Source organism: Clostridium sp. AM49-4BH, from assembly GCF_003478335.1.
Taxonomy (GTDB): domain Bacteria; phylum Bacillota; class Clostridia; order Lachnospirales; family Lachnospiraceae; genus Butyribacter.
Genome location: NZ_QUFB01000014.1, coordinates 1 through 57,671, shown reverse-complemented (window position 1 = coordinate 57,671; position 57,671 = coordinate 1). Strand labels below are relative to the sequence as shown.

Below are 57,671 nucleotides of genomic sequence, written 5' to 3'. Positions count from 1 at the left end.
GCGAGCACCGACCCCATCGGCGGCCGCAGAATTAGCAGTGTATTCTTACCGGGATCTTACGATGGAACTTAGAGAATCTGCGAGACAATTACAGCAAAGTATCTATCATTGATCAAGTTGAAGAAAATCTTGCTGACCAGATATGAAATGGCATTATCTCATTCCAGTCCACAGGATCAGATCCGACAGCGCAGGTTATATTTGGCGGACAGTGAGGAACGCTTAAAGCGTTTGCTGGAACAAAAACTTACTTCAGCAAAGCATCAGGTGGCGTTGTATGCAGAAGAGTTAAAGGGGCTTTCACCGCTCTATAAATTGCAAGGTGGTTATGCTTATGTGGCAGATGACGCCGGCAATAATATTAAGTCGATCGATCAGTTGAAAAAGGGACAGCGATTGACCCTTACTTTGAAAGATGGACAAGCAGATGTTGTGGTGCAGGATGTAGCATCAAAGCGCTAGAAAGGCAGATAAATTATGGCAAAAAAATTGAGCATAGAGGAATCTTTCGAGCAGTTAGACACGATCATTGGCAGCTTGCAGCAGGGGGATCTGTCGTTGGAGGAGTCCTTTCAAAAATATGAAGAGGGAATGAAACTGATCAAACATTGTAGTGATACAATTGACAAAGTAGAAAAGAAACTGGAGATCATAGAGCAGGAGGAAACAGAGGGGTGACAAGTATGACACAAGAACAATTTCAGGATGCATTAAATGCGCGAGTATCCACAATAGAAAAGGTATTAGTGAGTGCATTGCCAAAGAATATTACGATGCAAAAGACGATTGCAGATGCGATGGAATATAGTCTGATGGCGGGTGGCAAGCGTCTCAGACCGATGCTCATGTTAGAAGCTTATCGGTTGTTTGGCGGCAGTGATGAAACTGAGATTGAACCGTTTATGGCAGCAATCGAGATGATCCATACGTATTCTCTCGTGCATGATGATCTGCCGGCGATGGATAATGATGAGTATCGTCGTGGCCGTAAAACCACACATATCGTCTATGGTGAAGATATGGGGATCCTTGCCGGGGATGCTTTGCTCAATTATGCATATGAAACAGCGGTGGAAGGTGCACTTAAGCTGAAGGATCCGGCAAATGGTTTGAAGGCACTGCAGATTTTAAGCCGCAAAGCCGGAGTATATGGAATGGTAGGAGGTCAGGTGGTCGATGTGGAATTGACCGGCAAGCCGATTTCGGAGGAGCAGCTCGATTTTATATATCGTTATAAGACGAGTGCACTGTTAGAGGCTTCTTTGATGGCAGGGGCCGCTTTAGCCGGCGCCGCTGAAGAAGAGATTGCACAGATAGAGTGTGTCGGCAGATTAGTCGGGTTAGCCTTTCAGATCCAAGATGATATTTTAGACTTGACAAGTACGGCGGAAGAGCTTGGTAAACCGATAGGCAGCGATCTGCGTAATGAAAAGACAACCTATGTATCTTTGCATGGGATGAGAGAAGCAGAGGAAGCAGTCGAGGAGTATTCCAAAGAAGCTGTGGAGATATTAGAAAATCTTTCAGAAGAAAATGAATTTTTAGATCAACTGATCGTGTCGTTGATCCACCGCAAGAAATAAATACTTTTGATGGATAATATTTGCAAAGAAAGAATTATGTCTGCGGATCAGAATCAGCGGATATAGAAAGGAATGACAGACTACTGTAATGTTAGAGCAGATAAAAGAAGCAAATGATATTAAATTGATAGATCCGTCCGAATACCGGGAGTTAGCGCGAGAGATCCGTAGATTTCTTGTGCGCAAGGTCAGCAGAACGGGAGGACATCTCGCCTCCAATCTGGGAGTGGTGGAGTTGACGATGGCAATGCATCTGTGCTGTGATCTGCCGGAGGATAAGATTGTATGGGATGTGGGACATCAGTGCTATACGCATAAGATATTGACCGGGCGACAGGATGCGTTTGACAGTCTTAGACAGTATGGCGGCATGAGTGGTTTTCCAAAACGTGGAGAGAGTGAATGTGATGCGATGGATACCGGGCACAGTTCAACATCGATCAGTGCTGCGCTGGGACTTGCCAAAGCGAGAGATCTACAGGGCAGACATAATAAGATATTTGCAGTGATCGGAGATGGTGCTCTGTCTGGAGGAATGGCGTATGAAGCGTTAAATAATGCAGCCAGACTCAGATCCAATATGATCATCGTATTAAATGATAACCAGATGTCAATTTCCAAAAATGTAGGTGGAATGTCGAACTATTTAGGTAAGATCCGTACCGATACTAATTATACGGAGTTAAAGCAGGATGTGGAGAATGCTTTGGAGAAATTGCCGCATTTTGGAAATCGTTTAACAGAGCGGATACGCGGTGTCAAAGATTTGATCAAACGTATCTTCATTCCGGGAATGTTGTTTGAGGATATGGGAATCACTTATATTGGTCCTATTGATGGCCATGATATAGGACAGATGGTAACGGCATTTAATAGTGCTTCTAAATTAAATGCAGCGGTAATCGTTCATGTGGTCACACAAAAAGGAAAGGGGTATCCGCCTGCACAGAAAGACCCTTCTTCGTTTCACGGTGTGGGACCGTTTCGGGTATCGGATGGTACATTACTTCATAGCAAAAAAGATGTACCGACCTATACCAAGGTGTTTCAAAATGTGATGCTAAAGACAATGGAAGATCGGGAAGATGTCGTGGCCATTTCGGCTGCAATGCCAACCGGTACCGGATTATCTGCTGTTGCTGAGCAATACCCGGATCGCTTTTTTGATGTTGGCATTGCCGAGGAACATGCAGTGACTTTTGCAGCGGGGCTTGCGTTAGGCGGCAGCAGACCGGTCGTGGCATTGTATTCTACTTTTTTGCAGCGTGCCTATGATCAAATACTGCATGACGTCTGCATTGGCAGCCTTCCGGTTGTCTTTGCGGTGGATCGCGCCGGATTGGTCGGAAGTGATGGTGAGACGCATCAGGGAATCTTTGATATTGCCTTTTTGTCACAGATGCCAAATCTGACAGTAATGGCCCCAAAAAATTCGCAGGATTAGAGGATATGTTCAGTTTTGCGTTTGCACAGGAAGGACCGGTTGCAATCCGGTATAGCAGAGGAGCGGCGTACGATGGGCTGTCGGATCATAGAGAAGCGATCCGAGTGGGAAGGTCTGAATGGATACACACCGGACGGGATATAGCTGTTATTGCTGTGGGAAGTATGGTTGAAGTCGCAGTTCATGTGGTGGAAATGCTTCAGCAAAAGGGATTAGATCCTACGTTGATCAATGCCAGATTTGTCAAGCCGATGGATGAGCAAATGTTAAAGCAGGTGGCAGCACAGCATTCCATTGTTGTGACGATGGAAGACGGTGTGATCACCGGAGGTTTTGGACAGGCAGTTGCAGCATGGTATGCAGCGACAGAGCGGGGTGAAAAGTGTCCGAAGATCGTTAATATCGCATTGCCGGATGCATTTATAGAACACGGAACGGTGCAACAGTTACGAAGTAAATACGGCCAGGATGCGGAGAGCGTGGCGGCTCGTATTGAACAGGTATGGAGGCAGCAGTGAAAGAGAAAAAAAAGAAAGAGCGGCTGGATGTTTTACTTGTAAAGCGTGGGTTAGCAGAATCCAGAGAAAAAGCGAAAGCCATTATTATGACAGGTAATGTTTTTGTTGAGGAACAACGCGAAGATAAAGCGGGAAGTACGTTTGCAGAAGATGCGCAGATCCGCATCAAGGGAACGCCGATGAAGTATGTCAGCCGAGGAGGATATAAACTGGAAAAGGCAATGGAACTTTGGCATGTGCCATTACAGGACAAGCTGTGTATGGACGTAGGATCTTCTACCGGTGGTTTTACCGACTGCATGCTGCAAAATGGTGCGGTTAAGGTGTATGCTATTGATGTAGGGACAAACCAACTGGCTTGGAAATTGCGTCAGGATGAGCGGGTAGTATCCATGGAAAAGACGAATATACGATATGTTACGCCGGAAGATATTGCCGACCCGATTGACTTTTCCTCCATAGATGTTGCTTTTATTTCTTTGACCAAGGTATTGATCCCGGTATGGAATCTGTTGAAAAACGGCGGCAGGGTTGTATGTCTTGTGAAACCACAATTTGAAGCAGGCAGAGAGAAGGTTGGCAAAAAAGGTGTGGTCCGGGATAAAAAGGTTCATGAAGAAGTGGTATGTCATATAATGACATATGCACTATCTATGGGATTTGAGATCTTAGGGTTAAGTTATTCACCGATCAAAGGACCGGAGGGTAATATAGAGTATCTGTTGTACATAGAGAAACCGCAAGATGCGCAGGCACTTACGGAAATTGCAGAAGAAGCAGATCAGAAGGCAGAAGAACAGTTCGAACAACAGTATTTGGCACTTGCCAAAGAGACAGTGGAGGCAGCGCATGAGGCATTTTTGTATCATCACGAATAGCGATAAAGGGGCTAATGCACAGATTGCACAGAGGGCAGTGCAATATTTGCGTGCGCACGATGCAGATTGCGTCATATTACCAAATTTTCTGGAAGAAACCGGAGGGATCAGGCATTTTACGGCGGTACAGGATATTCCCAAAGACGCTGAGTGTGCGATCGTGCTTGGTGGAGATGGCACGATGATACAGGCAGCGATCGACCTGGTTCATTGTGATGTGCCGATTTTGGGAGTAAATACGGGAACGCTCGGGTTTTTGACGGAAGTGGAATGCCAAAATCTGGAGGAGGCGCTGGAACGGCTGCTTAAGGATGATTATACGACAGAGAGTCGTATCATGTTAAAAGAAACTGCAAAATTTAAGGGGGAAGACAGCCGCACATCCTGTTATGCATTAAATGATATGGTGATCGCCAAACAGGGTGAATGCCGCTTGATCACGGTGAAAGTATTTCAGGGGGAGGAACTTGTAGATATTTATCGTGCAGACGGACTGATCGTGGCGACACCGACCGGGTCGACCGGATACAATCTGTCGGCAGGAGGACCGGTGTTGGTACCGGGACTGCATGCAACGGTGATCACACCGATATGTGCACACTCTCTTAACAAGCGGAGTCTTTTGCTAGATGCTAAAGAACGTATTGTCCTGGAAATCGGACAGACGAAAGAAGCCGGGGAGGATACGGCAGTGCTGCAGGCAGATGGGCGGACGGTTGGTATGTTGAAAACGGGTGACAGACTTGTACTTGAGGTACCGCATGCTACGACTGATTTCATCAAATTATCCGGATTGAATTTCTATGAGAAGATGCGGCAGAAATTAAACGGCAACTAATGCTAACGGCAGAAATCGGAGTGAGGTGCGGAATATATGAAACTGGAGCGAAGAGCGAAGATCATAGAGTTGATCGGAAGGTATGAGATCGAGACGCAGGAGGAGTTAGCGGAAAGATTGCAGCAGGCAGGGTATTCTGTGACGCAGGCAACGATATCGCGTGATATTCGTGAGCTAAAGCTGACAAAAGTGTCTGTGGGAGATGGCCCCAGACAAAAATACACGCTGCTTCAGGAAGAGGCTAATTTATATCAAAAGTATGTCCGTGTACTGCAGGATGGTTTGATTTCTTTGGAACAGGCAGAAAACCTGCTGGTGATCAAAACGATTTCCGGTATGGCGATGGCTGTTGCGGCGGCGATCGACAAATTGGAGATTTCCGGTGTGGTCGGGACGATCGCCGGGGATGATACGGTGATGTGCGCGATACGGTCTGTTGGGGAAGTGGCAGCAGTGCAGATGCGGATCGCGGAACTGGTTCATGAGGATAGACAGTAAACTTATTTCGTGATATACTGGAATTTGGCTGGGTGCGTACAAACAGCATTCGCAGGAACGACAGGGCTGAAAGACACAAGGCGGCTTTGTTCGTAGTGTGAAATAAGAGAAAGGAAGTAAAAAAAATGTCAGGACATTCAAAATTTTCAAACATTAAACATAAGAAAGAGAAGAATGATGCAGCAAAAGGTAAGATCTTTACTGTCATCGGAAGAGAGATTGCGGTAGCCGTCAAAGAGGGCGGTCCGGATCCGGACAACAACGGCAAACTTCGTGATGTTATTGCGAAAGCTAAAGCCAATAATATGCCAAATGATACGATCGAGCGTGGTATCAAAAAAGCAGCAGGTAATATTGACGCAGTTAATTACGAAGAGGTAACTTATGAGGGATATGGTCCGAATGGTACGGCGATCATTGTAAAAGCGTTGACAGACAATAAGAACCGTACGGCTAGTAATGTCCGAAACGCCTTCACAAAGGGTAGCGGAAGTGTTGGAACACAGGGCTGTGTATCCTATATGTTTGATGAAAAGGGACAGATCATTATCGACAAGGAAGAGTGCGATATGGAGGCAGATGATCTGATGATGATCGCATTGGATGCAGGAGCTGATGACTTTAATGAAGAGGATGATTCCTTTGAAATTACGACAGCACCGGAAGATTTTAGTGCAGTTAGAGAGGCGTTAGAGGCAGAGAATATTGCGATGGCAAGTGCAGAAGTCACAATGTTGCCACAAACGTATGTTACGTTGAATGATGAAAATGATATTAAACAGTTGCAGCGTACATTGGATCTGTTAGATGAAGATGATGATGTACAGTATGTATATCATAATTGGGATGAGTAGACGGTTAAGACGAGATATAGTTCTGCCGAAATAACTATTAGAACGTTGTAATTGTTGGAAATGAGGAGAATTATGAGCCGACAGAAGAAATGCCTTTATCAAAAAATCATAGCATTAGTTTGTTTATTTGCGGTATGCCTGACAGGGTTTGCCGCTTATTTTGCTATTAAGAATACGGGATCTGTACAGGCAGCAGAATATACATTTACGGATAGTTCCGGTAATCAGGTAGGAGATGGAGGGCGTATTGCAATGCGTCGTTCGAGGGATACTTTTGCTGTGCTTGGAATACAGTCCAATGATGTCTGTACATGGCAGAGTTTGAATCCCAGTCTTGTTGAGATTGAAAATGCAGATGCCGCAGGATTCAAAAAAGGTGGTACCGCCGTATTAGTTGTCAAACAGGTAGATGCGCAGATTCGTGATGTGACAGTTCGTGTTACGATCGATCATGCAGATGGTACTTCAGATATTATAACAATGACGTTGGAACTTGCGTTTTCTATCAACGAATATCTGACGGGAGTACAGGGTGTTAAGTTAGAAAAGTTGTATCCGGAAGATTCCAGAAAAGCATTGATCATGAATTACGGAAGCAGCGTAAATATAGGTTCTTCTACCGACGGCAATAATTTTCTGAAGTTAATTTTCGGAAATGGTAAAGAAGCGGATTGGGTATGCAGTAATACAGATGTTATTCGATATAATGCTGTGAACCATGTATTACAGGCTGTAGGAGCAGGCCCTGCAACACTTACGGTGACATGGACGGAAGGTACAGACAGTTACACGGATACGATCAATGTATTTGTCAGGCCGCAGATACTATCGCAAGATGGCAACACAATATTAGCCGGTGGTTCCAGTGATACCGGATCGGTTGTGGTAAGAGACGGTGATATGATCCAACTTACGGTTGAAAGTGATGCAAACCCGCAGATCGCAATCGGTGATAAGATCAGTTGGGTTATTTCCAAAGGAGAAGGAGAACATTCTGTGTTAGTACGCGATTCTCTTGGCAATCTGGGACAAGATTATCAGGATATTGACTTGTATTATTTCCGCAGCAATGGCAAGTCGTACTACCGTGTTGATGCTAAGTCCGGAGAATACAACATTCAGTTTTATGTCAAAGGAACCTACAAAAATTTTGAGGATAGTAAGTCAGGCAATTGTGCGTGCGGATCTGTAAACTTAAAGACAAGCGTATCGTGTGACTTCACCGATAAGGAAGTTACAGTAAGTCTCGGTGGTACCTATGATCTGTCGACGGCGTTTAACATTCCGAGAGATGTTCTGAAAAAGAAGTTTACGGCAACTGTTTTAGGAGCGACCGGTAATTCGATCATTTCTATTGATGAAGCGGAGATGTTAGTTCGAACAAAGGCACTCGGTAATGCAAAATTATCAGTGAAACTGAACGGATCGGTTTCGACCGATGAGATTCCGGGCTTTCCAACGGGAACAGATACGGTTACTGTGAGCGTGACCGTTGTAAATACATTTTCCTTAAATATATCTGAAACAAGTATGGCAGTCGGCAGTACATTAGATCTGCATGGTGTCATTGGTTCAGATGCCGTAGCAGAGGCATCGCAGTTTGAATGGACCGTAGATGGCGAAGAGTATGTTTCGCTCAGTGATACAAAGGGACAGTATATTACGGTGACTGCTAAGAAAGAAACGCCAGCTAACACACATGCTACGGTTACTTTGAAATGGACAGACAGTGATGGTGTTACTTGGGTCGCTTCTTGTGTGATCACGGTTAATGTAGCCGCGACAGATTTTATGATCACACCGGATCATGCAACGATCGAAGTAGGAGGCAGCGTTACATTACATACCAATATTGATGCGCCGAAAGCGAATATTGAATGGATATCTTCGGATACATCAATGTTAAAAGTTTCCGCCAATGATGGTAATATTTCGGCTGAAGTAACAGCCTTAAATAAAGTCGGAAGTGCTGTTATTACCGCTTTTAATATGGATAATAAAGCGTACGCAACTTGTGTGATCACGGTCACTGCACCGATCACCAGTCTGCGCATTGATAAAGGAACAGAGTATACAACGACACTTGCGTCCGGTTTTGTATTTCTGAAAGCATTGTACGAGCCGGCAAATGCAACGGAAAAAGAGCTTGTCTGGACTGCCAGAAATGTGAATTCTAATATTTCTGAGCCGGTTGCCAGTGTTGATAAGAATGGTGTTGTGACATTGTTAACGGAGGGCGAAACGATCATTACAGTTACGCCAAAGTATAATCCGAACCATGTACAGGCACAATGTATTATTACGATCAAAGAAGATCCGATCACGGAGATTACGACAGATGTCACGCATTTGGATATGATCGTAGGGGATATTTACCAGGTAACAACAACGTTTAAGCCGGAAAAACCATCGGATCCTACATTGAACTGGAGTGTGATCAGTGGGGAAAAAGTAGTCTCTGTTGACGAAGAGGGTCGAATTACAGCAATTTCTGCAGGATCAGCAGTTGTAATGGTAGAAGGTAATCCACGTAAGGATGGTAAGAGTCCTGCAAAGACAGTGATTTCTATTACAGTGCGCAATCGATTGCAGTCGATCGAATTTGCAGAAAAATATGTAGAAGTAGAAGAGGGAAGTGATTTGACGCTGGATGTCTTATTCAATCCTTCGGATTCTGTCAATAAAACACTGCATTTTGCATCTGCCGATGAGGAAGTAGCGACAGTAACTGATGATGGTGTTGTACATGGTGTAACAGTAGGAGGCCCGGTAGTTGTTACTTGTTGGGCAGAAGATATCGGTAAGCAGGATCCGATCCAATGCTATGTTACAGTTGTAGAAAAGAAAGTTCCAGCGACAGATTTTGCCGTCAGTCCAACGAACAAAACTGTTACGGTAGGTGGTTCGTTCCAGATCAATGCGGTCTTTACGCCGGAGAATGCAACGGATAAGTCCGTGAAGTATGAATCTGGAAACAGCAGTGTGGCAAAGGTTGATGCCAAGGGCAAGGTTACCGGTGTGAAGACAGGAGTTACGGCAATCGTGTGTACGGCAGTGGAAAGCGGTATCACACGTACCTGTACAGTGACCGTAGTACCGGCCGTTAAGTTGAGACTATCACCGGTCAGCAAAAATATTGCGAAAGGACATAGTTTTACGATCCGCAAGATCGTAGCACCGTCAAATGCTAGCACAGCTTCGAATTGGAGAAGCTCGAATTCTAAGATTGCGACGGTCAATGCGAATGGTAAGGTGACCGGTAAGAAGTATGGAAGCTGTACGATAACCTGTACTTTGGTGCAGTCCGGTGTCAAGGCGACTTGCCGTGTTAAGGTGTCCAAATTAAAAACAAAGATCAAATTAAATAAGACCAATATACGTATTGGTGTTGGACAGTCATATCGTTTGAAAAAGACGATAACAACGAATGGAACGAAAGCTCCTTCTGTTAAATGGCGTTCTTCGAATAAACGAGTGGTCCGCGTAAGCTCCGGCGGTAAAGTGAAAGGAAAGCGGATCGGTGCTGCTAAGGTGACAGTGACGACGAAGGGCAAAATAAAGGCGAAGGCAACTTGTCGTGTAACAGTTATTCGACGGGTTACAAGTATTACAATGACCAAACAGTATGCTACCTGTTTTGTGGGTCATTCGATCAAGCTGAATGTATCGATCAGACCAAAGAAGGCAAGCATTAAAAAGCTGAAATGGAGATCTTCGGATAACAGCATTGCTACGGTGACCGGAAGTGGTAAAGTGACAGGTCTCAAAGCAGGAGAGGTTACGATCACAGCGCGCACTAAGGATGGCAGCAACAAGAAAACGGTATGCCATGTCAAAGTGATGGAGGAAATTCCTATCTCCAGTATTGTAGTGGCGCAGTCCAGTCTGACGATGAAACGCGGAGATAAGGCAAAACTTGCTTATAGTGTACTGCCAAATAACACATCGGATTCCTTGAAGTTTGCTTCGGACAACAAGCGTGTCGCAAAGGTAAATTCCAATGGCGTGGTTACTGCGGTAGGAACCGGTAATGCAACGATCACCATTATGTCGAGTGGCGGTGTAAGTTCTACCGTAAGTGTAAATGTCGTAGCGATGAATAAGTCATCGTTGTCCATGCGGCAATATGATACAGAAACATTGACGGTATTTGGAACCAGTGATACCGTTACATGGTATAGTTCTAATGCACGTGTAGCCAGTGTTGCAAATGGTGTCGTGACAGGACGAGGAAAGGGTACGACCTACATTTATGCGTATGTCAATGGATGTAAAGTGGCATGTAAAGTGACGATCGTGTCTGTAAATAAATAATATTGAACCAAAACGTCAGCCGGGATTCCGGTTGGCGTTTTGTAAATAAAGCAAAAGAGAGTATGAATGAAGATAGAGTAGAAGGAGGTACCTGGTGTTAGTAAACTTGCATGTGAAAAATCTGGCGATCATTGATGAAGTGGAAGTCGATTTTTCCGAAAATATGAATGTACTCACCGGTGAAACCGGTGCGGGAAAGTCTATCATTATCGGATCGGTCAATTTGGCATTAGGCGGTAAATTTACCGGAGATATGATACGGACCGGAGCGGATCAGGCATTGGTGGAATTATTGTTTACCGTGGACCGCCCAGAGCAGCGAGAAGCACTAGAAGCACTTGGCGTAACGGTAGATGGAGAGGATGTGCTGATCTCTCGTAAATTAATGCAGAAACGCAGTGTATGTCGTGTCAATGGAGAGACAGTAACACAGTCTCTGATCAAGAAGATTGCCGGAATATTGATTGATATTCATGGACAGAATGAGCAGCAGTCATTGTTGCATATGTCAAAACATATGGAAATTTTGGATCGTTATGGGAAGGAAAAACTTGCACAGGCATTGCAGGAATTTGGGGAGCATTATCGCAACTATCGGAATATACAGGCAGAATTGGAAGAGGGACAAATACCGGAAGAAGAGCGTCTGCGGGAAATCTCTTTTTTACAGTATGAACTACAGGAGATCACAGAAGCTAAGCTGCGCGAGGGCGAGGAAGAAGAGCTGGAAGAGAACTATCAAAGACTTTCTCATGCATCTGCGATTGCAGAAGGTTTGGGTGAAGCCTGCCGTTTGACTGCGACAGACAGTGGGGCAGCCAGTGATCAGATTGGAGAAGCACTTCGTCATTTGCACAAGATTGCAGAATATGATGAGTCTGTACAGGGCTTTGCAGATCAGTTATCAGAGATTGACAGCCTGTTAGGGGATTTTAACCGTGATGTTTCCGGTTATATGGAAGATTTTGAGTGCGATCCGCAGGAACAGATGCAAGTGGAAAAAAGACTCGATCAGATCAGATCCCTTCAGGCAAAATATGGCAGTACGGTAGAAGCTGTCGAGGAATATGCGGCAAATATCGCAGAAAAATTGCAAAAATATGAGGAATATGATACGTATCGGAAGGGATTGCAGGAACAGCTTGCTGTTGAGGAAAAAGAGCTTTCCATGCAGAGTACGGTCATTACGCGATACCGCAAAGAATATGCAGCGGTGCTAGAACAAAAGATCACAGAGGCATTGGTGGAACTGAATTTCTTACAGGTGCAGTTTCATATCGAGGTGCGTCAGACAGCCGATTATTCTGTCAATGGACGAGATGAGGTTGAGTTTATGATCTCGACCAATCCGGGAGAGCCGATGCGTCCGATCGGAACGGCGGCATCCGGCGGTGAATTATCTAGAATTATGTTAGCAGTTAAGGCGGTACTGGCGGAACATGATGAGATCAGTACATTGATCTTTGATGAAATTGATGTAGGGATCAGCGGTCGAACGGCACAAAAAGTCGCAGAAAAAATGGCGCTCATTGGTGGATGTCATCAGGTGATCTGTATATCACACCTTGCGCAGATCGCGGCTATGGCAGATACGCATTATCTGATCGAAAAAAATAATGAGGATGCGCATACGGCCACAACGATCTACGCTTTGGATGAAGAACAGTCTGTGCAGGAGCTTGCAAGAATTTTGGGCGGCGCACAGATCACAGATGCCGTGATGGACAGCGCACGTGAGATGAGAGAACTTGCGATCCATAAAAAGGCAGAGATCCGTCAGTCTATTTCGTGAGCATATCTTCAATAAAAATACCATACCCTTTGCGGGGATTATTGACAAATACATGAGTGACAGCTCCGATCAGTTTTCCGTTTTGGAGAATAGGACTGCCACTCATTCCTTGTACGATTCCACTGGTTTTTCGGAGTAATTCCGGGTCAGTAACCCGAAGAACAAGATCTTTGTTATCTTTTGCATTCATCTGAACTTCATCGATCATGATTTCGTAATCTCTTATTTCTTTGCCAAGCTGACAGCGAATGGATGCTTTGCCGGTTTTTATTTCTTGTTTCAGTGCTAACGAGATTCCTTTTTCTTCCTGATATTGGTATGCATGGTCGGATACCTTTCCTGAAATCCCCCAATGATTATTTGTTAATACTGAACCGATCTTATTGTTATTATTCAAATGAACGATTCCGGATAATTCGCCGGGTGTTCCCTTTTTGCCACTTACGATCTTATTGACGGTAGCTTGATATAAGCCGCCATTATTTAATTCGATCAACAGACCGGTATCTACATCTGTAATGCCGTGCCCCAGAGCGGCAAAAGTATTGTTTTCTAATACACAGGTCATCGTTCCAATGCCTTCGGTATCTTCTCTAAGCCAGATTCCCAGACTGTAAGAACCATCTTTTGTAGCAATGGGATTTAGCTTGATCTGAAGATCCTTATTATTGCGTCGGATTTTCAGAGTGACGGTTTTTGAACCGTTTTTCTGTAGGAGGGAAGTAACCTGTTGAATGTTTTGGACGGAAGTTTCATTGATGGCTAACAGGTAATCGCCGGCATTTATGATATTTTTGGCAGGGTGATACATAAAACCATCATTGCCCTGTACATCGGACGTGCCGAGGACCATGATGCCATCGGATTCCAAATAGATGCCGACAGCGTTCCCGGCAGGCATCACTTTTGTTTCCGGGACAACATCAATCGTCAGAGAACCGCAGGGGATAACACCAAACAGAGACAGACCTGCTTTGTAGCTTCCGATATGGTTGCCAACTGCCTGTATTTTCCGTCCGGAACGTGCATGATTTGTGGATTTAACATCGTTTTGAAAAGAGACGGCTTTGGCATCATCTGACGACAATTTGGCATAAAACGGAAAGCCCAGATTAAAACTTTCAGTGCGATTTTTATATAATATCAATTTCGTCGGTATTTTTTTGGCTGCGGCAGTGTAATAACGACAGGAAATTGCTCCAAATACAATAAGCAGCAGGCAAAGGAGTACACAGCGTAAATGCGTTTTCTTTTTTGAATATTTGGATTCATAAACTGTCACCACGCCTTTCTGAAAAAACTTGTTGATGGAAAGTATGTACGAAGTCCGGCAAATTTATACATGGCGTCATACGACACAAACTACCAAATAATAACAGTGTTTTTCACATATTATGCCAGTACACGTCGAATAAAAGAATAGGACACTGCTTGAGTTTGCAATTGATCAGAATTTATAATGAAAACAAAGTAACTGCAGTGTTTCTTAGGGAGAATGGAGGCAGAATGTGAAAAAGGTTAGGGTATTAGTAGTAGACGACAATCGGCGAATTGTTAATTTGTTGAAAAATGCATTGGAAAAAGAAGAGGAAGTGGAAGTAGTCGGGACAGCATCGGATGGAGAAGAGGCGTTGCAGATGATACATTTGAAACGACCCGATGTTGTATTGTTAGATCTGATCATGCCGAAGATCGATGGTCTGGGGGTGATGGAACGGATGCAGCGGCCGGACTTCCCGGTACATCCACAGGTGATAGTCGTGTCGGCGGTCAGTCAGGAAAGCGTTACAGAGCACGCATTTGCATTGGGAGCGGCTTATTACATTTTAAAACCTTTTGATACACGTGTTATCATAGCGCGCGTCAAGTCAGTAGGTATGACGGGAGAGAAAGGTGATAAAGTAGTTACTACGGTTTTTGAAAATAGAAATCGTTTGCAAAATCATTCAATGGAGGCAGAAATAACACAGACAATTCATGAAATTGGTGTCCCGGCGCACATTAAAGGATATCAGTATTTGAGAGATGCCATTCTGATGTCGGTCAGTGATACGGAAATGCTTGGAGCGATCACCAAACGGTTGTATCCGAATATTGCCAAAAAACATCAGACAACGCCAAGCCGCGTGGAGCGTGCGATCCGTCATGCGATTGAGGTGGCGTGGAGTCGTGGAAAAGTCGATACTATTGAGGAATTATTTGGTTACACGGTCAGCGACCGCAAAGGAAAACCAACGAATTCAGAATTTATTGCACTGCTTGCTGATAAGATTCGATTGGAATACAAGATGAACGCATAATTGATAAAAAATACTTTTCACCATCTTCGATTTAGTTTATAATAAAGGGAGTATGTGTCTGCTAAATATTAGCAAAATATCAGTGGATATGTGCACATCAGTAATAGGACTGGTGGGGAGCAAATTAAATTGGGGAATCCGAAAGAAAAAGGAGGTATTCCATGAAAAATGTATTGTTTGTAGCATCAGAATGTGTACCATTTGTAAAAACAGGTGGGTTGGCAGATGTTGTGGGATCATTGCCAAAATACTTCGATAAGAATGAATTTGACGTGCGCGTTATGGTGCCAAAATACGCATGTATTCCAGAAGAATGGAAGAACAAAATGAATTATGTAACACATTTCTACATCGACCTGGCTTGGAGAAAACAGTATGTCGGTATTATGGAAATGGAATATGAAGGCGTAAAATTTTATTTTATTGATAATGAGTTTTATTTTGCCGGTTTTCAACCATATGGCAATATACATGAGGATATAGAAAAGTTTGCCTTTTTCTGCAAAGCATCTTTGTCCGCACTGCCGAGTTTAAATTTCCGTCCGGATATTATTCACTGCCATGACTGGCAGACAGGTTTGATTCCGGTATATCTGAAAGATATGTTTGCGGAAAATCCATTCTATCATGGCATTAAGACAATTATGACAATACATAACTTGAAATTCCAGGGAGTATGGGACTTGCAGAAAGTACAGGATATTACCGGATTGAAGTCATATTTCTTTACTTCTGACAAATTAGAGGCATTTGGGGATGCCAACTATTTGAAGGGCGGTATTGTATATGCAGATATTGTCACGACTGTGAGTGATTCCTATGCAGAAGAGATCAAGATGCCATTTTATGGTGAGCATTTGGATGGTCTAATGCGTGCCAGAAGTAATTCGTTGGTCGGTATTGTCAATGGACTGGATTACAACGAGTATGATCCGGAAAAAGATCCATACATATATCACAACTATAATGTTAAGAATTTCCGCAAAGAAAAGATCAAAAATAAACGTGGTCTGCAGCGAGAGCTCGGATTAGCGGAAGATGATAAGAAATTTATGATCGGTATTGTTTCTCGTTTGACAGATCAGAAAGGTTTTGATCTGATCGACTATGTGATCGAGGAGATCTGTGCAGAAGATACGCAGCTTGTTGTACTCGGTACCGGTGAGGAAAGATATGAGAATCTGTTCCGTCATTTTGAGTGGAAATATCATGACAGAGTATCTGCAAATATTTTCTATTCCAATGAACGTTCACACAAGATTTATGCAGCCTGTGATGCGTTTTTGATGCCATCTCTGTTTGAACCTTGTGGATTGAGTCAGTTGATGAGTCTTCGTTATGGAACCGTGCCGATCGTTCGTGAGACTGGTGGACTGCGTGATACTGTGCAGCCATACAATGAGTATGAAGGTACAGGAACCGGTTTTTCCTTTGCCAATTATAATGCGCATGAAATGTTAAATACCATTCGTTATGCTAAAGATGTGTATTTCAATCGCAAACGTGAATGGAACAAGATCATTGATCGTGGCATGGCAATGGACTTCTCCTGGAACTCATCTGCGCAGAAGTATGCAGATCTGTATAACAGAATGTAATACGAAGAGTCTTTCTGAAGCGACCAAAGTGGTCGCTAAGAAAGACTATGCTTCGCATAGCAAATTTGAGCTGATGCTCAAATTTGTGGCTGTATCGACTTTTATTATGTCTCCTGGGAGGAACGTGAGTGTTGCGATTGGATAAATGGCTGGCTGAGATGACAGAAGGCAGTCGTGCTGAAGTGAAGAAGTGGATACGACAGGGTAGAGTGTATGTAAATGAGACAAAGGTGCAGCGTCCGGAAACCAAGTTGGATCCGGACAGAGATCAAGTGACCTTAGACGGTGAGCAGATCATATACGAGCAGTTTTGTTATTATATGCTGAATAAACCTGCCGGTGTTGTTTCTGCAACAACAGATAGAGAGCATAAAACGGTAATAGATCTGTTACAGGAAGCTAATACACAAGATGTTTTTCCTGTGGGCAGGTTGGACATTGATACGGAAGGATTGCTGCTGCTGACGAATGATGGTGCCTTAGCACATGAGCTTCTTTCGCCGCGTAAGCATGTTGATAAAACATATTTTGTGCGGATCGCCGGTAATTTGTCCGATGCAGATGTGAAGCAGCTAGAGCAGGGAATGGATATCGGTGATGAGAAGCTGACGCTGCCGGCGAAAGTATCTTGTTTGGAGCAGTTCCCAGAGGAACAGGAGCAGACGGTTACGATAAAACTTCGTGAAGGACGTTACCATCAGGTAAAGCGAATGTTTGCTAAAGTAGGGCATCCGGTATTGTACTTACAGAGAGTGAGCATGGGGACGCTTACCTTGGATGACTCTCTGAAGACAGGAGAGTACCGGGAACTGACAGCCGATGAAATTGCAGCATTAAAGCGATGAGGACTATTATCCAAGTAAACAGAATAAGTATTTCATGATAAAAGCGCTGGAACCGGCCGTTGGTCGATTCTAGCGCTTTTTGCTTTGATAGAACATGCCACCATGAATTTTGTCGATTGTTTTTATGGCACTAACCAATCCGCCTCCTCGTTGGTTTGTAGTTAGTGTATGAAGTTTGATTATATTATATAAATGCCTTGTCAAAAATATTTTCAATTTCTCATCCATTATATTTTGGGAAAATCATGGGAAAACTACAATAGAAAAACTACAGTGGTGGATCGAAAAAGCTTGATAGAGCATGTAAAAAATCACTTGCTTTTTGAGGAAAATTGTGATAACATATACGGCAGTGAGTTTCTTAGGAAACCGCAGTGCTGAAATAGCTCAGTTGGTAGAGCACTTCACTCGTAATGAAGGGGTCGTCGGTTCGAGTCCGATTTTCAGCTTTACATAAATCCTTGAAAATTATATGTATTTTCAAGGATTTTTATATTATTCAAACTTTGCGGAGGTTGTGTTATATAACGACAAAGGGGGGCGTTATGGACAAAACGATTGCTATTGTTACGGGAGCATCAGGAGGTCTTGGCAGAGAATTTGTCAAGATACTATCCAAAGAAAAGAAACTTTCTGAAATCTGGGTAGTTGCCCGGAATGCGCAGAAATTGCAACAACTGGCTGAAGAATTTGGCACTAAAATACGACCGATTGCCAAGGATCTAAGTGATAATGTTCAGAGGAAAGAGCTCAGTGCAATGATTGCAGAAGAGCGTGCAGCGATACAGTATCTTATCAATAATGCAGGTTATGCTAAATTTTGTTCTTATGATGATCTGAGTGTGGAGGAATCCATTAATATGATCAATCTTAATATTAGTGCGGTAGTTGCGCTGGGACTGTATTGTATTCCGTATATGAAACCGGGTAGCCACATTATTAATATTGCTTCCCAAGCGTCGTTTCAGCCGCTTCCGTATCAAAATATTTACAGTTCTACCAAAGCTTTTGTCCGCAATTATACACGAGCATTGAATGTGGAACTGAAGGACAGACATATTACGGCAACGGCGGTGTGTCCGGGATGGATCGATACCGGTCTTTATGAGAGAGGATTGATCGGTGCGAAAAAGGCAGCGAGCAATTTTGCCGGGATGGTACAGCCGGATGTGGTTGCGGCTAGGGCGATGCGGGATGCACGCCGAGGAAAAGATATTTCCGTATACGGAGCACATGTGAAAGGTGCACATTTTGCCAGTAAGCTGCTTCCACAAAAAGTAATGATGAAATTATGGTTGAAACAGCAGCATTTAAAATAGCAACGAAGCAATACCGGCACAGATAGATGGAAAGCGGGTGATGTGGCATGGCAGGAACGATTGTTCATCTAGCGGTTGCAACACAGTTGGATCAATTATTTGCCAATGAACCGGAGCGGTACTTGGGAAAGATGGCAGATAAATATTGTTCGAACGATTTTTTTGCGGGAAATATATGTCCCGATGGAATTATGGCACGTGAAGGTACTGTCGAGAGATGAAACTGCATACGCACATGAGAGACGGAATACCGGATGGAACCTTTCGGCAACCGGAACATTTACAGTTATTTCGAAGGCGTTTGTCGGATTTTTTTGCAAAACATAATAACAAAGAAGAACGCTTCAGTTTGTATTTAGGTTATCTGACACATATGCTTACCGATGAGAAATTTATATTAGAAATTCATCCATATGTATTGCAGCGGATCGCCGTGACCGGTTATGATCGAGATAATCCGCAAACCTACGTGAAATTTGGACGTGATGTAGATCAGATCGATTTTCGTCTTGTGAAAGAGTTTCCGGGGATCGATAAGGCATATCAAGCGTTGTGTCAAGTAACACCATATGAAATAGCAGATTATATTACCGAACAGGAATTAACTGCAAGTCGGGAATGGATCAAAAATTATTTTTTCGAAACAGAACATACCATAGAGGATCCGATATTTTTGCCGTATCAGGAGATGTATCAATTTATACCGGAGGCTGTGTCGCAGATCTGTGACAGACTGCCAGAGTATATCACGTCTGATGTATAAATGATAGGTCTTAGAAATTGCGTAGAAGATTTAATGATGAGTTTTTTATTTCATCAAAAAAGAGGGTGCCACACGTTTGTGTGACACCCTCTCTACTTATTTCAAAAGGATAATTCAATTAAGTATTATACACAACCCTGAGCCTTCATTGCCTCTGCAACCTTAAGGAAACCAGCAATGTTAGCACCAGCCATGTAGTTGCCTTCCATACCATATTCTTTGGAAGCCTCATCACAAGACTTGAAGATCTCTTTCATGATATCATGAAGTTTGTTATCAACCTCTTCGAATGTCCAAGACAATCTCTGAGAGTTCTGTGTCATCTCAAGACCGGATGTAGCAACACCACCTGCGTTAGCAGCCTTAGCCGGACCATAGAGCATGTTGTTTGCGAAGTAAACATCAATTGCTTCTGGAGTAGAAGGCATGTTAGCACCCTCTGCAACTGCATAGCAGCCGTTAGCAGCTAATGCCTTAGCACTTTCTGCATCGATCTCGTTCTGAGTAGCACATGGAAGAGCAATATCACATTTGATTGTCCAGATACCACTGCATCCCTCAGTATAAGTAACATTCTTATGAGATGTTCTGGCAGCGTACTCTTTGATACGTCCACGCTCAACCTCTTTGATCTGTTTTACGAGATCAAGCTCGATTCCATCCGGATCATGAATGTATCCTGAAGAATCAGAAAGAGCAACAACTTTAGCACCAAATTCTGTAGCTTTCTCAGTAGCATAAATAGCTACGTTACCAGAACCGGAGATTACAACGGTCTGATCCTTGAAGCTCTTACCATTTGCTTTTAACATTTCATTTGTGAAGTAGCAAAGACCATAACCGGTAGCTTCTGTACGAGCAAGAGAACCACCGAAAGTTAATCCCTTACCTGTCAATACACCAGACCACTCATTACGGATTCTCTTGTACTGACCAAACATGTAACCAACTTCACGAGCACCGGTTCCGATATCACCAGCAGGAACATCACAGTCAGGACCGATATGTTTGCAAAGCTCTGTCATGAAACTCTGGCAGAAACGCATAACTTCTCCATCGCTCTTGCCCTTAGGATCGAAGTCAGAACCACCTTTGCCACCACCCATAGGAAGTGTTGTTAAGCTGTTTTTGAAAATCTGCTCAAATCCGAGGAATTTGATGATACCGCTGTATACGGATGGATGAAGACGAAGTCCGCCCTTATATGGTCCGATAGCAGAGTTAAACTGAATACGGAAACCACGGTTTACCTGTGTCTTGCCATTATCATCAACCCAAGGCACACGGAAAATAATCTGTCTCTCAGGCTCAACGATACGCTCGAAAACACCAGCCTCAACGAGGTCAGGTCTTCTTTCAACAACTGGTTCCAAAGAGGTAAATACCTCCATAACTGCCTGAATGAACTCTGGTTCACCAGCGTTTCTCTTTTTTACTGTTTCCAGTAAGTCAATTAAATACTGATTCTTTAACGCCATTGCTAAAAAACCTCCTTATGTTTAGTGTTTGGTATACAAGGATACCAGCCTGACGTGTTTATCACGCTACTACCTTCTTAGTATGGCACAAAAACCGTAGAAATTCAATAAAAAAATGAAAAAACAATTGAAAAATAAATATAGTATACAATTATACAAAATTTTTAAAGGTGTGAGCATAATTTGAATGACATATTTTTGACATGTTAATATAATATACTATAATGTAAGAATTAAAAGTATAAATTGTGTTTGTGCTCGAGGGGGCGGGAATTTTGCTAAGGAGATGAAGATTTTCGTAAATTTCCGATTTGATTAGCACCTAAATGACATTTAAAAGAACAGGAATATTACAAAAATGCAGTAGAAAAAGTGCAAAATTACCATATACTGTATAAAACAATAAAAAATATGTCGAAAATCAGAAAAAACATTTACGAAACAGACACACTTTGGACACATATGCTCGTTATAATAGGTTTCAGAAAGTGAAAACTTTCTACTCCCACCCTATTATACGCTGGGTAGTGCGAGCTACCCGACAAGAAGAGCCTTCCCGGGCTCTTCTTGTTTTTTAAATAAAATTTCGTTATAATTAAGTATGTGCTTGTATACAAACTTCCCACACCGGAAGTTATTGCAAAACCACATATTACTTATTATGTCAATGACTATATAGCATTTTGCAGCCGTCAAAGAGTGGTTTCTGCCATCAGAGAACTATAGTAATTGCCTTGCCGCATTTTGTTTTTATAGCGATTTCTAAATTTTGTTGTCTCTGATGGATGATTTACATGCCTTACAGAAAACTCGATGTCCCGGAAGCAAGGTATTCATCATTTTTGAAAGGGACTTTGCGCTCGTCGTTACTTATGTCTCGTATTTCAGAGACATTAAGTAACGTGACGTAGCGCATCGTAGCGAAAGCGTCCCGTCCAAAAATGGATGATACCTTGCTAAACCGGGACATCTCAGACATTCTTTCAGGCATGTATACATCAGAGACTTAACAAAATAAGAAATCACGTAAAAACATTGCGTTCTGTGGCAATTATCTTAGTTCTCTGATAGCAGAACAATTTAATGTATTGGCTGCAAAATAGTATATTCATTGCTGACATAATAAGTAATATGTGGTTGTGTGAAATGTTGAGTTATGGTAGGTTTGAGTAAATAAGAATTTATAGGAAAGGATAGTAATAGAATTTTATGTGGAAATATATTTTATTTGATTTAGATGGAACAATTACGAACTCCGGAGAGGGGATCATGAATTGTATCCGATATGCGTTAGAACAGATGGGGCGCGAGATACCGGCGGAACAGACTCTGCGCAAATTTGTCGGACCTCCGTTGGTGGTTGGATTCCGTGAGTATACCGATTTAACGGAAGAAGAGGCGAAGACTGCTACGGCAAAGTACCGGGAGCGTTATCAGACGGAAGGTCTGTTTGAGGCATATGTGTATGAAGGGTTTGAAGCTGTTTTAAAATATTTGAAAAAAACGCAGGTAAAAATAGCGGTAGCAACTTCAAAACCGGAAGAATATACAGAACGTATTTTGGAACACTTTCATCTTAAAGAATATTTTGATGTGATTGCTGGAGATACGTTGAAAGGGGATCGTGGTTCCAAACAGGCTGTTGTAGAAGAAGCATTGCGTAGATTAAATGTAACTGAGCAGGATAAGGGTACAGTATTAATGGTTGGTGATCGTAAATACGATGTCATTGGAGCAAAATCCTGTGGTATCCGTTCTTTAGGTGTTTATTATGGTTATGCGGAAACCGGAGAATTAGAAGAGGCTGGTGCAGATTATGTAGTACACACTACGGCAGATATGCTTGAATGGTTTGAACAACAAATTCCGGAAACACCGTGTCAGGCAATGTCAGATGTTGATAATACACAGCAGCCTGCATCAAGTCAAATATCTTCTTATAATAAGAAGATTGGCAAAAAGTGGACGGCAATTGCCGGTGGAATGCTTATTCTTGGGATTGCTTTGGGAGTCGGTGGCACATTACTCGTACAAAAGCAGCCTTGGAGCAAGATAACACAGGAGAATACCGGGGCTGACTATGATGCAAACAAATGCGTGCGTCTTGGTGATTATAAAGGAATTAAAGTATCTTTAGCGGTTACTGATGACAATGTACAGCAGGAGATCGACGGTCTGATACAGGATAATGTCACGTATGAACAGAAAAAGGGCACCGTACAGGAAGATGACAAAATATACGCTAAATTTAATGGCTATATTGATGGCAAAAAGGTAGATGATACTTGCGGAGAAGAGGTTATAGAGCTTGGATCTGACCAATTTGTAAAAGGGTTTGAAAGTGCTTTTGTAGGTGCCAAGACCGGCAAGCAGATCACTTTTAAGATCAATATTCCAAAGGGAACTTATGGAGATGATACTATTGACGGTAAGGAAGTTACCTTTAAGGCTACGGTAAAATATATCTGTGGAGATGAAATCGTCCCGACCTGGAATGATAAATTTGTGCAGTCGATTTCGGATTTTAAGACAGCAAAAGAGTATGAAGCTGATATTCGCACGGAGCTAGCAAAAGAAAATGAGAATAATAAGCAGGATTTTGCATGGACAGAAGTTCTTGAAAATGCAAAAGTAAAAAAATATCCGGAAGAATTATTAGAAGATGCCAAGCAGGAAGTGCTGCAGGGGTATTATGATATGGCGGATATGTACGGTATGAGCCATGACGAAATTTTTCAGTCCTGGGGCAGCGAAAATGAAGAAGACTTTGTCAAAAATGAGTTGGACGAACAGGCGAAGCAGGCTGTCAAAGAAAAATTGGTCGTTGAAGCAATTGCAAAAGCAGAGGGGATCAATTATTCGGACAAGGAATATAAAGACCTGGTGGCAGAGGAATATCAGTATAACACTGAAAAATATGATTCTGAAGCAGAATATGAGAAGAAGAATCGAGAAAGCTTAAAGGATAATGCGTTGAGTAGTGCTGTACAGAAATGGATCGCAAAGCATGCAACGTTTTCAAAATAACAGAAATGGGGAATGGTATGAAGAATACGTTATATTGTTTGGACGGATATCAATTCCTGACAAAACGTGAATTTGAACGGGCACACAAGGAGAAAGAAACAATTTCCTATCTCAAGGAAACAATTCGTTCCGGGAAACCAAAGGAACTGCTAAAGGTGTACAATCGATCCGTCGAAAAGCATGCGTTTTGTACAGTTATCGGACTGCAGTTTTTACAGGAACTTCGTACTGAGATCCTGCAGTCAGGTATCGTAGGAGAAGATACACTTGCGCCTATTCCGGTTGCAGTGTCAGAACAGGCCGCTTCCGATAAACAACGTAAAGGATCGGGCGCAACGGATTCTGGTGTGACAGGCAAGACAGAAATAGAGCGACAGCTCAAACGATATAAGAAAGCATATGAAGATGCAGTGACTGGTAAAACGATCAAAAACATGGTCATAACCGTTTTGTTGATCATTATTTTGGGAATGTTGTTAGTGACATTTAAGACCAGATATTCTGTGTTTACGTATTTTACAAATTATAAAGAAGAAATGCGGGAAGAATTAGTAGATGAATATGAGCAGTGGCAGGATCAATTGGAACAGAAAGAAAAACAGTTGGATGAGCGGGAAAACGCACTAAAAAATAAGTGATCTTATCACAGATTATTCATAATTATTTTATATACTTATTTTAGAAGTCAATGAGCATATTCATTGACTTCTTATTAAATAGAATAATGAGAAAGGGTTGGTGAAAGCTATGGAACAATTGAAAATCTTAGTGGTGGACGATGAGCAGCGTATGCGTAAACTTGTCAAAGATTTCTTAAATAAACAGGGATTTGTCGTGCTGGAAGCAGAAGATGGGGAACAGGCGGTTGACGTATTTTTTGCGAACAAAGACATTGCGCTGATCATCCTTGATGTGATGATGCCGAAGATGGATGGTTGGGAAGTTTGTCGGGAAATCCGTCAGTATTCACAGGTGCCGATCATTATGTTGACAGCCAAGAGTGATGAGAAAGATGAGTTACTCGGATTTGATCTTGGTGTTGATGAATATATTTCGAAACCGTTTAGCCCGAAGATATTAGTGGCACGTGTAGAGGCAATCTTGCGGAGAACTAATGCACTTGAAGATGATGTGATGGAAGCGGGAGGAATCAGTCTGAATCGGGCTGCACATGAGGTGCGGATCAATGGAGAACTGGTAGAACTCAGCTATAAAGAATTTGAACTGTTGACCTATTTTATGGACAATCAAGGCGTTGCATTATCGAGGGAACGTATATTGAACAATGTGTGGAATTATGATTATTTTGGGGATGCACGAACGATCGATACGCATGTAAAAAAATTGCGCAGCAAATTAGGTGACAAGGGCGAATATATCAAAACAATCTGGGGAATGGGGTATAAATTTGAAGTATGAGAAAGCGTGAAAATTGTAACGTGCGTGGCATGTCGATCCGCACAAAATTAATGATAACGATGCTTTTGATCTTGGGTTTTACATTATGCGCCTTTTGGATGTTAAATTATGCATTGCTGCCGGGATATTACCAGCACAAAAAGGTTTCCATGCTGGTGGATTCGTACAATTCGGTCAACACGATAACGCAGAAGGATCAGCCGCAGCTTAGTAAGAATGGCCAATTGTCCGACAAAAGTGTACGTGAGATTGATATTATGTCTGCAAACCATTCCTATAGCATTTATCTGTTTGAGCTGACTAATTTTTTGGGTAATATTATGTATTCGTTTGATTATCCATCTTCGGATACCATTTCTGAACGGCAGAGCAAGACAGTCGAAGAGAAGACGAGGGAATATGTGCTCGGGCTGGAAAGGGGTGGCAGTGTTGGCGAACGTGGTGATTCCAAAAAAAAGATTACGGAATCCGAAAATTATTCAGTTTATAAGATAATGGATGATCGAATAGGGTCGGAGTATATTGAATTGTTTGGTCAGTTAAAGTCCGGACAGTTTGTCTATATGCGGACGAATTATCAAAGCATGACTGAGAGTGTGGCGATCTTTAATCATTTTCTTGGGTATGTGGCGGTTGGAGCGGTTGTTGTCAGTATGCTGCTGATGATCGTGGTCAGCAATAGTTTTGCAAAACCAATTTTAAAGATTGCAGATATTGCTAATCAGATGGCAAATCTTGATTTTGATGTACGTTATCCGGTACACACAAAAGACGAGATCGGCTTATTAGGGCACAGTATTAATGCTCTTTCGGATAAGTTAGAAAATACCATTTTGGAATTAAAATCAGCGAACAACGAATTACAAAAAGATATTCAAAATAAAATACAGATTGATGAGATGCGTAAGGAGTTTTTGTCGAATGTATCGCATGAATTAAAAACCCCAATCGCATTGATACAAGGATATGCGGAGGGGTTGCAGGACAATATCAACGATGATCAGGAGAGCCGGGAGTTTTATTGCGAAGTCATTATTGATGAAGCAAATAAAATGAATAAAATGGTTAAAAAACTTTTGACACTGAATCAGATCGAGTTCGGCAGTGATCAAGTGCATTTTGAACGTTTTGATATTGTACAGGTACTTCGTTCTTCGGTTAATTCCGCAACTTTGCTGGCAGAACAAAAGGATGCAGAGATCTTATTTTATGAAACGGATCCGGTTTATGTGTGGGCAGATGAGTATATGATCGAAGAGGTTATTACAAACTATATCAGCAATGCAGTTAATCATGTGGATGGTGAAAGGGTTATACGAGTAACAATGGAGCGGAGAGGCGATGTTGAGCGCATTTCTGTATTCAATACCGGTAAGACGATACCGGAGGAAGACCTTGATAAGATATGGATCAAGTTTTATAAGGTGGATAAGGCGCGTACCAGAGCCTATGGAGGCAACGGAATTGGGCTGTCGATTGTCAAAGCGATCATGGATTCTATGAATCAGAAATGTGGAGTGATCAATCATGAGAATGGTGTAGAATTTTGGTTTGAACTCGATTGTAAGACGATTGACTGATATAGCGGTAATATGGTAGTATAAAGATAATGAATGTATGGGCAAAATCATATGAAATGCCCGCAATAAAAAGAGGTAGTGCAGGATGAAAAAGAGAATTATAGCAACTGTACTCACTGCCGCGTGTGCATTGACCGGATGCAGCACGAGTGTTCCTGATTTATCAAAGCTGGATGCCGGCAAAGCATCGGAATATATGGCAGGAGAGTTGTTAAAACATGACAGTAAATATGCATATGGTTTGGATTATGACCGTAGTATTTTAAATCCGACTCCAACTCCAACGCCGATCGTTACTCCTGCGCCGGCACCGACAGAAACTGCAGCAGTGCAGAGTGCTGAACCGGGGCAGGCTGCGGCCGGAAAGGACGGAGAGGCAGAAGTTATAACAGTTCCTTTAACGAAATTGTATGGAATTCCTGGGGTTTCTGTAGACTTTGTGTCAGCAAAATTGAAATCTTCGCTCGGTGCAGATTATGCGTATTGTAAAGTCGGAAAGGGTAAGAAACTGCTTGTATTATATTTTCGGATCAAAAATACTGGGAATACGAATGCAAAGGTTGACTTACATAAAAACAAACCGGATTTTTACCTGCGGTCAGAGGGAAAACAGGTGGGACTTCTACAGCATACAGTTGCGAATGGCGAATTGCAATATTTTCAGCAGAAGATCAAGGCTGGAGATAACAGACAGGGAGTTTTGGTGTTTGAGGTGGATCAGGAAATTAACTTGTCAGATGTATCACTGGTAGCTGTACGGGATGACAAACAGGCAGAAATAGCTATCAAATAGGAGGCGCGAGCATGGATACAGGTATTTTATTGGAAAGTGGAACAAATGAATTAGAGATTTTGGAATTTACCGTTGGTGGCAACAGCTATGGAATTAATGTTGCGAAAGTGCGGGAAATTTTGCCATATCAGGTGCCAACACCGGTGCCAAATGCAGATCCCAGAGTAGAGGGGATATTTATGCCGAGAGATGAGATCCTTTCTATTATTGATCTGGCAGTGGTTATGAATCTGCCTAAGAAAGCAGATACGGCGGGAGATATGTATATCGTAACGGGCTTTAATGGGTTGCATACTGCATTTCATGTACACGGAGTTGCAGGAATTCATCGCATTTCCTGGAAAGAAATTTTGAAACCGGATTCTACGGTGAATAGTGGTGATAACAGCATGGCGACAGGCATCGTTAAGATTGATGGTAAGCTGATTATTATACTGGATTTTGAGGAGATTGTTGCCGGAATTAATCCGGAAACCGGATTGAAGGCCTCTTCTGTCGATCATTTGACGGGAAGAAAACGAAACGATACACCGATCTTGATTGCAGAAGATTCTATTTTGCTTAGCAAGATGATCGTCAACTGCTTGTCTGAGGCCGGATATGTAAACGTAACGGCAACAAACAATGGTCAGGAATGTTGGGATCGGTTATGCGACTATTATAAGTCGGGAAATTTGGACGAGAAAGTATCCTGTGTGATCACAGATATTGAGATGCCGCAGATGGATGGACACCATTTGACAAAATTGATCAAAGAGTCTGATCAGTTTTGCCATATTCCAGTCGTCATCTTTTCCTCGTTGATCAACGAAGAGATGCGTCGTAAAGGGGAGTCGCTCGGAGCTGATGCCCAGTTGTCAAAACCGGAGATTGGACAGTTGGTTGCTGCATTAGATAACTTGATCGGAGTAACGGACCATCAATAAGGAAGAAAAGAGGTTGCGGTAATGTCAGGAGAAGACAAAGAATTAGAAGATCTGAATGCGGCTGATTTCGCGGATATGGGTTCCTTGGCGGATTTTGTGGACATAGAAGATTTGGAAAATCTGGAAGGGATAGAGGAGTTTAAGTCAGATGAGCAGTCTGAGGATGCACCGATGCCGGCAGAGGAGGTTTCCGAAGAGATTCCAATGTCGGTAGAGAAGGAAGTTTCTGAAGAGATTCCAATGCCGGTAGAGCCGGTAGAGGAGGAAGTTTCTGAAGAGATTCCAATGCCGGTAGAGGAGAAAGTTTCTGAAGAGATTCCAATGCCGGTAGAGGAGGAAGTTTCCGAAGAGATTCCAATGTCGGTTGCGGAAGCTTCTGAAGAGATTCCAGCACCGATCGACGACGGAGGTACTGAAGAGATCTCACAGCCGGCTGGTGATAGTGCGACGATTAATACCAGTGAATTATTAGATAATATCAATTTGTATTCTGACGATGTAAGTGGCGGAGATTCAGCAGAGACGGCAGCGTTAATGAATGACGGAAAATCAGAATCTTCGACCGATGATCAGGCATTAAATATGATGTTAGATGGATTGTTGGATGATCTGGATATGACTGGATCGTTGCAGCAGGAGACGGCATCAAAGGATGAACTGGTAGAAGATCAGGATGCTGAGGCAGCAGATATTTTTGATATGCTTGGTGCTGATTCGGAATCACAGGATGTGTCTATTGATGATCTGCTAGATATTGCGGCACCGGAGGAACATCCGGAAGAGGAGCCAACAGATCAGAAAGGATTGTTTCAGCGTGTCTTTGGTAATGTGATCAACGATGAGATTGCCGAGGAAGAACGAAAAGCACAGGAAGAGGAAGAACAAAAAGCTGCGGAAAAAGCGGAGTTGGCAGAACAGAAAAAGGCAGAAAAAGAGCAGGCAAAGGAAGCAAAAAAAGCAGAAAAAGAAGCGAAGAAAGCAGCAAAAGCGGAAGAAAAAGCTGCAAAAAAAGCGGAAAAAGAAGCCAAAAAGGCTGAGCAAAAAGCACAGCAGGAAGAAGAGGCAGAAGCTGAAAAATATGAAGTTACCGGCAAGCTCAATAAAGTTGGTGTTGCGATCATTGCTATCTTGACCGTTACTTTTCTGGTAGTGGAGATTGCTGGCACAAACATACATGGTTACTCCAGTTCAAAGAAGCAGGCTATGAAATACTTTGAGATGGGTAAGTACGAGCAGGCATACCAAGAGGTGTTAGGAACGAAGGTGAAAGAAAAAGATCCGGATACCTATAATAAGATTCGAACAGTGATGCAGGTACAGAGAGCATTGGATTCTTATCAAAATTATGATGCTATGAATTATTATCCAGATGCCTTAAATGCGCTGATCCGTGGTTTGCAGAGATATGATGCAAATTTAGAGACTGCCAAACAGCTTGAGATCGAGGACGAGGTAGATGGCTGCAAAGAACAGATCGTATCTCTGTTACAATCTGAGTATGGCGTCAGTGAGTCGCAGGCAAGGGAACTGCTAAGCTTAGACAAGGCAGAGTATACCAGTAAAGTTGTTGAGATAGCCATGAAAAAGAATACGGGGAATGAATGATCTTCGTGTGATAGAAAACATAAGAAATGAAAAACAGCGTTTTCAAAAAATTTGAAAACGCTGTTTTTTATTTTATAGGAAACTTTTTATTATAGCATGCGGGAATACGATCATTCCGTTTCTGTTGTAGCAGCACCCTCATAAACGGCTTCATTGGTTAATTCAATGCCAAGCTTTTTGAAAGTGTTGATATCGATCGATGACAAGATCGCGGAAACATGAAGCTGACACCCGGACAATTTTGGGAGCTGTTCTAATGCCAGTTTGGCTTTCGGATCCGATACAGCGCACATTGAAAGCGCAATAAGTACTTCATCGGTATGCAGGCGTGGATTTTTGCTGCCAAGATAACCGGTCTTAAGGTGCTGGATCGGTTCAATAAAGGAAGGGGATATCAGATGTTCATTATCATCAATCTTTCCTAATACTTTGATCGCATTTAACAGTACAGCGGACGCCGGACCGAGCAGATCAGAAGTAGAACCGGTTACGATGGTTCCATCCGGCAGTTCCATTGCTGCAGCAGCCGATCCTTTTTGCTTAGCCCGCTCGTTAGCAATCGGAACAACAGCACGATCGTTTACGGATATTTTAGCCTGCTTCATGATGAGTTCCTGTTTGTATATTTCGTCACCCGATGCCTCATCTTTGATATAGCGGTTGAGCGACTGATAATAGCGGCGAATGATCTCCTGCTTCGACGCCTCCTTACAGACTTCGTCATCAATAATACAGTTGCCTGCCATATTGACGCCCATATCTGTTGGAGACTTGTATGGACAGTATCCATAGATGCGTTCAAACATGGCGGCGAGCACCGGATAAATTTCAATGTCGCGGTTATAATTTACCGTAGTTTCACCATATGCTTCCAAATGAAATGGGTCGATCATATTAACATCATTCAGATCAGCAGTTGCGGCCTCATAGGCTAAATTGACCGGATGCTTCAAAGGAATATTCCAAATTGGGAATGTCTCAAACTTTGCATAACCGGCCTTGATACCGTTTTTGTTTTCATGGTATAGCTGAGAAAGGCAGGTTGCCATCTTACCGCTTCCCGGTCCCGGTGCAGTAACAATGACAAGCGGTCTGGTTGTTTTAATATAATCGTTTTTGCCATAGCCGTCATCACTTACGATCTTGTCGATATTGTTTGGATATCCATCGATAGTATAGTGGTGATAAACCTGGATACCGATGGATTCTAATTTTTTTTGAAACAGATTTGCGGATGGCTGTCCGGCGTAACGGGTGATAACTACGCTGCTGACATAAAGTCCTTTCTTTTGATATACATCGATCAGACGTAATACATCCTGATCGTAGGTAATTCCGAGATCATGTCTGATCTTGTTACGCTCAATATCTGATGCATTGATCGAAATGATCATTTCAGCCTGATCGGCAAGTTGTAAAAGCATTTGTAATTTACTGTCCGGTGCAAAGCCCGGAAGTACGCGTGATGCATGATAATCGTCAAATAATTTGCCGCCAAACTCTAAGTACAGCTTATCGCCAAATTGAGAAATGCGCTCTCTAATATGTGCAGACTGCATGGATAAGTATTTATCATTATCAAAGCCAATTTGTTTCATTGAAAATCTCCTTTTTCTTGTAATAACACGAACGTTCCCATCAACATTCGGTAAAAAATAACCCCACAATAAGGATACCATAAACGGATATAAAATGACAGGGGGAAAGGAAAGATTGTGCTTTATTTTTGATAACGGATATGTTATGCTTGGCCTAGGAGATAAGAGAAGGGGAATACGTAAAATAAGGCATTCAAAGTATTTTACATATGGTAGTTTTAAACCTATGGTGTAAGACTGATAGGTAAAGGACTATCAGATGATTACGGGCTTAGTTGGTGTATGGATCTTGCCAGAGAACGAGACGATGCGTACGAGAAGTTATATGTGGAATTGCCAGAAGGATTTACTACCATTACAGCCAATATGTTTGGTGATATACAGATAAAGGAACTTTATATTCCGGTAAGTGTGACGAAAATTGAAGAAGGGGCATTTGGGGCACAAATCTACATTACAAATATTCGTGTTTCTTCGATTAATCCAAAGTACAGGTCGCAAAATGGTGTGTTATACAATAAGAAAATGACAACACTTATCTGTTATCCGATGAGTAAGAAGGGCAGTACCTTTGTTGTACCGGATACAGTTCGCAAGACGGCACCTTTATCCTTCCGAGGCAATTATTATTTAGAAAAGGTTGTTTTACCGAAAAATTTACGAAAACTAGGCAGAGGAAGTTTTCTAAAAAGTGCTATTTCAGAGTGGAGATGTGATGGTGGTGTGAAAAAGTACGAGAAGAGTGCTTTTAATTATATTGATGCGGCCGATGGTTGTATAGATAACAGCATATTGTTTTATGGTAAAAGGAGTGAGGGGTTATGAAACAGAGCAGAAAGAAATGGTTTGTGGCAGCTATTTGTATTATTGTTGTTTTGGCATTGGGTACAGGTGGCGTGATCTATTATAAAAAGCAGGAACAGCAAAAGAAGCTTCCGCCAACGGAGTATGTTCAACAATTGGAGAAGAGAACGCTGGATGAAGAAATTCAACAGCTTTGTGACTGGAAGGCAGATTGGAAAGACAGGAGCAGTGAAGGACTGGGACTAACAACGCAGATTACACTTGGCGATGTATGGAAAGCGTTATTAAGGAAAAGTGGCTTGCAAAAGGTCACGGTACAGTCTGATATTCAGATGGATAAAGACACGGTGACCGGACAGGGGACAGTGTTATTAAATGACCAAAAGGCAGTACATTTTAATGCTTTTCATGATGGAACACAGAAGCGATTTGTGGGAGAATCCGGAGGGGTTAGTTGCCTGCAGATCCCTGAATTAAAAGAAGATTATCTTATGTTGGAGACGGAATTGACCGAAGCCTTGTTTGTACCGATGGGGACGGAAGTTACGTTCAAAAGTGAGATGCAAAAGTGGCTTGGCATGTTTTGGCAAAAAGGACAGACTGTCACGAAGAGCAGAGAGGATGTGAAGCCGAAAGGGATTACTGATGCATGTACGGAGTATGATATTGTGTATCATACCGGTGAATTTATGACCAACAAGTACAGTATGGTATGGAAGAAAATGAAATTATATGTGGATGAGTCAGATACGATTCGTGGACGTGTAATAGATCTCGTGGTGGATAATGTCGACTATTCGGTTACGATCGTGCGTAACGATACGAAAAAAGAATATCGCCAAGATGTGTCTTTCAAAAAGGCAGATTCTTCCGTGACATATACTTTCAAATTTTCGCTGACAAAGGATGAGAAATATCCAACCTTAAAAATTGATGTGTTGGCAGGGAAAGACCGGCTGTTTTTGACGGAGCTATCACAAAAAGCGATAGCAAAGGATCAGAAACAATCGTTGAAAAAAATGCGAACGACAGGAGAAAAAACGATGGAAGCCGCACAAAAGGACAGAGACAAAACCAATGGTAAAGATGGAATGGAGAAGTATTTTTGGTTATATGGTAATAAGAAGAATACAGATGGAATGACATTGACGCATTATCTTTATGGTGTGGACATACCGGCGTTTTTGAACAAAATAAAAGAAAAATGTGGGGTTGATCTGACTCAATTAGCACAAAAATTTGATGATTATTAATTTTGGGTATTACATATTTAGAGATAATATGTTATAATTTCACAGCATTATATGGTTTTTATTGGAAACGCACAATCCTCCGGGATGATAACGAACAACACATGACAATAGTTATTATTTTAGGAGGATTTTTTTATGCCAAAAAACAAATTTCAAGATGTCGTATTCACAGCCATTATGGCAACGATCATGGTATATGGGATGGTCGTTTACAATGTAGCGTTAAACATGGGAAAAGTAACCGGAGAGACTTTTCTTGCAGCAGTTCATGAACTGCTGATTATGGTGCCGGTCGCATTTGTCTTAGAATTTTTTATTGTCGGAAAGATTGCGAAAGCACTTGCGTTTACGGTTGTGACACCAGACGACAGACCGCAGATCATCACCTACGCGATCTCTATTTGCATCTGTTGTATCATGTGTCCGCTCATGAGCCTTGTGGCAACTTTGTTGTTTAAGGAAACGAAAACCTTTGGTACTTGGATTCAAACATGGGCGATGAATTTCCTGGTGGCAATCTGTTATCAAATGTTCTATTGCGGACCGTTAGTTCGTTTGATCTTCCGCACCATTTTTGAGAGAAAAGGAAGCAAGGCGACAGAGCAGTCAGATGCCCAAAAAGCATAGATAGCAATACGATATAAGTAGTAGACATAATTGAAAATGGAGTATTATAATAAATGTGTAGGAGAAATAAAACTTCCTGCACATTTTTAACTTTATGGAAAACTGCTTATAATGTAGTGCTATGCCACTAAGAATTGCTAAAGCGATTCTTGCAGAACTACATTTGTTTATGTTTAAGAAACGAGGTGTTATTTTATGGCAAAAAAGTTAGTTGCTTATTTTAGCGCAAGCGGAACAACAAAGAAAACAGCAGAAATGATCGCAGAGGCAGGCGATTTTGATCTGTGCGAGATCGCACCAAAGGTTCCATATACGAAAGCGGATCTCAACTGGATGGACAAAAAATCACGAAGCAGTGTAGAGATGGCCGACAAATCAATCAGACCGGAAATCGTAGATTCTAATGTGGATGTATCTTCTTATGATGAGATTATTTTAGGATTCCCGATTTGGTGGTATGTTGCACCAACTATCGTGAATACATTTTTGGAGAAATATGATCTGAGCGGCAAAAAGATTGTATTATTTGCAACATCTGGTGGCAGCGGATTTGGCAACACGGTCAGTGAGTTACAGCCATCGGCTCCTAATGCACAGATCGTGGAAGGAAAACTCTTAAATCGTATGTCTAAACAGGAGATTAGCGAGTGGGTAAAAAGTTTGTAATTGTATTTCAGACGAAGTTTTAGATCATGAGAAATTAATAGATTTGTTGAGGAGAGATGAAGAACGATGATTCGTACATTTAAGACACATGAAGTGCGTATGCAGGAAGAACTGACAGGGAGTTTATGGGAATTTGAGCCATGCGAGGGGGATTATGCAGGAACAAAGTTTCAGATGGCAACACCGGGATGCTTTGAAACAAATCCACTTTTTGCAAATTACCGTGGAGAAGCCTATTTTCGTAAAAAAATTACTGCTGGCGGAAATATCCGTATTGAGTGTAAAGGAGTGAGCCATACAGCGACAGTGCTGTTAGATGGGGAACAGATTGCACAGCATTATAATGCTTATACACCATTTTCTGTTATTAAGAAAGATTTGACAGAGGGAACCCATTTGTTGGAAATTAAGGTGGATAATCGTTTTACGGAGAAAAGTGCATTACATATTCCGAATGATTATATGTCATATGGTGGAGTATCGCGTCCTGTGGTGTTGGAGAAAATTGGTGCCTTATATTTTGAATATGTACATGTTAAAACATATCATAAAAATGGGAAATGGACAGCCGGCGTGAAAGTAGCGGTCCATATTTTGGATCAAAAGAGGCTTATTGGTGAGAATGTGGTGATCTCACTTCAAATAGGAGGAGTAATCTATGATTGGCAGTTGCTGTCCGACAAAGGGGACAGACAGATATTGTCTACGGAACTCATATTTGAAGATGTGCAGGAATGGAGTCCGGATTCTCCCAAATTATATGAGGTAAAGCTACAGGCAAAAGTGGGAGACATTGTGATGGATGACTTAATAGACCGTTTTGGCTTTCGGGAAATTAAGGTGCAGGGAAAAGAAATTTTATTAAATGAAAAGAAATTTCGCATCAAGGGAGTATGCAGACATGAAGATCATCCAGACTATGGATGTGCATTACCATATGCAGCAATTTGTCATGATCTTATGTTAATTCAACAAATGGGCGCCAATTCGATTCGTACGGCGCACTATCCGAATGATGAGATATTTTTGGACTTGTGTGATGAACTGGGTATTTTGGTTTGGGAAGAGAATCATGCAAGAGGAATAGAGGAACCAGAAATGCGTCATCCTCTTTTTGAGACGCAGGCAGAAAATGTTATCAGGGAAATGATAATGAACCATTTTAATCATCCAAGTATCTATATTTGGGGCATACTAAATGAATGCGCCAGCGAAACAGAGTTGGAAGATCATGCTATCAAAAACAATTTGCACTGATCAGGCAGTTAGATGCTACAAGACCCTGTACTTTTGCAAGCTGCAAATTTTTTCAGGACATTTGTTTTGATCTACCGGATGTGATTTCATGTAATATATATCCAAGATGGTATATAGACAAGTCGGTGCGGCAGTATTTGGCGGAAGTGTGTGATTGGATTAAAGAAGATGGAAAAGGAAAAGATAAACCGTTTATTGTGTCGGAGATTGGGGCAGGAGCGTTGTATGGCTGTCACAATTCTTATCATGGAAAATGGACGGAAGAATATCAGGCAGAAGCTTTGGCGGAGCAGTTGACAGCGTGTTTAGAATCTTCAGAGTGTATGGGCGTTTATATTTGGCAGTTTTGTGATGTGCGTGTCAGTTCTGAGTGGTTTGCCGGAAGACCGCGAGAGATGAATAATAAAGGTATCGTAGATGAATATCGAAGACCCAAATTGGCATATGAAAAAGTGAAGGAAATATTTCAAAAATACTAAAGTTGATTATAGAAGAAGGTTACATATGCCCTACTGATGAAGTGGGGCATTTAAAGTGTTGCAAATGTTAGGGGTGTACGATATGATTGCATAAAACGATTATAAATGTTAAACTATAAGAGATAATATTTTGTCTATTATTGCATATAATACAACAAAATAGATAAAATATTATCCATATCATTTAAAATACAAATTGTAATCCACATGTTAAGGAAAACTGTATGGAGGATTGATGTCGTATGAGAGGATTAGTATGGGAAACCGCTGAAGAACTGGATTTGAAATTAGCGCAGCGGGTGAGAAATATCCGTCGGAGACGGTCGATATCCCAGAAAAAATTAGCGGATATGAGTGGGGTTAGTTATGGATCAATCAAGCGTTTTGAAACAACGGGACAAATATCTCTGGTTAGCCTTACAAAATTAGCTATGGCATTGGATATTGCGGGCGATCTGCGGAATGCGTTTACACAGATTCCGTATCAAGATATTCAGGAGGTTATCAATGAAAACAAATAAAAGTATAAATGTTTTATGGGATGATTGTCTTGTAGGAGTATTAGCAATGACACCGGATCGGAGTGTTGCATTTCAATATAGTGATCAATGGATAGAACGGGGGATATCGATCAGTCCGTTTTCTTTGCCGGTAAGCAGTAAGGTGTATGTGCCGGAAAAAACATATTTTGGCGGATTGTTTGGTATATTTGCAGACAGTCTTCCGGATGCTTGGGGAAGACTTTTGCTAAATCGGCTTCTTCAGCAGAAAGGCAAGAATCCAGATAGTTATACAGTATTAGATAGATTGGCAATAGTGGGAAATTCAGGAATGGGAAAGCTTGTTTATGAACCGCAGATAGAGATCACTCAGGAAAAAAGAATGGATGATCTGGATGAATTAGCAGGGCAGTGTCAAAAAATATTGAATACCGAATATTCTGACAAACTGGATGAATTATATCAGTTGGGCGGAACAAGTGGTGGTGCTCGTCCAAAGATTATGACGGAGTATCAGGGAAAGGATTGGATCATTAAATTTCCGGCTCATGTGGATGGAAAAAATATAGGCAGACAGGAGTACGAGTATTCGTTGTGCGCTAGGGAATGTGGGATTACCATGAGTGAGACAAAATTGTTTCCGTCAGAGAATTGTGATGGATATTTTGGAATACAGCGATTTGATCGGGAGAAAGTTGATGGGAAAATTAAGAGAGTTCATGTGGCAACGGCTGCAGCTTTGCTGGAACTGGATTATGAACAACCAAGTCTGGATTATCATAGTTTGATGAAGTTGACACAGCTTTTGACTGCAGACGATCATGAGCAGAGAGAGCAGATGTATCGTCGTATGTGTTTCAATGTGTTTGCACATAACAGGGATGACCATTCTAAAAATTTTTCCTTTTTGTATGATGAGGGATCAGATCGTTGGAAATTAAGTCCTGCTTATGATCTCACATATAGCACTACTCACTTTGGCGAACACACGACAACCGTGGATGGCAATGGAAAGGATCCGGGATTTAAGGAACTTGTCAGGGTAGGAGTACAGGCGGGAATGTCAAAGGATAGTTGTGAGGAGATTGCGCAGAATGTACAAAAATGTGTACAACAAATGTTGGGAGAATATATTTCCACACGATAATTGCTGCGGTTTGCAATTACGCTAAAATGTGCATAGGGCGTAACAGATCAAAATGTGCTTTTTGTCCCCGTTTAGTTTATAATCTTATAGTTTATGTTGCATTTCTTGGCATAGTTTAACACTTGCGAGTTGCTTTTCACATACAGGGTTACATGTTTGCAATCCTCAAAAAGTCTTTTGTAATGGAGCTTAAGCTTTTTGTCTGAAATAATTACGGTTTGCAGACGATCACATAAACGGAATGCGGAATCGCTCATGCTTTTGGTTCCTTTGGGAACGCGGTAAGTGGTAGAAATCCGTCCTCTTGGATAAAGCAACAGTCTTTTTTGCTGTTTATCGTATAGAATGCCATCAATACTTTCTAAATATGGATTACTTTTCGCAACTTTTATTTTTTGCAATTTTTTACTTAACAATGACGACGAATCATCAAAAATATTTTCATCGCCGAAGGTCATTTGATATCCACGAAAATTTTTCCCGAAAGAAACGGACTCTAATGAATCACATCCTTCAAAAAAGTATTTACTGATGTACTTAATGCGGTTTGGCATTTGAAAGGTTCTCAAACTTTTGCAATTTTGAATAGGGCTTGATCCGGGATTATTTGGATAATTTTCCATAGAATTGCAGTTTGAACCGCTTTCAAATTTAATATCATATAAATTAGTGCAATTTTCAAAGGCTCCACCGCCAATTTTGACAACAGAAGCCGGGATAGTTATTTGTTGTAGGCGTTTGCAATCTTTCAATGCAAAATCTCCGATTTTTTTGACGCTATTTGGAATAGTTATTTTTGTTAAAGACTGAAAGGAAGCAAATGCAGCAGAATTAATCGTTGTAATGCCATCTTTGATAATGATCTTTTCGGTTTTGGTAATTAGTTCGTTTGCCGCATGTCGACCTTTTGCCGTAGAATCTAACGAAAAACTTCCAATGTTATATCGCTGTCCATCATCCTTATCCATTTGTGAGTCTGCATCAATAATTGCTGCAGACTCACTGTTGGTGCCTCCGTTTCCGGTTATGATCAGAGTGTGTGTCTTGCGGTTATATTTCCACAACGAAGAATCAGTTGCCTGTATACGAATGTACTTTTTGGTGATTTTGGTTTGTGGTGCCGGGGTATCGTTTGGCATAGTTGGTTCTGCAGAAGCTTTATTTGCAGCGGTAGCTGTAATCTTTGGAGTTGGCTGATGTTTAGATGTCATGGCAAGTTTTTTGGTTGACTGCGTGGGCGCAGCGAGAATTGCATACAGCATTCCGCCTAAAAGCAATAAAATAGTTATGGATAATACCAATGGAAAAGCAATCTGTCGTTTCATTATTTTCCCCTCCTCGCTGCCAAATAGTTTTTATGAACTACACAGCATTCTTCTTATATCGAACTTCAATATAGTGTTTTCTTAATTTTCACTATACTAGACAAGTGAATGGGCGTCAATCAATATTTTATAATAAAATTTGATGGATGAACGGTTGGAAGACTGTGAATACAGTGGTGCAGAAGGTCTTGTTTCACTGCGCCTGCTCCATTCGCTTTAACTCCGGTAAAACAATAGAGAGCATGGTAATAAAGCAGATGCCGCCACCGATAATATTGGAGACTGGTTCTGCAAGAAATACGCCATCTGTTCCCATATGGAAGGCAAATGGCATCAGATAGGTTAATGGCACTACGATAATTACTTTACGAAGCAGGGAGAAAAATATTGCCTGCTTCTTTTTATTCAGTGATTTGAACACAGTCTGTCCCATGTATTGCAGATCCATAAAGATAAAAGCGGCAAAATATTGCTTGAGTGCGGGGATAGAGTCCTGTACTAAATTATGGTCAGAGCTGAACACACGGATCAGTGTCCCAGGAACGAGGATGATGAGACACCACATGACAGCGGTATAACTCAGTATCATGATGCTCATTACCAGTCCTGATTTACGGACACGAGACGGGCACCTGGCTCCGTAATTGTAGCTTAGGATAGGAGAGGCGCCTTCGTTGATCGCATAGATAGGAGTTTCCACGAGTTGGCGTACGCTGGATATGATCGTCATGACGGAGATGTAAATATCGCCACCTGTGATGGAAAGTACGTGGTTACAGCAGATCGATACAAGACTGTTGGTAAGCTGCATGATAAAACCTGCCGTGCCGAGGCTGACAATATTTTTGGCGTAACCAAAACAGCCGCGAAATTCGTATTTCCGCAGAAGACGTACTTTTAATTCCGCTTTTCGCATCAAAAAATATAAAACAAATGCGGCAGATAGAAATTGCGAGATCGCCGTTGCAATAGCGGCACCTTCGACACCCAGTCCAAGCACAAAAATAAACAGGGGATCGAGCAGCAGGTTAGCGGCAGCGCCGACAGCCACAGAGGACATGCCGATCAGGGCGTACCCTTGTGCATTGATAAATGGATTCATTCCGACAGCAATCATGGATGGCAGTGTGCCGATCAGATAGATCATTATGTACGGCTGTGCAAAGGGAAGTGTATCCGCAGAAGCACCAAATAACACTAGCAGAGGTCTGGCGGTCAAGAGTCCAACGCTCATGAGGACAATCGCACCAAAACACAGCATAGTAAAGGAAGTATTCATAATCCGACCTGCCTTGTGTTCCTCTTTCTGACCGCGGTAGATCGAGAAGAGAGGGGCGCCTCCACCGCCAAACAGATTGGCGAACGCTGTGATGATCGTAATTACCGGGAAACAAAGTCCGACAGCTCCAAGTGCTCTTGTTCCAACGTCCGGGATTCTTGAAATATAAATGCGGTCCACTATGTTGTACAGTAGGTTCAGTATCTGAGCAATCAGCATTGGAAGAGCAGCACCCAGTATGTTTCTTGTAACCGTTCCGTTTTCAAAGTCTATTCGTTTCATATAAATCAGTCCTATACTATGTAAATTTTCGATATTAAGTATAACAACTGCTTGCTCAGATGTAAAATGTTCAATGCCTAGGAGCAAATAATATCGACAACAACCCATGGTTGTGGTACACTTACAAAAACGACTACAGAGGTGAGACGACTATGATTACTATTATTGACTACGATGCGGGCAACCTTCGCAGCGTGGAAAATGCACTGCAATTTTTGGGAGAAGAGGCAAAGATCACACGAGATCCACAGGAAATCCTGAAAGCGGATAAGGTCATTCTTCCGGGTGTAGGTGCGTTTGGCGATGCGATGGAAAAACTACATAAATACAATTTGGTATCTGTGATTCGTGAGGTAAATGAAAAACAGATTCCGTTTCTGGGCATCTGCTTAGGACTGCAGTTGCTTTTTGAGGAAAGCGACGAGACGCCGGGCGTAAAAGGACTTGGTGTATTGCCGGGCAAGATCAAGGCAATTCCGCCGAAAAAAGGCTTCAAGATTCCACATATGGGGTGGAATTCTATTCAGATCAAAGAGGGAGCAAGACTGTTTCAGGGGATTCCACAGGATGCATATGTATATTTTGTTCATTCCTATTATTTACAGGCTGCAAGAGAGGAAGACGTGGCGGCAACAACCGAATATATCGTACCGATCCATGCTTCGGTAGAAAGCGGCAACACATTTGCGTGCCAGTTTCACCCGGAGAAGAGTGGAGATATTGGATTACAGATATTGAAGAACTTTTGCAACCTTTAACAGAATGGAGAGTCGATAATTATGTTTACCAAGAGAATTATTCCATGTTTGGATGTAAATAATGGACGCGTGGTCAAGGGAGTTAATTTTGTGGATCTGAAAGATGCGGGAGATCCGGTTATTGTTGGAGCAGCATACGGACAGGCTGGTGCGGATGAGCTTGTCTTTTTGGATATTACGGCATCCTCGGATGCCAGAGCAACAAAGCTTGATATGGTACGCCGTGTTGCAGAAACCGTCTTTATTCCGTTTACGGTTGGCGGCGGGATCCGTACCGTGGAAGACTTTCGTCAGGTGCTCAGAGAGGGAGCGGATAAGGTGTCGGTCAATTCGGCCGCGATCGCCAATCCAACCTTGATCTCAGAGGCAGCACTAAAGTTTGGCAGCCAGTGCGTGGTTGTGGCAATTGATGCCAAGAGAAGACCGGATGGTGGCTGGAATATTTATAAAAACGGTGGCAGAGTTGATATGGGCATTGATGCGGTAGAATGGGCGATGAAGGCAGACAAATTAGGTGCCGGAGAGATCCTGCTTACCAGCATGGATTGCGATGGAACGAAAGATGGCTATGATCTGGAGCTGACCAAGATCATTTCGGATAATGTATCAATTCCGGTAATCGCATCGGGCGGTGCGGGCAAGTTAGAGCATTTTCGCGATGCCTTCACGGAAGCGGGAGCAGATGCGGTATTAGCGGCTTCGTTATTCCATTATAAAGAGCTGGAGATCAGAGAAGTGAAGGAATATTTACGAGATCAGGGCATTAGTGTTCGATTGTAGGAAGAGCATAGAATGGAGAGTACCAATGGCAATGATAACCAATGACTGGCTTGATGCGGTAAAGCCGGAATTTAGCAAGGAATATTATAAAGATCTGTTTTGTTTTGTGAAAGACGAATATAGCAAGTGTGTTGTGTATCCGCCTGCAGATGACATTTTTAATGCGTTCCATTTTACGCCTCTTTCCAAAGTGAAAGTTCTAATATTAGGACAGGATCCATATCATAATGTGCACCAGGCACATGGACTTAGTTTTTCGGTGCCACAGGATCAGCGGGAGATACCACCGTCGCTGCAAAATATATATAAAGAATTGCACAATGATCTGGGCTGTGATATCCCGGACAACGGATACTTAAAGAAGTGGGCGGATCAGGGAGTACTATTATTGAACACAGTGTTGACGGTGCGGGCTCATCAGGCAGGTTCCCATCAGGGCAAAGGCTGGGAACAGTTTACAGATGCAGTCATTCAGGCAGTTAATGCACAGGATCGGCCGATCGTTTATATGCTTTGGGGCAGACCGGCACAGAGCAAGATCCCGATGTTGACCAATCCGAAACATTTAGTACTGAAGGCTCCGCATCCAAGTCCATTGTCTGCATACCGCGGCTTTTTTGGATGCAAACATTTCAGTAAAGCAAATAGTTTCTTAGAGGAGCATGGTATCGCACCGATCGACTGGCAAATTGAAAATTGCCATTGATGTGTGCTATAATGAGCGAGAAACATTACTACCAACAGGACGGGAGGTTCTGGGATTATGAATTTAAGTGACGCAGAGAAGAAAGCAGTAGTTTCTGCAGAGGCACAATTACCGGACGATTTTGTGTTTGGTTTAGATATAGGAACGAGAAGTATCGTGGGGACGGTCGGTTATAGACAGCCTGACGGTCATTTTGTCGTTGTGGCACAGGCCGCAGTGCAGCATGAAACAAGGGCAATGTTAGATGGTCAGATCCATGATATTGGTAAAGTAGCAGATACGATCCGTTCTGTGAGTGATCAATTGGAACAGCTGACGGGCAAGAAGTTAAATAATGTATGTATTGCTGCTGCCGGTCGTGTATTAAAGACAGTAGAGCAGGAAGCGGAAGTTACCTTTGCGACAGAGACTGTTGTGACGACAGAACATGTGTATTCGCTTGACATGCTTGCGGTAGAAAAGGCACATGAGACATTGCGGCAGTCTGATAACAGTGGACTCAAATATTATTGTGTCGGTTACTCGGTCATGCGTTATTATCAGAATGATTATTCGATTACGAATTTGGAGGGGCATAAATGCTCTAAAATACGTACAGAGTTGATCGCAACATTTTTACCGGAAGAAGTTGTGGATGGATTGTATGCAGCCGTGGAACGTGCAGGCTTACATGTCGAAAATCTGACGTTAGAGCCAATTGCTGCGATCAATATTGCAATACCGGAACGTTTTCGCTTGTTGAATATTGCATTGGTTGATGTTGGAGCGGGAACTTCTGATATATCGATCACGAAAGATGGCAGTATTATCGCCTATGGCATGATACCTGCGGCAGGTGACGAATTAACAGAATGTATTGCCAAACATTATTTGGTAGATTTTCAGGAAGCAGATCGCATAAAGTGCGAGAGTACCGAGCAGGAAGAAGTAGAATTTCAGGATATTATGGGACTGCCGATGACAGTAAAGTCTTCAGATGTTGCAGAGGTTGTTCGAGAAAATGTGCAATCGATCACAAAACAGGTTGCAGAGAAGATCATAGAATTAAATGGAGATAAGTCAGTAAGTGCGGTGTTTGTTGTCGGAGGCGGCGGTAAGATCACAGGATTTACAGAATGTCTGGCAGAGTATTTGGGAGTGGCAAAAGAAAGGGTTGCATTGCGTGGTTCGGAAGTGCTTCGTGAGGTTACGTTTCTGCGTCAGGATTTAGAGATAGATTCTCTGCTGGTTACACCGATCGGTATATGTATGAATTATTATGAGCAACGTAATAATTTTGTGTTCGTCTCTGTGAATGGGGAGCGTATTAAGCTTTATGATAAGGGAAATCTTACGGTTATAGATGCTGCGCTTCAAAAAGGGCTTACGAATGATAAGGTATTTCCACAGCGAGGCGATGCAGTTGCCTATTATGTACAGGGAAACTTACGTATGCAGCGGGGAGAGCCGGGAGAATCTGCGGTTATCCGCGTGAATGGAGAGGAAGCTTCCATTGCAACGCCAATTCATCAAAATGATGTGGTAGAAATTGAAGTATCGACGAAGGGAAAGCCGGGAAGCATAGAGATACAAGCACTGCCGGAGTACAAGAGTGCGATTTCTTTCTATGTCAATGGCACCAAGGTCGACTGTCCTTGCTTTGTCTCTGCAAACGGGCAATTGGTATCTGCGTATTATGAAATTCAAAATGAAGATAAGATTGAGATATTGCCATATTACACATTGGAACAGCTGTTAGACTTTATGGATATTGCTGCGGAGGGGGAAGTACTTGTCAATCATGTTCCGGCAAATCTGCAGACAAAGGTATATGAGAATTTCACGGTAGATTGCCAAATAACGGACAAGTTTCATGAGACGGAAGCTGTGCCGCAGGAATCCATGGGCAGCAGTGATACGGCAGCTATAGACCGATCGCACGAACCGATGCCTGTCAGTGATACAACAGAGATAGCTCCATCACAGGAGCCAAGGAACGTCAGTGCTACGACAGATACAGACCGATCGCACGAACCGATGTCTGTCGGAGATACGACAGATGAAAGTCAATCGTCAGAAACGGTAAACACAGAGAATATCACAGATGAGCAGCAGAGTCAGAGCTTTGATCCGGAGAAAGATTTTGCAATCACGGTGAACGGCGAACCTTATGCGTTGCGTGGAAAGACACATTACATATTAGTGGATGTGTTAGATATTTACCCGATTGACACCAGTAAGGCGCATGGCGATTATATGGAGATTAAGATAAATGGTATGGATGCAGAATTCAGCCAGCCTTTAGCAGAGCACGATGCCGTTATCCTGCGCTGGGTTACCCGTTAGGACTTTAGTAACTCTGGGCGTAAAGTATGCGGTGGAGAAAGGAATGTAGTAATATCATGAAAGTTTGCAGTATAGCCAGCGGAAGCAGTGGAAACTGTATTTATGTCGGCACAGAGAAAACAAACATATTGATAGATGCCGGCATTAGCCGGAAAAGAATTGTGGAGGGACTACACAGTATTGGCGTCGAACCGGAGCAGTTAGACGGCATTTTTGTGACACATGAGCATTCAGATCATATTCAAGGAATACCCATGATGGCAAAGCAATTTGAAGTGCCGATCTATGCAACGGGAGGCACATTAGATCAAATCTGTGAAAAGGATAAAAAAAATGTCGTAAAAAGAGAAAATCTATTTCAACTTTATGCAGATCAACCGGTAGGAATGGGTGATATGCAGATCATGCCATACAAAATGTCACATGATGCTGCTGATCCGGTATGTTATACTGTGGAAGCAGACGGGCAAAAGGTCAGCATGGCAACCGATCTGGGGGTGTACGATGACTACATTGTAGATCATTTAGAGGACAGCGATGTGTTGCTGATTGAAGCAAATCACGACATCAGTATGTTGGAGGCAGGACATTATCCGTATCCGCTCAAGCGTCGTATTTTGGGAGAATGGGGACATTTGTCCAATGAGGACTCCGGACGGCTGTTATGCAGTTTGATGGGGGATCATTTGAAATATGCATTTTTGGCACATTTATCCAAAGAGAACAATTATCCGGCATTGGCATATGAAGCGGTACGATGCCAGATATGGGAGGAAATGGGCTCTAAAGAAGTTCCATTTCAGTTACAAGTAGCCGAGAGGGACAAGCCATCACAGCTTGTTACAATATAAAAAGACATACAGATCATGTATGGAAATGGAGGACATCATGAAAAAAACAGTAGTAACCGTAGTAGGTAAAGATAGTGTAGGGATCATTGCAAAGGTATGCACATATCTGGCAAACAACACCATTAATATTTTGGATATCTCACAGACGATCGTGGGTGGCTTTTTTAATATGATGATGATTGTAGATCTGGAAGACTGCGCCAAAGAATTTGGTGTCGTTGTTGATGAATTAGAGCAGATCGGGGAAGAAATGGGCTGCGTTATCAAGGCACAGCGTGAAGATATTTTTGACAAAATGCATCGTATTTAATGACAGAAATGGAGGATACTATGATTAACATACATGAGGTTTTAGAAACCAATGATATGATAGAAAAAGAAAATCTGGATGTGCGTACAATTACGCTGGGCATTAGCTTGCTTAGCTGCTGCGATAACGATTTGGATCGTTTGATCGACAAGATATACAATCGTATTACAACGGTTGCAAAAGATCTTGTCGAAACAGGAAAGGCAATCGAGAAAGAGTTTGGTATTCCAATTGTAAATAAAAGAATTTCGGTAACTCCGATCGCTTTAGTTGGTGCATCCGCATGTAAAACACCGCAGGATTATGTGCGTATTGCACAGACTCTGGACAAGGCAGCCAAAACGGTAGGTGTCAACTTTATCGGTGGGTATAGTGCCCTGGTGTCTAAAGGAATGACGAAGAGTGATGAACTTTTGATCCAGTCGATCCCAGAGGCTCTTGCAACAACAGATTTTGTCTGCAGTTCCGTGAATTTGGGATCTACAAAGACCGGAATTAATATGGATGCAGTAAAAATGATGGGCGAGATCATTTTGCAGACGGCAGAAGCAACCAAAGAGAAAGACAGCATTGGCTGTGCTAAATTAGTTGTATTTTGTAATGCGCCGGATGACAATCCGTTTATGGCGGGTGCTTTCCATGGTGTTACGGAGGCAGATGAGATAATTAACGTTGGTGTCAGTGGACCGGGTGTTATGCGCAAGGCATTGGAGTCCGTTCATGGAACAGATTTTGGAACGCTTTGTAATACAGTCAAGAAGACAGCGTTTAAGATTACACGTGTTGGCCAGTTGGTCGCAAGAGAAGCATCAGAGAGACTTGGTATTCCATTTGGAATCATTGATCTTTCTTTGGCTCCGACTCCGGCAATTGGCGACAGCATTGCAGATATTTTCGTGGAAATGGGTCTGGAAAAGGCCGGTGCACCGGGAACGACAGCAGCATTAGCGTTGTTGAACGATCAAGTGAAAAAGGGTGGCGTTATGGCTTCCTCTTATGTAGGTGGATTAAGTGGAGCCTTTATTCCGGTCAGCGAGGATCAGGGAATGATCGATGCAGTGACGGAGGGAGCTTTGACCTTAGAAAAATTAGAGGCAATGACTTGCGTATGTTCTGTAGGTCTGGATATGATCGCTATACCTGGCGATACCAAAGCGACAACGATATCCGGCATCATTGCGGATGAGATGGCGATCGGTATGGTCAACCAGAAGACAACAGCAGTTCGATTGATCCCGGTTATTGGCAAAAAAGTCGGAGAAACAGTTGAATTTGGTGGATTGCTTGGCTATGCACCGATAATGCCGGTGAATTCTTTTGATTGTGAAGAGTTTATTAATCGTGGTGGACGCATCCCGGCACCAATTCACAGCTTTAAAAACTAAGCGGTAAGTGACAAAAAGAATCATGTGTATGAATTGTGCCTGATGATCCCGGATTTAGGGATTGTCAGGCACATGGAGGATTAGAGTGAATAATAAAATAAAATCGGCAGATAAAAAAAGACTGCCCTTATGGTCCAAAATATTGATCGGTATTCTGATCGCTGTTATTTTGCTTGGAGGGATCGCATATGGCGTATTTACGTATTATTACCATCAAATGAATATCAAGGGATTAGAAGATAATGATACCCCGGCTGCAAAGGAATATTTTGATACCGATGAAAATACCGGTAATTTGGAAGAGTTGGATCCGAATAGTATTCATTTAGATAGTGCAGAGAGCGTCTCTACCAACAAAGATGTTATCAATATTTTGTTGTGTGGTGAAGAGAGTATTGGTGGTGGAAGAGGTCGCACAGATAGTATTATGATCGCTACGATCAATCAAAAGGACAATCAGCTTAAGCTAACTTCTATTATGCGTGATTCGTATGTGCAGATACCGGGATTTTCGGACAATAAGATCAATGCGGCGTACCATAATGGTGGTATGAAAACTTTGATCAAAACGATCAAGAAAAATTTTGGTATTGCTGTAGATGGTTACGTATTGGTTAATTTTGATTCATTTCAAAAAATTGTGGATGCTGTTGGTGGCATTGATATTACGCTGGACGAACAAGAGGTCAAATACTTAAACAGTACAAATTATATATCAGACACATCTAACCATACGTTGACGGTTGGTAAAAATCATATGAACGGGAATCAAGCCCTTGGTTTTGCACGTGTGCGTTATGTTATGCGTGATGGAGAATGCGGTGATTTTGCAAGAACACTTCGGCATCGTACGGTCATGACAGCACTTTATAAACGTGTGATCGACAAGTCAACACTGGAACTGGTTGCTATGATACCGAAGATCCTGCCGATGCTTACGACCAATATCAAAAAAGAAGATCTGGTCAACTATATTGCGATGGCAGTACAGGTGCGGGATCAGAACAAAAAGATCTATACGCTCAATGTTCCTGTGGAGGGCGGGTATAAGATCACTCGTGCCAGAAAGATGTCGATCATTTTGCCGGATCCGTTGTCTAAGAGTGTCAATAAAATGCAGAAGTTTATTTATGGTAGTACACTCGCAACCAAGGGGGAAAAAGAAGAGGGTGCCAATATTACGGTTGGTCAGTAAAAATGCATGAGAGATGCAGAATGATCCGGATTGAACAATTGTATACAATTATACATTGACGCAAGTATACTTTTGTGATATGATGTGCCGAGGCGAGCTTGTGCGGATTCGACAAGATCTCACCAAAAGAGTAATGGGAATCAATGAAAGGAGAATGACTATGTCATTAGAATTATCAAAGAAAGCAGCAGCAGTTAAGCCGTCATCCACGTTGGCAATCACTGCTAAGGCAAAGGAATTAAAGGCACAGGGCAAAGATGTAGTAGGATTTGGTGCAGGTGAACCGGATTTTAATACACCGGAAAATATCTGCAATGCTGCTATTGATGCGATTAAGAGTGGCTTTACGAAGTATACGCCTGCTTCTGGAACAAATGAGTTGAAAGAGGCAATTTCTAAGAAATTCAAGAGCTTTAACAATCTGGACTATGCACCGGATCAGATTGTGATCAGTAATGGTGGCAAGCATTCTTTGACAAATATATTTACAGCATTGATCAATCCGGGCGATGAAGTGATCATTCCGGCTCCGTTCTGGTTGAGCTATCCGGAGATCGTAAAGCTTGCAGGAGGTGTTCCGGTTATTGTAAAAACAACCAAGGAGCAGAACTACAAGTTGACCGTAGATGATCTTAAGGCTGCGATCACAGACAAGACCAAAGCTCTTGTATTAAATACACCAAATAACCCAACCGGTATGTTGTATACAGAGGAAGAGCTTCGTGCAATTGCAGAAGTTGTTGTTGCAAACGATTTCTATGTAGTTGCTGATGAGATGTATGAGAATCTCGTTTATGGCGAGCAGAAGCATGTCAGCATTGCATCTCTTGGCAAAGATATTTATGACAGAACAATCACTTGCAGTGGTGTGGCAAAGAGCTATGCGATGACTGGCTGGAGAATCGGTTATACCGGATCTTCCAAAGAAATTGCGAAGATGATGGGTAGTGTACAGAGTCATCAGACTTCTAATCCAAACTCCATTGCACAGAAAGCAACCGTAGAAGCATTAAACGGCCCACAGGACTCTGTTGCAGCAATGCATGATGAATTTGATAAGAGACGCAAATACATGTATGAGAGAATCCAGAAGATGCCGCTTGTCAGCTGCATCGAGCCAATGGGTGCATTTTATGTATTTGTTGATGCCGGTGAAGTATTAGATAAGTCTTACAAGGGTGAGAAAGTCGGTACGGTAGCACGCATGGCAGAGATTTTGATCAATGAGTATAACACCGCAGTTGTACCATGCGCTGACTTTGGTTTTGACGATCATTTGCGCTTGTCCTATGCAATCTCTATTGAGCAGATCGAAAAGGGCCTGGATCGTATCGAAAGTTTCTTAAAAGGTTTGGAATAAATGAAACGAATCAAATACATTATTATTATGGCAGCAGTCCTAGTGACTGCTGTCTGTTTTATGATCACATTTTCAAGAAAGAACCAGGCGGGTAAACCGGACCAAGTGTCAGAAGCCTCTTTTGTGTTTGCAGATAAAGCAGAATCCGAGGGGGATTATAGCTATATTGTGCAGCAGGATACGTCGGGAGGTGCATTATTCGGTATTTACCGCACCGATAGCAATGGTGTTGAAAAAGTATATGAAAAGCAATTCTCACATCCGACGATTTTTTGGAAGTATGGCGCGCGAGTGTATATTATACAAGATATTCATGAGAAAAAGCAGATACAGACAACGGTTTACGAGGTATCGGATCCGCAGAAACCTGTGGAAGAGCAAACCTATGAGCAGCAAGGCAGTTTGGTGGGAACCAACCTGTCGGGAGAATATCTGTGGGTTGTGACTAAACAAAAGGACAAGCCGTCTGCCGTAAGTCTATATTTGGGATGCAGGACAAGATATCGGTTATACGCTGCCCGGTGGCAGCTTAAAGAGCCAAAGAATTCGCCAAAGACGAAAGAGGATACCGTCAATGGAGATAAAGCATTGCAAAAAAATAAATGGTATCAACAAGTTCAAGGATCAGATCATACATTAGTTCCTTATGATAGAGATTTAAATTTGCAGGTGAATATAGACTTTGGGAAAGAAGTGACTTTGTGCATGCGATCAGATACCGGAAAGCAGCAGTCCAAAATATATCCTCAAAATCGACCGCAGGAAAATGTGATCGTGGATAACCGACGCGGTTATATTGGATTATGTGTGTGGAATCCGGAAAAATCGACGTATCGGTATGTTTTATTGAATTATAATGCCGCGATAGGGTTTAAGGAAGTGTGGCACAGTGAACAATATGAGACGCCGGTGCTTGGACAGATACGTGCCAATGAGTTGTATTTATTTGCACACGGCACAGGAAAAATACAAGAACTGCCACTCTAACGTTTTTGTCAGAGTGGCAGTTCTTGAAAGAAATCATATATTATGATAAATATTATAAGCGGTCAGCAATATTATAGATCAGCTTTTCACTTTCATCCCATCCAAGGCAAGGATCTGTGATAGATTTGCCATAAACACCATCACCGATCTTCTGGTTGCCCGGTTCAATATAGCTTTCGATCATAACACCTTTGACTAATTTCTTGATCTCATCTGAAACATTACGGTTGTGTAATACTTCATAAACGATCCTTGGCTGCTCATAGTAGCACTTATTAGAATTTGAATGGTTAGCATCAACGATGCAGGCCGGATTCATTAGGTTAAGTTTACTGTACATTTCTGCCAGACGGATCATATCTTCATAATGATAATTAGGCTTGCTCTGATCGTGTTTATTAACGGCACCGCGCAAAATAGTATGTGCATACGGATTGCCATCTGTCTTAACTTCCCATCCGCGATACATAAATGTATGACTTCCCTGAGCAGCGATACAAGAGTTAAGCATAATGCTGTAAGTACCACTGGTTGGATTCTTCATGCCACAAGGAATATCAATACCGCTGGCGGTCAGACGATGCTGCTGATTCTCTACAGAACGTGCACCAATGGCAACATAAGATAAGATATCAGAAAGATATGGCCAGTTTTCAGGATAGAGCATCTCATCTGCTGCAAATAAATGAGTTTCAGCGATAGAGCGAAGATGCATCTTGCGCATAGCGATCAGACCTTCAGCAAGATCGGGTGCTTTTTCCGGATCCGGCTGATGAACGATTCCTTTATAACCCTCCCCGGTAGTACGAGGCTTGTTGGTATAGATTCTTGGAATGATAAGGATCTTATCCTTAACTTTATCCTGAACCTTTGCCAAACGGCCAATATAATCACATACAGAATCTTCGTTGTCAGCAGAACAAGGACCAATGATTACTAAAAATTTGTCAGACTCACCGGTAAAGACTTTCTTAATCTCCTCATCTCTTTGTGCTTTTAACTGTTTGTGGGCTTCCGGAAGTGGATATTCGCTTAATAGCTGCTCCGGTGACATCACTTTTTTTACATAGGTTTTTCCCATATTTTTCCTCCTTCTGCTTTGACATTTGCTGCAAAGCGTATTTTATTTTGTTGTTTTTGGCAGGACAAATAGTTTGTCAAATCTGCCATTCATAGTCACACAATTTCTTATTCTAAAATAAGTCGTGTAAATCGTCAATTGAAAATTTGCGGGTTTCGTGGTTGAAAATGACAAGATTTGCTCGTCTTTCCGCCATTTTACAGGCTATTTCCTACATAAATGGTAAGAAATAAAATTTTATTGAGAAAAATGATCAAATAGCGGTTCAAATGAGAAAATATACTTATTTATATCGATCTTTTATCGTAAAAAGCGTGTAAATTCGACAAAATCTACATTGAAATTCTTTACTTTTTGGATGCTTAGTGATAAAATATCTCACAGAATTCATAAATTAAGGAGGATAATTCAAAAATGGCTAGAGCAAAACAGTCTATGGATGGAAATACCGCTGCAGCACACGTGGCGTATGCCTACACAGAAGTAGCAGGTATCTATCCTATCACACCTTCCAGCCCGATGGCAGATTCTGTTGATCAGTGGTCTGCAGCAGGACAGAAGAACATCTTTGGAAACACAGTTAAAGTGGTAGAAATGGAGTCTGAAGCAGGTGCAGCAGGTACCGTACATGGTTCCCTTGCAGCAGGTGCACTTACAACTACATTTACCGCATCTCAGGGTCTTTTACTTATGATCCCTAATATGTACAAAATCGCTGGTGAGCAGTTACCTAGTGTATTCCACGTATCTGCACGTACCGTATCTACACATTCTTTGAATATTTTCGGTGATCACAGTGATGTATATGCTTGTCGTCAGACAGGTTTCGCAATGTTAGCAGAGACAAATCCACAGGAAGTTATGGACTTAAGCCCGGTAGCACATCTTGCTGCATTAGAGGGTAAAGTACCTTTCATCAACTTCTTTGATGGTTTCCGTACATCCCATGAGATTCAGAAGATCGAGAAATGGGATTATGAAGATCTGAAAGATATGTGTCCTATGGACGCAGTTGAAGAGTTCCGTGCACATGCATTGAACCCAGAGCATCCGGCAGCTCGTGGTACTCACGAGAACGGTGATGTTTTCTTCCAGCATCGTGAGGCTTGTAACAAGGCTTATGATGAACTTCCGGCAGTTGTTGAGAAGTATATGAAGAAAGTAAATGAAAAATTAGGTACAGACTATGATCTGTTCAACTACTATGGTGCAGCAGATGCAGACCGTGTTATTATCGCAATGGGATCCATCTGTGACGTAGCTGAGGAAGTTATTGATTACTTAACAGCTAAGGGCGAGAAAGTTGGTTTGATCAAAGTTCGTTTGTATCGTCCATGGTCTTCAGAGGCAATTCTTAAGGTAATTCCTAAGACTGCTAAGAAGATCGCTGTACTTGATCGTACGAAAGAGCCTGGTTCTCTTGGTGAGCCATTGTACCTCGATGTAGTTACTACTCTTCGCGAGGCAGGATTAAATGATATCGTGGTAACAGGTGGTCGTTACGGTCTTGGTTCTAAAGATACTCCTCCTTCATCTGTATTTGCAGTATACAAAGAGTTGGAGAAGGATGCTCCTAAGGCTCGTTTCACAATCGGTATTGTCGATGATGTAACAAACTTGAGCTTGCCAGAGGTTAAGCCGGCTCCTATCACATCCGCACCTGGTACAAAAGAGTGCAAGTTCTGGGGTCTTGGTGGAGATGGTACAGTAGGTGCTAATAAGAACTCTACAAAGATCATTGGTGACCATACAGACAAGTACATTCAGGCATACTTCCAGTATGACTCTAAGAAGACCGGTGGTGTTACCATTTCTCACTTACGTTTTGGTGATAACCCGATCAAGAGCCCATACTACATTAACCAGGCTGACTTCGTAGCATGCCACAATCCTGCATATGTAACACAGGGTATGAAGATGGTACAGGATGTTAAGCCGGGCGGAGTATTCATGATCAACTGCCAGTGGAGTGATGAAGAGTTAGATCATCATTTGAACGCAGAGGCTAAGAAATATATCGCTGATAACAACATTCAGCTTTACACGATCAACGCGATCGATAAGGCAATCGAGATCGGTATGGGTAAACGTACTAACACGATCTTACAGTCCGCATTCTTTAAATTAGCAGACGTTATGCCGATCGATGAAGCTGTTGAGTTCATGAAGCAGGCAGCTAAGAAGTCTTATTCTAAGAAGGGTGACGCTGTCGTAGAGATGAACTACAAGGCAATTGATGCCGGTGTTGACGCTGTACACAAAGTAGAAGTTCCGGATTCTTGGAAAAATCCTACACCAGATGCTCCAGCTAAGGAGAAGACAGGACGTAAAGAGGTTGTTGATATGGTCAACAAGCTTCTTGAGCCGATCTCCAAGATGGATGGTGACAGCCTTCCGGTATCCGCATTTGCTGATATTGCAGATGGTCAGTTCGTAACAGGAGCTTCCGCTTATGAGAAACGTGGTACTGCAGTAACCGTTCCAGTATGGGATCCGGATACATGTATTCAGTGTAACAACTGTGCATTTGTATGTTCTCATGCAACGATCCGTCCATTCTTGCTGAGCGAGGATGAGGTGAAAGCAGCACCTTCTAATATTAAACTTTCCGATACTAAGCCAAAGGCTGGAGAATATAAGTTCACAATGAGCGTATCTCCTTTGGATTGTATGGGATGTGGTGAGTGTATCACAGTATGTCCTAAGGCAGCTGATGGCGCTATCAAGATGGTACCTCAGGAGTCTCAGGCAGCTGAGCAGCCGGTATTCGACTACTTAGTAGCTAATGTTGGTAAGAAAGACAGCGGATTCGCTGACACAACACCTAAGGGAAGCCAGTTCAACCAGCCACTCCTTGAGTTCTCAGGAAGCTGTGCAGGTTGTGCAGAGACTTCATATGCTAGATTGATCACACAGCTCTTTGGTGAGCAGATGTACATCTCCAATGCAACAGGATGTTCTTCTATCTGGGGTAACCCGGCAGCAACTTCTCCTTATACTGTAAATAAGGATACGAAGAAGGGTCCGGCTTGGTCTAACTCCTTGTTCGAGGACAACGCAGAACATGGTCTTGGTATGTATGTAGGTCAGAAGTACTTACGTGATCAGGCTATCGAGAATGTAAAGGCTTGTGCAGAGTCTGATAAGGCACCTGCAGAGTTGAAAGCTGCATTCGATGCATTCATGGAGACGAAAGAAGATACAAAGGCTAACGTAGCAGCTACAGATGCTTTGGTTGCTGAGTTAGAGAAAGCAGCAGCTGCCGGATGCGAGAACGCTAAGGCTGCACTTGCTAAGAAAGATTACCTCGGTAAGAAGTCCGTATGGATCTTCGGTGGTGATGGATGGGCATATGATATCGGTTTCGGTGGATTAGACCATGTATTAGCATCCGGTGAAAACGTAAACGTTATGGTATTCGATACAGAGATGTATTCTAATACAGGTGGACAGGCTTCTAAGGCTTCTAATATCGGTGAGGTTTGCCAGTTTGCAGCAGCCGGTAAAGAGATCGGTAAGAAGTCACTTGCTGAGATCGCAATGAGCTATGGTTATGTATATGTTGCTCAGATCGCACTTGGTGCTAACCCTGCACAGGCTGTTAAGGCAATTGCAGAGGCAGAGGCATATCCGGGACCATCATTGATCATCGGTTATGCACCATGTGAGCTTCACGGAATCGCTAAGGGTGGTATGAACCACTGCCAGGATGAGATGAAGAAAGCAGTGAAAGCTGGTTACTGGAATCTCTTCTCCTTCAATCCTTCCAATAAGGCTGAGGGCAAGAATCCGTTCACATTCACATCTGAGAAGGGTGTAAACTTCGACGATTATCAGGCATTCCTGAATAACGAGGCTCGTTATACTCGTCTGATCAAACCATTCCCAGAGCGTGCTGACAGACTCTTCAAGGAATCTGAGGAAGCTGCAAAGGCTCGTTATGAGCACTTACAGAAGTTGGTTGAATTATACAAATAATTTGTAATCATCCAAATAAAATAAAGAGGGCGTCTTCTTCGGAAGGCGCCTTTTTCATTTTACATTTATGATCTCAAATTTCGCACATCAAAAATTATCATGCTGTCACGTATTGCTTATTATGTCAGAATACTAAGTATTTTGCAGCCACAACATAGCGATTTCTGCCAGCAGAGAACTATAGTAATTGCCTTGCCGCATTTTCGTTTTTTGTGATTTCTGGATTTTGTTGTCTCTGATGATTGATTTACATGCCCTTCGGAAACTCGAAGTCCCGGAAGCAAGGTAATCATCATTTTTGAAAGGGACTTTGCGCTCGTCGTTACTTATGTCTCGTATTTCAGAGACATTAAGTAACGTGACGTA

50 protein-coding genes, 1 tRNA gene and 1 pseudogene (1 of these 52 running past the window's edge) are annotated in these 57,671 nt (G+C 42.3%); 45 read left to right on the top strand and 7 right to left on the bottom strand.

Annotated elements, in window-relative coordinates; all coding sequences use genetic code 11:
• The 12 genes from xseA to recN all read left to right on the top strand — a co-directional run.
• On the top strand, positions 1-112 hold the end of the coding sequence (xseA, locus tag DW981_RS05925; RefSeq protein WP_347474517.1) for an exodeoxyribonuclease VII large subunit. The gene continues 761 nt to the left of window position 1, outside the view; the window shows 112 of its 873 coding nt (coding positions 762-873); its start codon lies off the left edge, out of view; the stop codon is at positions 110-112.
• On the top strand, positions 109-462 hold the full coding sequence (locus DW981_RS16125; protein WP_347474516.1) for an exodeoxyribonuclease VII large subunit: 354 nt from the start codon (positions 109-111) through the stop codon (positions 460-462). Before xseA ends, DW981_RS16125 begins: the two co-directional genes overlap by 4 nt.
• A gap of 15 nt (positions 463-477) precedes the next feature.
• Positions 478-678, top strand: a complete 201-nt coding sequence (gene xseB, locus DW981_RS05920; protein WP_022024374.1) for an exodeoxyribonuclease VII small subunit — start codon at positions 478-480, stop codon at positions 676-678.
• A gap of 5 nt (positions 679-683) precedes the next feature.
• Positions 684-1,583, top strand: a complete 900-nt coding sequence (locus tag DW981_RS05915) for a polyprenyl synthetase family protein (protein ID WP_118507093.1) — start codon at positions 684-686, stop codon at positions 1,581-1,583.
• 88 nt (positions 1,584-1,671) lie between these two features.
• Positions 1,672-3,027, top strand: coding sequence for a 1-deoxy-D-xylulose-5-phosphate synthase (gene dxs / locus DW981_RS05910; protein ID WP_347474515.1), 1,356 nt, complete (start codon positions 1,672-1,674; stop codon positions 3,025-3,027).
• Between the two features lie 5 nt (positions 3,028-3,032).
• Entirely contained in the window at positions 3,033-3,545 is a 513-nt protein-coding gene (locus DW981_RS16120; RefSeq protein ID WP_347474514.1) for a transketolase C-terminal domain-containing protein, read from the top strand.
• On the top strand, positions 3,542-4,423 hold the full coding sequence (locus DW981_RS05905) for a TlyA family RNA methyltransferase (RefSeq protein ID WP_243034666.1): 882 nt from the start codon (positions 3,542-3,544) through the stop codon (positions 4,421-4,423). The genes DW981_RS16120 and DW981_RS05905 overlap by 4 nt, the downstream gene beginning before the upstream one ends.
• Positions 4,395-5,261 (top strand): NAD(+)/NADH kinase, encoded by an 867-nt coding sequence (locus tag DW981_RS05900; RefSeq protein WP_022025173.1) that lies wholly within the window; start codon positions 4,395-4,397, stop codon positions 5,259-5,261. The genes DW981_RS05905 and DW981_RS05900 overlap by 29 nt, the downstream gene beginning before the upstream one ends.
• Positions 5,262-5,297: 36 nt before the next feature.
• Positions 5,298-5,759 (top strand): arginine repressor, encoded by a 462-nt coding sequence (locus DW981_RS05895; protein WP_118507084.1) that lies wholly within the window; start codon positions 5,298-5,300, stop codon positions 5,757-5,759.
• A gap of 125 nt (positions 5,760-5,884) precedes the next feature.
• A complete protein-coding gene (locus DW981_RS05890; RefSeq protein ID WP_022025175.1) occupies positions 5,885-6,613 on the top strand; it encodes a YebC/PmpR family DNA-binding transcriptional regulator in 729 nt (242 codons plus the stop codon).
• A gap of 72 nt (positions 6,614-6,685) precedes the next feature.
• Complete coding sequence (locus tag DW981_RS05885; protein WP_182434156.1) at positions 6,686-10,927, top strand: Ig-like domain-containing protein; 4,242 nt, start codon at positions 6,686-6,688, stop codon at positions 10,925-10,927.
• 94 nt (positions 10,928-11,021) lie between these two features.
• Positions 11,022-12,719, top strand: a complete 1,698-nt coding sequence (recN, locus tag DW981_RS05880) for a DNA repair protein RecN (protein WP_118507082.1) — start codon at positions 11,022-11,024, stop codon at positions 12,717-12,719.
• Here recN and spoIVB read toward each other — a convergent pair.
• On the bottom strand, positions 12,709-14,001 hold the full coding sequence (gene spoIVB, locus DW981_RS05875; RefSeq protein ID WP_182434155.1) for a SpoIVB peptidase: 1,293 nt from the start codon (positions 13,999-14,001) through the stop codon (positions 12,709-12,711). The two genes, recN and spoIVB, sit on opposite strands and share 11 nt — an antisense overlap.
• Before the next feature lie 226 nt (positions 14,002-14,227).
• Between spoIVB and spo0A the strand changes: the two genes are divergently transcribed.
• From spo0A to DW981_RS05845, 7 genes are all read left to right on the top strand, one after another.
• Positions 14,228-15,019: a sporulation transcription factor Spo0A gene (gene spo0A / locus DW981_RS05870; RefSeq protein ID WP_022025652.1), complete on the top strand. Its 792-nt coding sequence runs from the start codon at positions 14,228-14,230 to the stop codon at positions 15,017-15,019.
• Between the two features lie 161 nt (positions 15,020-15,180).
• Positions 15,181-16,617 (top strand): glycogen synthase GlgA, encoded by a 1,437-nt coding sequence (gene glgA / locus DW981_RS05865; RefSeq protein WP_022025651.1) that lies wholly within the window; start codon positions 15,181-15,183, stop codon positions 16,615-16,617.
• Positions 16,618-16,745: 128 nt separating this feature from the next.
• Complete coding sequence (locus tag DW981_RS05860; RefSeq protein WP_118507080.1) at positions 16,746-17,462, top strand: pseudouridine synthase; 717 nt, start codon at positions 16,746-16,748, stop codon at positions 17,460-17,462.
• A 376-nt stretch (positions 17,463-17,838) separates the two neighbouring features.
• Positions 17,839-17,911: transfer RNA gene (locus DW981_RS05855), tRNA-Thr, on the top strand.
• Positions 17,912-18,007: 96 nt separating this feature from the next.
• Positions 18,008-18,781, top strand: a complete 774-nt coding sequence (locus tag DW981_RS05850) for an SDR family NAD(P)-dependent oxidoreductase (protein ID WP_118507079.1) — start codon at positions 18,008-18,010, stop codon at positions 18,779-18,781.
• 47 nt (positions 18,782-18,828) lie between these two features.
• On the top strand, positions 18,829-19,002 hold the full coding sequence (locus DW981_RS15040) for a hypothetical protein (RefSeq protein ID WP_182434154.1): 174 nt from the start codon (positions 18,829-18,831) through the stop codon (positions 19,000-19,002).
• A gap of 14 nt (positions 19,003-19,016) precedes the next feature.
• Entirely contained in the window at positions 19,017-19,544 is a 528-nt protein-coding gene (locus DW981_RS05845; protein ID WP_147352614.1) for a hypothetical protein, read from the top strand.
• Positions 19,545-19,669: 125 nt separating this feature from the next.
• Here DW981_RS05845 and gdhA read toward each other — a convergent pair whose 3' ends face one another.
• Positions 19,670-21,022 carry an NADP-specific glutamate dehydrogenase gene (gdhA, locus tag DW981_RS05840; RefSeq protein ID WP_118507077.1) on the bottom strand — a complete coding sequence of 451 codons (1,353 nt, stop codon included), beginning with the start codon at positions 21,020-21,022 and terminating at the stop codon, positions 19,670-19,672.
• 1,209 nt (positions 21,023-22,231) lie between these two features.
• On the opposite strand from gdhA, the gene DW981_RS05835 reads away from it, so the two are divergent.
• From DW981_RS05835 to DW981_RS15035, 7 genes are all read left to right on the top strand, one after another.
• Entirely contained in the window at positions 22,232-24,049 is a 1,818-nt protein-coding gene (locus DW981_RS05835) for an HAD hydrolase-like protein (RefSeq protein ID WP_118507076.1), read from the top strand.
• A 17-nt stretch (positions 24,050-24,066) separates the two neighbouring features.
• Positions 24,067-24,687 carry a hypothetical protein gene (locus tag DW981_RS05830; RefSeq protein WP_147352613.1) on the top strand — a complete coding sequence of 207 codons (621 nt, stop codon included), beginning with the start codon at positions 24,067-24,069 and terminating at the stop codon, positions 24,685-24,687.
• Positions 24,688-24,796: 109 nt separating this feature from the next.
• On the top strand, positions 24,797-25,468 hold the full coding sequence (locus tag DW981_RS05825; protein WP_022024593.1) for a response regulator transcription factor: 672 nt from the start codon (positions 24,797-24,799) through the stop codon (positions 25,466-25,468).
• Entirely contained in the window at positions 25,465-27,048 is a 1,584-nt protein-coding gene (locus DW981_RS05820) for a HAMP domain-containing sensor histidine kinase (RefSeq protein ID WP_243034665.1), read from the top strand. The genes DW981_RS05825 and DW981_RS05820 overlap by 4 nt, the downstream gene beginning before the upstream one ends.
• 85 nt (positions 27,049-27,133) lie before the next feature.
• On the top strand, positions 27,134-27,841 hold the full coding sequence (locus DW981_RS05815; RefSeq protein WP_022024595.1) for a hypothetical protein: 708 nt from the start codon (positions 27,134-27,136) through the stop codon (positions 27,839-27,841).
• 11 nt (positions 27,842-27,852) lie between these two features.
• Positions 27,853-28,767, top strand: coding sequence for a chemotaxis protein (locus tag DW981_RS05810; RefSeq protein ID WP_022024596.1), 915 nt, complete (start codon positions 27,853-27,855; stop codon positions 28,765-28,767).
• Between the two features lie 21 nt (positions 28,768-28,788).
• Positions 28,789-30,372, top strand: coding sequence for a hypothetical protein (locus tag DW981_RS15035; protein WP_182434153.1), 1,584 nt, complete (start codon positions 28,789-28,791; stop codon positions 30,370-30,372).
• A 110-nt stretch (positions 30,373-30,482) separates the two neighbouring features.
• On the opposite strand, the gene DW981_RS05800 is transcribed toward DW981_RS15035, so the two are convergent.
• The gene (locus DW981_RS05800; RefSeq protein ID WP_118507074.1) at positions 30,483-31,970 is read right to left on the bottom strand and encodes a DUF1846 domain-containing protein; all 1,488 of its coding nucleotides are present in this window, start codon (positions 31,968-31,970) and stop codon (positions 30,483-30,485) included.
• Between the two features lie 282 nt (positions 31,971-32,252).
• Here DW981_RS05800 and DW981_RS05795 point away from each other — a divergent pair, with 282 nt between their 5' ends.
• The 8 genes from DW981_RS05795 to DW981_RS05765 all read left to right on the top strand — a co-directional run bounded on the left by DW981_RS05795 (position 32,253) and on the right by DW981_RS05765 (position 38,703).
• Positions 32,253-32,795: a leucine-rich repeat protein gene (locus DW981_RS05795; protein ID WP_022025942.1), complete on the top strand. Its 543-nt coding sequence runs from the start codon at positions 32,253-32,255 to the stop codon at positions 32,793-32,795.
• Entirely contained in the window at positions 32,792-34,027 is a 1,236-nt protein-coding gene (locus tag DW981_RS05790) for a hypothetical protein (protein WP_118507073.1), read from the top strand. The genes DW981_RS05795 and DW981_RS05790 overlap by 4 nt, the downstream gene beginning before the upstream one ends.
• Positions 34,028-34,162: 135 nt before the next feature.
• On the top strand, positions 34,163-34,654 hold the full coding sequence (locus DW981_RS05785) for a DUF2798 domain-containing protein (RefSeq protein ID WP_118507072.1): 492 nt from the start codon (positions 34,163-34,165) through the stop codon (positions 34,652-34,654).
• Positions 34,655-34,849: 195 nt separating this feature from the next.
• A complete protein-coding gene (locus DW981_RS05780) occupies positions 34,850-35,320 on the top strand; it encodes a flavodoxin (RefSeq protein WP_118507071.1) in 471 nt (156 codons plus the stop codon).
• 66 nt (positions 35,321-35,386) lie between these two features.
• Entirely contained in the window at positions 35,387-36,577 is a 1,191-nt protein-coding gene (locus DW981_RS15900) for a glycoside hydrolase family 2 TIM barrel-domain containing protein (RefSeq protein WP_279220181.1), read from the top strand.
• Entirely contained in the window at positions 36,523-37,056 is a 534-nt protein-coding gene (locus tag DW981_RS15895) for a glycoside hydrolase family 2 TIM barrel-domain containing protein (protein WP_279220180.1), read from the top strand. Before DW981_RS15900 ends, DW981_RS15895 begins: the two co-directional genes overlap by 55 nt.
• Before the next feature lie 242 nt (positions 37,057-37,298).
• Positions 37,299-37,577, top strand: a complete 279-nt coding sequence (locus tag DW981_RS05770) for a helix-turn-helix domain-containing protein (protein ID WP_022025951.1) — start codon at positions 37,299-37,301, stop codon at positions 37,575-37,577.
• Entirely contained in the window at positions 37,564-38,703 is a 1,140-nt protein-coding gene (locus tag DW981_RS05765) for a type II toxin-antitoxin system HipA family toxin (RefSeq protein WP_118507070.1), read from the top strand. The genes DW981_RS05770 and DW981_RS05765 overlap by 14 nt, the downstream gene beginning before the upstream one ends.
• Positions 38,704-38,774: 71 nt before the next feature.
• On the opposite strand, the gene DW981_RS05760 is transcribed toward DW981_RS05765, so the two are convergent.
• On the bottom strand, positions 38,775-40,028 hold the full coding sequence (locus DW981_RS05760; protein ID WP_118507069.1) for a leucine-rich repeat domain-containing protein: 1,254 nt from the start codon (positions 40,026-40,028) through the stop codon (positions 38,775-38,777).
• Between the two features lie 193 nt (positions 40,029-40,221).
• The gene (locus DW981_RS05755) at positions 40,222-41,589 is read right to left on the bottom strand and encodes an MATE family efflux transporter (RefSeq protein WP_118507068.1); all 1,368 of its coding nucleotides are present in this window, start codon (positions 41,587-41,589) and stop codon (positions 40,222-40,224) included.
• A gap of 152 nt (positions 41,590-41,741) precedes the next feature.
• On the opposite strand from DW981_RS05755, the gene hisH reads away from it, so the two are divergent.
• From hisH to DW981_RS05705, 10 genes are all read left to right on the top strand, one after another.
• On the top strand, positions 41,742-42,347 hold the full coding sequence (gene hisH / locus DW981_RS05750) for an imidazole glycerol phosphate synthase subunit HisH (RefSeq protein ID WP_022025956.1): 606 nt from the start codon (positions 41,742-41,744) through the stop codon (positions 42,345-42,347).
• Positions 42,348-42,368: 21 nt separating this feature from the next.
• The gene (hisF, locus tag DW981_RS05745; RefSeq protein ID WP_118507067.1) at positions 42,369-43,127 is read left to right on the top strand and encodes an imidazole glycerol phosphate synthase subunit HisF; all 759 of its coding nucleotides are present in this window, start codon (positions 42,369-42,371) and stop codon (positions 43,125-43,127) included.
• Between the two features lie 25 nt (positions 43,128-43,152).
• The gene (locus DW981_RS05740; protein ID WP_022025959.1) at positions 43,153-43,833 is read left to right on the top strand and encodes a uracil-DNA glycosylase; all 681 of its coding nucleotides are present in this window, start codon (positions 43,153-43,155) and stop codon (positions 43,831-43,833) included.
• 57 nt (positions 43,834-43,890) lie between these two features.
• The gene (locus DW981_RS05735; protein WP_118507066.1) at positions 43,891-46,158 is read left to right on the top strand and encodes a cell division FtsA domain-containing protein; all 2,268 of its coding nucleotides are present in this window, start codon (positions 43,891-43,893) and stop codon (positions 46,156-46,158) included.
• Between the two features lie 26 nt (positions 46,159-46,184).
• Positions 46,185-47,009 (top strand): MBL fold metallo-hydrolase, encoded by an 825-nt coding sequence (locus DW981_RS05730; protein WP_347474513.1) that lies wholly within the window; start codon positions 46,185-46,187, stop codon positions 47,007-47,009.
• Between the two features lie 37 nt (positions 47,010-47,046).
• On the top strand, positions 47,047-47,319 hold the full coding sequence (locus DW981_RS05725) for an ACT domain-containing protein (protein WP_022025962.1): 273 nt from the start codon (positions 47,047-47,049) through the stop codon (positions 47,317-47,319).
• A 20-nt stretch (positions 47,320-47,339) separates the two neighbouring features.
• A complete protein-coding gene (locus DW981_RS05720) occupies positions 47,340-48,704 on the top strand; it encodes a PFL family protein (protein WP_118507064.1) in 1,365 nt (454 codons plus the stop codon).
• An 85-nt stretch (positions 48,705-48,789) separates the two neighbouring features.
• Positions 48,790-49,899 (top strand): LCP family protein, encoded by a 1,110-nt coding sequence (locus DW981_RS05715; protein ID WP_022025964.1) that lies wholly within the window; start codon positions 48,790-48,792, stop codon positions 49,897-49,899.
• A 160-nt stretch (positions 49,900-50,059) separates the two neighbouring features.
• Positions 50,060-51,259 (top strand): pyridoxal phosphate-dependent aminotransferase, encoded by a 1,200-nt coding sequence (locus DW981_RS05710; protein WP_118507063.1) that lies wholly within the window; start codon positions 50,060-50,062, stop codon positions 51,257-51,259.
• On the top strand, positions 51,260-52,246 hold the full coding sequence (locus DW981_RS05705; protein WP_118507062.1) for a beta-propeller domain-containing protein: 987 nt from the start codon (positions 51,260-51,262) through the stop codon (positions 52,244-52,246).
• 52 nt (positions 52,247-52,298) lie between these two features.
• Here DW981_RS05705 and DW981_RS05700 read toward each other — a convergent pair.
• Positions 52,299-53,330: pseudogene (locus tag DW981_RS05700) on the bottom strand (3-deoxy-7-phosphoheptulonate synthase); the annotation flags it as partial.
• A gap of 411 nt (positions 53,331-53,741) precedes the next feature.
• Between DW981_RS05700 and nifJ the strand changes: the two are divergent.
• Positions 53,742-57,305, top strand: coding sequence for a pyruvate:ferredoxin (flavodoxin) oxidoreductase (nifJ, locus tag DW981_RS05695; protein WP_118507060.1), 3,564 nt, complete (start codon positions 53,742-53,744; stop codon positions 57,303-57,305).
• A 132-nt stretch (positions 57,306-57,437) separates the two neighbouring features.
• Here nifJ and DW981_RS15335 read toward each other — a convergent pair.
• Positions 57,438-57,671, bottom strand: a 234-nt coding sequence (locus DW981_RS15335) for a hypothetical protein (RefSeq protein ID WP_207663985.1), incomplete at its 5' end; no start/stop codon positions are given.

Bases quoted from the DNA above. Each gene is read 5' to 3' on its own strand.
- glgA (WP_022025651.1), top strand. From the start codon at position 15,181: ATGAAAAATGTATTGTTTGTAGCATCAGAATGTGTACCATTTGTAAAA.
- DW981_RS05825 (WP_022024593.1), top strand. From the start codon at position 24,797: ATGGAACAATTGAAAATCTTAGTGGTGGACGATGAGCAGCGTATGCGT.
- DW981_RS05770 (WP_022025951.1), top strand. From the start codon at position 37,299: ATGAGAGGATTAGTATGGGAAACCGCTGAAGAACTGGATTTGAAATTA.
- DW981_RS16120 (WP_347474514.1), top strand. From the start codon at position 3,033: ATGTTCAGTTTTGCGTTTGCACAGGAAGGACCGGTTGCAATCCGGTAT.
- DW981_RS05765 (WP_118507070.1), top strand. From the start codon at position 37,564: ATGAAAACAAATAAAAGTATAAATGTTTTATGGGATGATTGTCTTGTA.
- DW981_RS05800 (WP_118507074.1), bottom strand. From the start codon at position 31,970: ATGAAACAAATTGGCTTTGATAATGATAAATACTTATCCATGCAGTCT.
- nifJ (WP_118507060.1), top strand. From the start codon at position 53,742: ATGGCTAGAGCAAAACAGTCTATGGATGGAAATACCGCTGCAGCACAC.
- DW981_RS05705 (WP_118507062.1), top strand. From the start codon at position 51,260: ATGAAACGAATCAAATACATTATTATTATGGCAGCAGTCCTAGTGACT.
- DW981_RS15040 (WP_182434154.1), top strand. From the start codon at position 18,829: ATGGCAGGAACGATTGTTCATCTAGCGGTTGCAACACAGTTGGATCAA.
- DW981_RS05890 (WP_022025175.1), top strand. From the start codon at position 5,885: ATGTCAGGACATTCAAAATTTTCAAACATTAAACATAAGAAAGAGAAG.
- DW981_RS05760 (WP_118507069.1), bottom strand. From the start codon at position 40,028: ATGAAACGACAGATTGCTTTTCCATTGGTATTATCCATAACTATTTTA.
- DW981_RS05845 (WP_147352614.1), top strand. From the start codon at position 19,017: ATGAGAGACGGAATACCGGATGGAACCTTTCGGCAACCGGAACATTTA.
- DW981_RS05795 (WP_022025942.1), top strand. From the start codon at position 32,253: ATGGATCTTGCCAGAGAACGAGACGATGCGTACGAGAAGTTATATGTG.
- DW981_RS05720 (WP_118507064.1), top strand. From the start codon at position 47,340: ATGATTAACATACATGAGGTTTTAGAAACCAATGATATGATAGAAAAA.
- DW981_RS05810 (WP_022024596.1), top strand. From the start codon at position 27,853: ATGGATACAGGTATTTTATTGGAAAGTGGAACAAATGAATTAGAGATT.
- hisH (WP_022025956.1), top strand. From the start codon at position 41,742: ATGATTACTATTATTGACTACGATGCGGGCAACCTTCGCAGCGTGGAA.
- DW981_RS05755 (WP_118507068.1), bottom strand. From the start codon at position 41,589: ATGAAACGAATAGACTTTGAAAACGGAACGGTTACAAGAAACATACTG.
- DW981_RS05725 (WP_022025962.1), top strand. From the start codon at position 47,047: ATGAAAAAAACAGTAGTAACCGTAGTAGGTAAAGATAGTGTAGGGATC.
- xseB (WP_022024374.1), top strand. From the start codon at position 478: ATGGCAAAAAAATTGAGCATAGAGGAATCTTTCGAGCAGTTAGACACG.
- DW981_RS05730 (WP_347474513.1), top strand. From the start codon at position 46,185: ATGCGGTGGAGAAAGGAATGTAGTAATATCATGAAAGTTTGCAGTATA.
- DW981_RS15895 (WP_279220180.1), top strand. From the start codon at position 36,523: ATGCGCCAGCGAAACAGAGTTGGAAGATCATGCTATCAAAAACAATTT.
- DW981_RS15035 (WP_182434153.1), top strand. From the start codon at position 28,789: ATGTCAGGAGAAGACAAAGAATTAGAAGATCTGAATGCGGCTGATTTC.
- DW981_RS05820 (WP_243034665.1), top strand. From the start codon at position 25,465: ATGAGAAAGCGTGAAAATTGTAACGTGCGTGGCATGTCGATCCGCACA.
- DW981_RS05900 (WP_022025173.1), top strand. From the start codon at position 4,395: ATGAGGCATTTTTGTATCATCACGAATAGCGATAAAGGGGCTAATGCA.
- DW981_RS05710 (WP_118507063.1), top strand. From the start codon at position 50,060: ATGTCATTAGAATTATCAAAGAAAGCAGCAGCAGTTAAGCCGTCATCC.
- DW981_RS05735 (WP_118507066.1), top strand. From the start codon at position 43,891: ATGAATTTAAGTGACGCAGAGAAGAAAGCAGTAGTTTCTGCAGAGGCA.
- DW981_RS15900 (WP_279220181.1), top strand. From the start codon at position 35,387: ATGATTCGTACATTTAAGACACATGAAGTGCGTATGCAGGAAGAACTG.
- DW981_RS05815 (WP_022024595.1), top strand. From the start codon at position 27,134: ATGAAAAAGAGAATTATAGCAACTGTACTCACTGCCGCGTGTGCATTG.
- DW981_RS05835 (WP_118507076.1), top strand. From the start codon at position 22,232: ATGTGGAAATATATTTTATTTGATTTAGATGGAACAATTACGAACTCC.
- DW981_RS05915 (WP_118507093.1), top strand. From the start codon at position 684: ATGACACAAGAACAATTTCAGGATGCATTAAATGCGCGAGTATCCACA.
- DW981_RS05850 (WP_118507079.1), top strand. From the start codon at position 18,008: ATGGACAAAACGATTGCTATTGTTACGGGAGCATCAGGAGGTCTTGGC.
- DW981_RS05780 (WP_118507071.1), top strand. From the start codon at position 34,850: ATGGCAAAAAAGTTAGTTGCTTATTTTAGCGCAAGCGGAACAACAAAG.
- DW981_RS05895 (WP_118507084.1), top strand. From the start codon at position 5,298: ATGAAACTGGAGCGAAGAGCGAAGATCATAGAGTTGATCGGAAGGTAT.
- dxs (WP_347474515.1), top strand. From the start codon at position 1,672: ATGTTAGAGCAGATAAAAGAAGCAAATGATATTAAATTGATAGATCCG.
- hisF (WP_118507067.1), top strand. From the start codon at position 42,369: ATGTTTACCAAGAGAATTATTCCATGTTTGGATGTAAATAATGGACGC.
- gdhA (WP_118507077.1), bottom strand. From the start codon at position 21,022: ATGGCGTTAAAGAATCAGTATTTAATTGACTTACTGGAAACAGTAAAA.
- DW981_RS05740 (WP_022025959.1), top strand. From the start codon at position 43,153: ATGGCAATGATAACCAATGACTGGCTTGATGCGGTAAAGCCGGAATTT.
- DW981_RS05785 (WP_118507072.1), top strand. From the start codon at position 34,163: ATGCCAAAAAACAAATTTCAAGATGTCGTATTCACAGCCATTATGGCA.
- DW981_RS05790 (WP_118507073.1), top strand. From the start codon at position 32,792: ATGAAACAGAGCAGAAAGAAATGGTTTGTGGCAGCTATTTGTATTATT.
- DW981_RS05885 (WP_182434156.1), top strand. From the start codon at position 6,686: ATGAGCCGACAGAAGAAATGCCTTTATCAAAAAATCATAGCATTAGTT.
- DW981_RS05830 (WP_147352613.1), top strand. From the start codon at position 24,067: ATGAAGAATACGTTATATTGTTTGGACGGATATCAATTCCTGACAAAA.